This window comes from Micromonospora sp. LOL_013 (genome assembly GCF_048060315.1).
In the GTDB taxonomy this organism is placed as follows: Bacteria; Actinomycetota; Actinomycetes; order Mycobacteriales; family Micromonosporaceae; genus Micromonospora_E.
Genome location: NZ_JBHMIQ010000047.1, coordinates 1 through 50377, shown reverse-complemented (window position 1 = coordinate 50377; position 50377 = coordinate 1). Strand labels below are relative to the sequence as shown.

General features: G+C 70.2%; 54 protein-coding genes and 2 pseudogenes. 34 read left to right on the top strand and 22 right to left on the bottom strand.

Features of this window, described 5'->3' with window-relative positions; genetic code table 11:
• A pseudogene (locus tag ACFHWS_RS25280) lies at positions 1–658 on the top strand (hypothetical protein); the annotation flags it as partial.
• 261 nt (positions 659–919) lie between these two features.
• Here ACFHWS_RS25280 and ACFHWS_RS25275 read toward each other — a convergent pair.
• Entirely contained in the window at positions 920–1132 is a 213-nt protein-coding gene (locus ACFHWS_RS25275) for a DUF397 domain-containing protein (RefSeq protein WP_416569247.1), read from the bottom strand.
• On the bottom strand, positions 1122–2018 hold the full coding sequence (locus tag ACFHWS_RS25270) for a helix-turn-helix domain-containing protein (RefSeq protein WP_416569246.1): 897 nt from the start codon (positions 2016–2018) through the stop codon (positions 1122–1124). The genes ACFHWS_RS25275 and ACFHWS_RS25270 overlap by 11 nt, the downstream gene beginning before the upstream one ends.
• Before the next feature lie 572 nt (positions 2019–2590).
• Between ACFHWS_RS25270 and ACFHWS_RS25265 the strand changes: the two genes are divergently transcribed.
• The 15 genes from ACFHWS_RS25265 to ACFHWS_RS25195 all read left to right on the top strand — a co-directional run bounded on the left by ACFHWS_RS25265 (position 2591) and on the right by ACFHWS_RS25195 (position 12971).
• Positions 2591–2917: a hypothetical protein gene (locus tag ACFHWS_RS25265; RefSeq protein ID WP_416569245.1), complete on the top strand. Its 327-nt coding sequence runs from the start codon at positions 2591–2593 to the stop codon at positions 2915–2917.
• A gap of 30 nt (positions 2918–2947) precedes the next feature.
• Positions 2948–3310, top strand: a complete 363-nt coding sequence (locus ACFHWS_RS25260; RefSeq protein WP_416569244.1) for a hypothetical protein — start codon at positions 2948–2950, stop codon at positions 3308–3310.
• 4 nt (positions 3311–3314) lie between these two features.
• The gene (folE, locus tag ACFHWS_RS25255) at positions 3315–3899 is read left to right on the top strand and encodes a GTP cyclohydrolase I (RefSeq protein WP_416569243.1); all 585 of its coding nucleotides are present in this window, start codon (positions 3315–3317) and stop codon (positions 3897–3899) included.
• 78 nt (positions 3900–3977) lie between these two features.
• A complete protein-coding gene (queC, locus tag ACFHWS_RS25250) occupies positions 3978–4688 on the top strand; it encodes a 7-cyano-7-deazaguanine synthase QueC (protein WP_416569242.1) in 711 nt (236 codons plus the stop codon).
• Positions 4689–5072 carry a 6-pyruvoyl trahydropterin synthase family protein gene (locus ACFHWS_RS25245; protein ID WP_416569241.1) on the top strand — a complete coding sequence of 128 codons (384 nt, stop codon included), beginning with the start codon at positions 4689–4691 and terminating at the stop codon, positions 5070–5072.
• Complete coding sequence (locus ACFHWS_RS25240) at positions 5069–5770, top strand: 7-carboxy-7-deazaguanine synthase QueE (RefSeq protein WP_416569240.1); 702 nt, start codon at positions 5069–5071, stop codon at positions 5768–5770. The genes ACFHWS_RS25245 and ACFHWS_RS25240 overlap by 4 nt, the downstream gene beginning before the upstream one ends.
• A 166-nt stretch (positions 5771–5936) precedes the next feature.
• Positions 5937–6725 (top strand): RNA-directed DNA polymerase (Reverse transcriptase), encoded by a 789-nt coding sequence (locus ACFHWS_RS25235; protein ID WP_416569239.1) that lies wholly within the window; start codon positions 5937–5939, stop codon positions 6723–6725.
• Between the two features lie 10 nt (positions 6726–6735).
• Positions 6736–7356, top strand: coding sequence for a formylglycine-generating enzyme family protein (locus ACFHWS_RS25230; RefSeq protein WP_416569238.1), 621 nt, complete (start codon positions 6736–6738; stop codon positions 7354–7356).
• Positions 7353–7817, top strand: a complete 465-nt coding sequence (locus tag ACFHWS_RS25225; protein WP_416569237.1) for a DUF6884 domain-containing protein — start codon at positions 7353–7355, stop codon at positions 7815–7817. The genes ACFHWS_RS25230 and ACFHWS_RS25225 overlap by 4 nt, the downstream gene beginning before the upstream one ends.
• 2 nt (positions 7818–7819) lie before the next feature.
• The gene (locus ACFHWS_RS25220; RefSeq protein WP_416557555.1) at positions 7820–8851 is read left to right on the top strand and encodes a glycosyltransferase family 2 protein; all 1032 of its coding nucleotides are present in this window, start codon (positions 7820–7822) and stop codon (positions 8849–8851) included.
• Positions 8848–9783 (top strand): radical SAM protein, encoded by a 936-nt coding sequence (locus tag ACFHWS_RS25215; RefSeq protein WP_416569236.1) that lies wholly within the window; start codon positions 8848–8850, stop codon positions 9781–9783. The genes ACFHWS_RS25220 and ACFHWS_RS25215 overlap by 4 nt, the downstream gene beginning before the upstream one ends.
• A complete protein-coding gene (locus ACFHWS_RS25210) occupies positions 9780–10349 on the top strand; it encodes a phosphoribosyltransferase (protein ID WP_416569235.1) in 570 nt (189 codons plus the stop codon). The genes ACFHWS_RS25215 and ACFHWS_RS25210 overlap by 4 nt, the downstream gene beginning before the upstream one ends.
• On the top strand, positions 10346–11446 hold the full coding sequence (locus tag ACFHWS_RS25205; RefSeq protein ID WP_416569234.1) for a glycosyltransferase family 4 protein: 1101 nt from the start codon (positions 10346–10348) through the stop codon (positions 11444–11446). Before ACFHWS_RS25210 ends, ACFHWS_RS25205 begins: the two co-directional genes overlap by 4 nt.
• The gene (locus ACFHWS_RS25200) at positions 11446–12342 is read left to right on the top strand and encodes a 5'-3' exonuclease (RefSeq protein WP_416569233.1); all 897 of its coding nucleotides are present in this window, start codon (positions 11446–11448) and stop codon (positions 12340–12342) included. The genes ACFHWS_RS25205 and ACFHWS_RS25200 overlap by 1 nt, the downstream gene beginning before the upstream one ends.
• Positions 12336–12971, top strand: a complete 636-nt coding sequence (locus ACFHWS_RS25195) for a PIG-L deacetylase family protein (protein WP_416569232.1) — start codon at positions 12336–12338, stop codon at positions 12969–12971. The genes ACFHWS_RS25200 and ACFHWS_RS25195 overlap by 7 nt, the downstream gene beginning before the upstream one ends.
• Before the next feature lie 225 nt (positions 12972–13196).
• Here the strand turns inward: ACFHWS_RS25195 and ACFHWS_RS25190 are convergent, their stop codons facing one another.
• The 5 genes from ACFHWS_RS25190 to ACFHWS_RS25170 form a co-directional block, all read right to left on the bottom strand.
• Positions 13197–15206 (bottom strand): hypothetical protein, encoded by a 2010-nt coding sequence (locus tag ACFHWS_RS25190; protein ID WP_416557503.1) that lies wholly within the window; start codon positions 15204–15206, stop codon positions 13197–13199.
• A complete protein-coding gene (locus tag ACFHWS_RS25185) occupies positions 15203–16354 on the bottom strand; it encodes a purine phosphorylase (protein WP_416557504.1) in 1152 nt (383 codons plus the stop codon). Before ACFHWS_RS25185 ends, ACFHWS_RS25190 begins: the two co-directional genes overlap by 4 nt.
• Positions 16351–17109 carry an NUDIX hydrolase gene (locus ACFHWS_RS25180; protein WP_416569231.1) on the bottom strand — a complete coding sequence of 253 codons (759 nt, stop codon included), beginning with the start codon at positions 17107–17109 and terminating at the stop codon, positions 16351–16353. Before ACFHWS_RS25180 ends, ACFHWS_RS25185 begins: the two co-directional genes overlap by 4 nt.
• Positions 17110–17276: 167 nt before the next feature.
• On the bottom strand, positions 17277–17954 hold the full coding sequence (locus ACFHWS_RS25175; RefSeq protein ID WP_416569230.1) for a response regulator: 678 nt from the start codon (positions 17952–17954) through the stop codon (positions 17277–17279).
• Positions 17951–19033, bottom strand: a complete 1083-nt coding sequence (locus tag ACFHWS_RS25170; protein ID WP_416569229.1) for a sensor histidine kinase — start codon at positions 19031–19033, stop codon at positions 17951–17953. Before ACFHWS_RS25170 ends, ACFHWS_RS25175 begins: the two co-directional genes overlap by 4 nt.
• Before the next feature lie 551 nt (positions 19034–19584).
• Here ACFHWS_RS25170 and ACFHWS_RS25165 point away from each other — a divergent pair.
• The 6 genes from ACFHWS_RS25165 to ACFHWS_RS25140 all read left to right on the top strand — a co-directional run bounded on the left by ACFHWS_RS25165 (position 19585) and on the right by ACFHWS_RS25140 (position 26503).
• Entirely contained in the window at positions 19585–20619 is a 1035-nt protein-coding gene (locus ACFHWS_RS25165) for a lysylphosphatidylglycerol synthase domain-containing protein (protein WP_416569228.1), read from the top strand.
• Between the two features lie 166 nt (positions 20620–20785).
• Positions 20786–22114 (top strand): aspartate aminotransferase family protein, encoded by a 1329-nt coding sequence (locus ACFHWS_RS25160; RefSeq protein WP_416569249.1) that lies wholly within the window; start codon positions 20786–20788, stop codon positions 22112–22114.
• Complete coding sequence (locus ACFHWS_RS25155) at positions 22111–23169, top strand: NAD-dependent epimerase/dehydratase family protein (protein WP_416569227.1); 1059 nt, start codon at positions 22111–22113, stop codon at positions 23167–23169. The genes ACFHWS_RS25160 and ACFHWS_RS25155 overlap by 4 nt, the downstream gene beginning before the upstream one ends.
• Before the next feature lie 48 nt (positions 23170–23217).
• Positions 23218–24189 (top strand): decaprenyl-phosphate phosphoribosyltransferase, encoded by a 972-nt coding sequence (locus tag ACFHWS_RS25150; protein ID WP_416557510.1) that lies wholly within the window; start codon positions 23218–23220, stop codon positions 24187–24189.
• 56 nt (positions 24190–24245) lie between these two features.
• Positions 24246–25292 carry a glycosyltransferase family 2 protein gene (locus tag ACFHWS_RS25145; RefSeq protein WP_416557511.1) on the top strand — a complete coding sequence of 349 codons (1047 nt, stop codon included), beginning with the start codon at positions 24246–24248 and terminating at the stop codon, positions 25290–25292.
• Entirely contained in the window at positions 25289–26503 is a 1215-nt protein-coding gene (locus ACFHWS_RS25140; RefSeq protein WP_416569226.1) for an endonuclease/exonuclease/phosphatase family protein, read from the top strand. Before ACFHWS_RS25145 ends, ACFHWS_RS25140 begins: the two co-directional genes overlap by 4 nt.
• Before the next feature lie 210 nt (positions 26504–26713).
• Here the strand turns inward: ACFHWS_RS25140 and ACFHWS_RS25135 are convergent.
• A pseudogene (locus tag ACFHWS_RS25135) lies at positions 26714–27148 on the bottom strand (tetratricopeptide repeat protein); the annotation flags it as partial.
• 98 nt (positions 27149–27246) lie between these two features.
• Here ACFHWS_RS25135 and ACFHWS_RS25130 point away from each other — a divergent pair.
• Positions 27247–27390, top strand: coding sequence for a hypothetical protein (locus ACFHWS_RS25130; RefSeq protein WP_416557371.1), 144 nt, complete (start codon positions 27247–27249; stop codon positions 27388–27390).
• A gap of 32 nt (positions 27391–27422) precedes the next feature.
• On the opposite strand, the gene ACFHWS_RS25125 is transcribed toward ACFHWS_RS25130, so the two are convergent.
• Complete coding sequence (locus ACFHWS_RS25125) at positions 27423–28130, bottom strand: GTP cyclohydrolase II (protein WP_416557370.1); 708 nt, start codon at positions 28128–28130, stop codon at positions 27423–27425.
• A 146-nt stretch (positions 28131–28276) separates the two neighbouring features.
• Between ACFHWS_RS25125 and ACFHWS_RS25120 the strand changes: the two genes are divergently transcribed.
• Positions 28277–28969, top strand: a complete 693-nt coding sequence (locus ACFHWS_RS25120) for a RibD family protein (RefSeq protein ID WP_416557369.1) — start codon at positions 28277–28279, stop codon at positions 28967–28969.
• 35 nt (positions 28970–29004) lie between these two features.
• On the opposite strand, the gene ACFHWS_RS25115 is transcribed toward ACFHWS_RS25120, so the two are convergent.
• The 5 genes from ACFHWS_RS25115 to ACFHWS_RS25095 form a co-directional block, all read right to left on the bottom strand.
• Positions 29005–30024, bottom strand: coding sequence for a lysylphosphatidylglycerol synthase transmembrane domain-containing protein (locus ACFHWS_RS25115; RefSeq protein WP_416557368.1), 1020 nt, complete (start codon positions 30022–30024; stop codon positions 29005–29007).
• 146 nt (positions 30025–30170) lie between these two features.
• Positions 30171–30998, bottom strand: coding sequence for a class I SAM-dependent methyltransferase (locus ACFHWS_RS25110; RefSeq protein WP_416557367.1), 828 nt, complete (start codon positions 30996–30998; stop codon positions 30171–30173).
• Positions 30999–31070: 72 nt separating this feature from the next.
• On the bottom strand, positions 31071–32147 hold the full coding sequence (locus ACFHWS_RS25105) for a glycosyltransferase family 4 protein (protein ID WP_416569248.1): 1077 nt from the start codon (positions 32145–32147) through the stop codon (positions 31071–31073).
• Positions 32144–32542 carry a 6-pyruvoyl trahydropterin synthase family protein gene (locus ACFHWS_RS25100; RefSeq protein ID WP_416557366.1) on the bottom strand — a complete coding sequence of 133 codons (399 nt, stop codon included), beginning with the start codon at positions 32540–32542 and terminating at the stop codon, positions 32144–32146. Before ACFHWS_RS25100 ends, ACFHWS_RS25105 begins: the two co-directional genes overlap by 4 nt.
• Before the next feature lie 3 nt (positions 32543–32545).
• Positions 32546–33529, bottom strand: a complete 984-nt coding sequence (locus ACFHWS_RS25095) for a zinc-dependent alcohol dehydrogenase (protein ID WP_416557365.1) — start codon at positions 33527–33529, stop codon at positions 32546–32548.
• A gap of 247 nt (positions 33530–33776) precedes the next feature.
• On the opposite strand from ACFHWS_RS25095, the gene ACFHWS_RS25090 reads away from it, so the two are divergent.
• Complete coding sequence (locus tag ACFHWS_RS25090) at positions 33777–34010, top strand: TM2 domain-containing protein (RefSeq protein ID WP_416557364.1); 234 nt, start codon at positions 33777–33779, stop codon at positions 34008–34010.
• A 54-nt stretch (positions 34011–34064) separates the two neighbouring features.
• On the opposite strand, the gene ACFHWS_RS25085 is transcribed toward ACFHWS_RS25090, so the two are convergent.
• The gene (locus ACFHWS_RS25085; protein ID WP_416569225.1) at positions 34065–38864 is read right to left on the bottom strand and encodes a family 43 glycosylhydrolase; all 4800 of its coding nucleotides are present in this window, start codon (positions 38862–38864) and stop codon (positions 34065–34067) included.
• Positions 38865–39084: 220 nt separating this feature from the next.
• Here ACFHWS_RS25085 and ACFHWS_RS25080 point away from each other — a divergent pair, with 220 nt between their 5' ends.
• From ACFHWS_RS25080 to ACFHWS_RS25070, 3 genes are read left to right on the top strand one after another with little or no spacing between them, the layout of a single operon-like run.
• Positions 39085–40605 (top strand): hypothetical protein, encoded by a 1521-nt coding sequence (locus tag ACFHWS_RS25080; RefSeq protein ID WP_416569224.1) that lies wholly within the window; start codon positions 39085–39087, stop codon positions 40603–40605.
• A 45-nt stretch (positions 40606–40650) separates the two neighbouring features.
• Positions 40651–41124: a DUF4878 domain-containing protein gene (locus tag ACFHWS_RS25075; protein WP_416557361.1), complete on the top strand. Its 474-nt coding sequence runs from the start codon at positions 40651–40653 to the stop codon at positions 41122–41124.
• 42 nt (positions 41125–41166) lie between these two features.
• Positions 41167–41880 carry a 4'-phosphopantetheinyl transferase family protein gene (locus ACFHWS_RS25070; RefSeq protein WP_416569223.1) on the top strand — a complete coding sequence of 238 codons (714 nt, stop codon included), beginning with the start codon at positions 41167–41169 and terminating at the stop codon, positions 41878–41880.
• Here the strand turns inward: ACFHWS_RS25070 and ACFHWS_RS25065 are convergent.
• On the bottom strand, positions 41852–42451 hold the full coding sequence (locus ACFHWS_RS25065; protein ID WP_416569222.1) for a DUF1707 SHOCT-like domain-containing protein: 600 nt from the start codon (positions 42449–42451) through the stop codon (positions 41852–41854). The genes ACFHWS_RS25070 and ACFHWS_RS25065 overlap by 29 nt on opposite strands.
• Positions 42448–42987 carry an NUDIX domain-containing protein gene (locus ACFHWS_RS25060; protein ID WP_416569221.1) on the bottom strand — a complete coding sequence of 180 codons (540 nt, stop codon included), beginning with the start codon at positions 42985–42987 and terminating at the stop codon, positions 42448–42450. Before ACFHWS_RS25060 ends, ACFHWS_RS25065 begins: the two co-directional genes overlap by 4 nt.
• Before the next feature lie 184 nt (positions 42988–43171).
• Here ACFHWS_RS25060 and ACFHWS_RS25055 point away from each other — a divergent pair, with 184 nt between their 5' ends.
• The gene (locus ACFHWS_RS25055) at positions 43172–44098 is read left to right on the top strand and encodes an acetamidase/formamidase family protein (RefSeq protein WP_416557357.1); all 927 of its coding nucleotides are present in this window, start codon (positions 43172–43174) and stop codon (positions 44096–44098) included.
• 14 nt (positions 44099–44112) lie between these two features.
• Here the strand turns inward: ACFHWS_RS25055 and ACFHWS_RS25050 are convergent, their stop codons facing one another.
• Together ACFHWS_RS25050 and ACFHWS_RS25045 are read right to left on the bottom strand one after the other, a co-directional pair.
• Positions 44113–45180, bottom strand: a complete 1068-nt coding sequence (locus ACFHWS_RS25050; protein ID WP_416557356.1) for an acyltransferase family protein — start codon at positions 45178–45180, stop codon at positions 44113–44115.
• Between the two features lie 99 nt (positions 45181–45279).
• Entirely contained in the window at positions 45280–45696 is a 417-nt protein-coding gene (locus ACFHWS_RS25045) for a MerR family DNA-binding transcriptional regulator (RefSeq protein WP_416557355.1), read from the bottom strand.
• Positions 45697–45748: 52 nt separating this feature from the next.
• Here ACFHWS_RS25045 and ACFHWS_RS25040 point away from each other — a divergent pair, with 52 nt between their 5' ends.
• Positions 45749–46345, top strand: a complete 597-nt coding sequence (locus ACFHWS_RS25040; RefSeq protein ID WP_416557354.1) for an NADPH-dependent FMN reductase — start codon at positions 45749–45751, stop codon at positions 46343–46345.
• Positions 46342–47586, top strand: coding sequence for an erythromycin esterase family protein (locus ACFHWS_RS25035; RefSeq protein WP_416557353.1), 1245 nt, complete (start codon positions 46342–46344; stop codon positions 47584–47586). The genes ACFHWS_RS25040 and ACFHWS_RS25035 overlap by 4 nt, the downstream gene beginning before the upstream one ends.
• Before the next feature lie 5 nt (positions 47587–47591).
• On the opposite strand, the gene ACFHWS_RS25030 is transcribed toward ACFHWS_RS25035, so the two are convergent.
• Positions 47592–47804: a phosphotransferase-like protein gene (locus tag ACFHWS_RS25030; protein ID WP_416557352.1), complete on the bottom strand. Its 213-nt coding sequence runs from the start codon at positions 47802–47804 to the stop codon at positions 47592–47594.
• Positions 47805–47806: 2 nt separating this feature from the next.
• Positions 47807–48028, bottom strand: coding sequence for a phosphotransferase-like protein (locus ACFHWS_RS25025; RefSeq protein ID WP_416557351.1), 222 nt, complete (start codon positions 48026–48028; stop codon positions 47807–47809).
• A 294-nt stretch (positions 48029–48322) separates the two neighbouring features.
• Between ACFHWS_RS25025 and ACFHWS_RS25020 the strand changes: the two genes are divergently transcribed.
• The 3 genes from ACFHWS_RS25020 (at position 48323) to ACFHWS_RS25010 (ending at position 49686) form a co-directional block, all read left to right on the top strand.
• The gene (locus ACFHWS_RS25020; protein ID WP_416557350.1) at positions 48323–48637 is read left to right on the top strand and encodes an NADPH-dependent FMN reductase; all 315 of its coding nucleotides are present in this window, start codon (positions 48323–48325) and stop codon (positions 48635–48637) included.
• A 68-nt stretch (positions 48638–48705) separates the two neighbouring features.
• The gene (locus tag ACFHWS_RS25015; RefSeq protein WP_281554162.1) at positions 48706–49029 is read left to right on the top strand and encodes a hypothetical protein; all 324 of its coding nucleotides are present in this window, start codon (positions 48706–48708) and stop codon (positions 49027–49029) included.
• Between the two features lie 6 nt (positions 49030–49035).
• A complete protein-coding gene (locus ACFHWS_RS25010; RefSeq protein ID WP_416569220.1) occupies positions 49036–49686 on the top strand; it encodes a nucleotidyl transferase AbiEii/AbiGii toxin family protein in 651 nt (216 codons plus the stop codon).
• A gap of 52 nt (positions 49687–49738) precedes the next feature.
• Here ACFHWS_RS25010 and ACFHWS_RS25005 read toward each other — a convergent pair whose 3' ends face one another.
• Complete coding sequence (locus ACFHWS_RS25005) at positions 49739–50158, bottom strand: UTRA domain-containing protein (RefSeq protein ID WP_416557348.1); 420 nt, start codon at positions 50156–50158, stop codon at positions 49739–49741.
• Positions 50159–50377 lie beyond the last annotated feature (219 nt).

Sequence of the window (50377 nt, the reverse complement as noted above, 5' to 3'; positions counted from 1 at the left end):
GACGGTGCGGGTCTGGGATCCTGATACTGGCGACCTGCTGGCCGAGCTGACCGCCCACGTCGGCTCGGTGGGATCGTTGGCGGTGTTGCCGGGCCTGGATGGCCGGCACTTCATCGTCTCTGGCGGTCGGGACGATGGGACGGTGCGGGTCTGGGATCCTGATACTGGCGACCTGCTGGCCGAGCTGACCGCCCACGTCAATGGAGTGATGTCGATAGCGGTGTTGCCAGGCCCAGGCGGCCGGCACCGCATCGTCACCGGCAGTCAGGACGATGGGACGGTGCGGGTCTGGGATCCTGATACCGGCGATCAGCTAGCCGAATTGACCAATGTCGGTAGGATCAACGCGCTGGCGGCGCTACCGGGTCCGGACGGCCGACACTGCATCATCGCCGCCGCCGGCGGCGGCTTGAACGATGGGGTGGTGCAGGTCTGGGACTCTGACACCGGTTGCCAACTGGCCGAATTCACGGGCCAGACCAGTGAGGTGGTGTCGTTGGCGGTGTTACCTGGCCTGGATAGCCGACACCGCATTGTCGCCGGTGGCGACGATGGTTCCGTGGTGGTTTATTGCCAGGGACCGAAGAGCCGTGCGCCAGCCCGCAGCCCCAACAGCGACACTCCGGATTGTCGCGAGATTGGAGCAGCTTCACGGTGATCTCGATGGTGACCCGTGGCCGGACTCTCGCCCAGGGCGTCATTCGAGGCGATCAACGGCCGACTTGCCGGAGACGGTCGGTGGCTCTCCGCCGGCGGCCTGTGGAAGCTCAACAAACACTGAAACGGCAGATCACTGCCACGTAGTAGCAGTAGCCGGCACGGTGGCGTGCCGGCTACTGGGATCGGTGTGGTGACGCTGTTAGCCGCCCTCTGCGGGCAGGGCCAACCGGGACGGCTCGTGGCTACGGCGTACTGGCTGTTAGGCGGTGAAGCGTTCGCGGCTCGCTTCGCGTACGAAGGACTGCCAGTCCTCGGGATCGATGTTCAGGACGGGGCCAGCAGGGTCTTTGCTGTCGCGGACGAGGACCCGCCCGGTGGTCGGGAGGAGGTTGGTGGCCACCTCCACGCAGTTGTTGCCGTTGCCGCTGCGGCTGGACTTACGCCACTGGGCACCGGTCTGGTCAGGCTTCACGGAGTGCCTCCAATGCAGAAGTGATCATGCTTCTCGACTCGTCCTCGTTGAGTGAGCGGCGGTCGATGTCTTCCCAGACGAGCTGGTAGGTGCCGGACTCGCCGGGCTTGTTCAGGTAGAGCGCTCCGGTCAGGGTGTCGACGTAGGCGAGTGGCGGTTCGAGCGGCTCACCACTCTGCGGGTCTGCCGGGAAGGTCAGCAGCGCGAACGGGGTGGACGCTGCCATGCCGCCGTGGACTCCGGCGGTGAACGGCAGCACCCGGATGCTGATGTTGCCGCGCCGGGTCAGTTCGAGCAGGTGCTCGAACTGCTCGATCATCACCTCGCGCCCGCCGATGTGCCGGTGTAGTACGGCCTCGTTGAGGATGACGCTGAGGTGTGGTGCGCGAGGGCGGGTGAGCAGCGACTGCCGCTCCATCCGGACCTCGACGCGTCGCTGTTTCTCGCCGTCATCGATGTAGCCGGTCGGCACTCCGTGAACTTCTTCGGCGTACCGCCGGGTTTGAAGCAAGCCTGGGATCAGCTCGACCTCGTACTGCCGGATCGTCTCGGCGGAGTCCTCCAGCGAGACGTAGAGCGCGAAGAACGCCGGTAGCTCGGTCTCGGTGCGGTCGTGCCACCAGGACTTCCGCCGCCCGTTGCGGGTCTCGGCAGTGAGCGCGAGGAGGATCCTCCCGTCCTCAGGCTCCGCGCCGTAGAGCTCCAGCATGGCCTTGACGTCGATGTCCCGGAAGCGTACGGCCTCGTGCCCGTCCTCCATGCGGGCGATCGTCGCGCGTCCCTTCTGGAGTGCGTCTGCCGCCTGCTCCTGGGTCAGGCCGGCGCGTCGTCGCAGTGCTTCGAGTCGCCGGCCGACGTACCGACGCAACAGTGCAGAACCCACCATATCCGACACCTGTCGACCACCTCCCGCTCGTTTTGGGCGTGTGTCTCGCCCAAATGATACAACCGATCTGCCATTACATACATTGGCCCCGCCTAAATGGGCTGGACAATTACCGATGATCTCACGTGGCGTCGATTAATGGAAAGCCGATCTCCCTGAGGTGTTGATTTTTGGTCACACTCAAAGTGTAATGAGGTGGTCGCAAGTTCTCCGCCGCCCGTTCTGGCGCTGGCCAGGCTATCGATTGGAGCAAGAGCGTGATTCTCGTGCTGGTAGCCGCGATATGCCTGTTTGCCGGCGTCCTCGTGGGGTTCTGCTTCGGCAAGGAAGTCAGCGGATGGTGCGTGGAGTGCGGGGACCGAGTGCACCCACCCGATCTCCACCTTGCTGGCGGCCAGACCCGTACTCGAAGACCCTGGTCCTGACCAACCTGGTCCTGATCAGACGGACGCGCAACTGACCGACGTGCGCGGCCGACGACGGCTTGCGGAGCTTCGGCACCCCTGCACCTCGCGGCCAGGCCGGGACCCGGCTCAACACCTATTACATAGCAACTTAAGGAAGGAGGCGTGATGCCACCACCCACCCCTGCCACCGACCCGCACCAGCGCCGCCCCGATGACATCGCCGACGCGGCCACCTATCGCCCGTCCGACCGCGTGTGGGTATGGCCCCCACACACCGGCCAGTGGCGACCCGGCGTCGTGGAAGCTAGGTCGAACCTTGCGGTGCTGGTGACCTACCAGCGTCCCGGCGGTGGTACCAGCGTCGACTCGCTGCTCCCGCACAACGTCATGGCCCGTACCGAGCCCGACGCCGACCTCGACGGCACCTCGTCCCGTCCGATCCGGCTGCGCGACGTCCGATCCCTCACCGCCAGGTCAGCCGCCCCGGCGTGACCAGCAAAGTTGTATCTCGAAGGGTTACATATGGACAGTCAGCTACAAACCGCAACCGACCTGGACCACCCGGACTGGTGTGATCTCAGCGAGTGCACCGCCAGCGGCCCCAGCGAGTTCCACCCCGAGTCGTCGCCGCCCGCGCACTGGGGCCACCGGCATTCCTGCAACCCCCAGCCGGGGCGGTACCCGACCGAGGTAGCTGTCCAGCTTGTCCGGTTCGTTGACGACCCGCCGAAGACCGACTTCATCCGGGTGGAGCTGGGCAGCTACGAGGAGATGCGCTCGCACTACGTGCGCCTCGCCCGGGGCGCGGCGATGCGTGACGTACTGAATGTGCTCCTCGCGCAGGCGCAGACGGGTCGCGACGTGACCCGCGAGTCGGGGGCGTGATCCGATGCCCTCCGGCTCTGTCGACGTGGAGGCCGCGGAACGTGCCGCCGGGCAGTTCCTGACGGAGCTGGGTGTCACCTTGGACACGGACTCCAGGTCGCGCAGCGCGGCGCGGATGGTGGCCGCCTACCGGGAGCTGCTGGCCGGCCCGCAGTTCGCACCGACGACCTTCGCGAACGACGCCGGCCATCGGGATCTGGTCCTGGCCCGCGCGGTGCCGTTCGTGTCGCTGTGCGAGCACCACTTCTTGCCGTTCACCGGGGTCGCGCACGTTGGCTACCTCCCTGACGGCCGCATCCTCGGCCTGTCGAAGATCGCTCGGCTGGTGGAGATGTTCGCCCGGCGTCCGCAGGTCCAGGAGAGCCTCACCCAACAGATCGTGGGCTGGCTGTTCGAGGAGTTGAGCGCACGCGGCACCGGGGCTGTCGTCGTCGCTGAGCACACCTGCATGACCCGCCGAGGTATCAGAGCGCACGGTGCGACAACCGTCAGCGTGGGATGGCGCGGCACCCTCGCCGACGATCCGTCCGCGAGGGCAGAGTTCCTGACCCTTGCCGGAGTCGCGCTACTCGCGGGAGGCGCGCTGTGACCGAAAATCCCACCCCGATAAGAGATCGCGAACGTACGGCAGACCTCACGCACGTTTCAGGTGACGCCAGGAGGGGCGATGAGACACGGACCTAGCGGGGCGAACGCGGGATCGCCAAGGAAAGTGGTACTGGTGCTTTCCGGCGGGTTGGACAGCACCGTGCTCGCCCATCGCCTGCGGGCCGAGGGCTGCGACCTGACGATGCTGTCGTTCAACTATGGGCAGTCGCATCGCCGGGAGCTGGAGTTCGCTTACCGGACAGCCGCAAGCCTCGGAGGTGCCCACCGGGTCGTCCAGCTCGGCGCGATCGCTGAGCTGCTCGCTGGGTCGTCGCTGACCGACCCAGCGGTGGCGATGCCCGACGGGCACTACTCCGACTCCTCGATGAGGGCTACGGTCGTGTCGAACCGCAACGCGATCATGCTTGACGTGGCGGTGGCGCACGCGGTTGCCATCGGAGCCAGCGCGGTGGCGCTCGGCGCTCACGCTGGCGATCATCCGATCTACCCGGACTGCCGGCCGAGCTTCGTCGCCGCCTACGAGCAGATGGTACGGGTGGCGAACGAGGGTTTCATCGATTCGGACTTCGTGGTCCTCGCGCCGTTCATCAACGCCAGCAAATCGCAGATCGTGGCCGAAGGTGCCCGACTGGGGGTGCCGTTCGAGGACACCTGGTCGTGCTACCGGGGCGGCGCACGGCATTGCGGCAGGTGCGGGACCTGCGTCGAGCGCCGCGAGGCCTTCTTCGTCGCCAACGTGGCGGACCCGACCGAGTACGAGGTGCCGTAGGTGTTCACCATCAGAAAGTCGTTCCGGTTCGAGGCGGCGCATCGAATCTCCGGCCTTCCCGCCGATCACAAGTGCGGGCGGCTGCACGGGCACAGCTACACCGTCGAGGTCCTTGTCACCAGCCCCGACCTCGTGCCGCCGGGGTTCGTGGTGGACTTCGCCGACCTGGCGCCGCTCGGTGAGTACCTGGCCGCCACGTTCGACCACCGGGACCTGGCGGAGGTGCTCGACGTCGCGCCGACGAGCGAGAACCTGGCGTGGTTTCTCTACGAGTGGTGCCAGGAGAACCTGCCCCTGCCCGTGACGGTCCAGCTGAGGGCCGTCCGCGTCGGTGAGACCGCGTCGACTTACGCGGAGTACGCCCCGGCGGACGGCCGGTCATGAGCGCGGCGGCCGGCGGCCTTCTGGTGGCGGAGATGTTCGCGACGGTGCAGGGCGAAGGGCCGAGCTGCGGCCAGCAGGCGTTGTTCGTCCGGCTGTCGCGGTGCAACCTGTCCTGCCCGTCGTGCGACACCCCGTACACCTGGGATTGGAGCCGGTTCGACCCGGCGCGTGAGGCGACCCGGCGTTCGACGGACGCCGTACTGCGGTGGGTGCTGGACCAGCCGACTCGGCTGGTGGTGGTCACCGGCGGTGAGCCGCTACTCCAGCAGGCCGAACTGGTGCCGCTGCTCGCCGAGCTGGCTGCTGCCGGTCGCCGAGTGGAGGTGGAGACCAACGGCACGGTGGTGCCCGATCCGGCGGTGGCGGAACTGGTGGACTGGAACGTCTCGCCGAAGCTGGCGAGCTTCAGCGCCCCGCGTGACCAGCTGCGCCGGACAGTCGGTAAGGCGTTGGAAGCGTTCGCGCGCACCGGCCGGGCGCGGTTCAAGTTCGTCGCATCCGGCCCGGCGGACCTCGACGAGATCGCCGGCCTGCAGCAGCGGTTCGGACTGGACCCGGTCTGGGTGATGCCGGAAGGCACCGCAGCGGATCAAGTGCTGACCGGGCTGCAGGGCCTGGCCGACGAGGTGGTGCGGCGGGGATGGAACCTGACCTCGCGGCTGCACGTCTTGGCCTGGGGTGACGTCCGTGGCCGGTAACTCGACCCATCACAAGGGCGAAGGGCCTGGACGGGGCCGTCGTTCCCGGCCCCATCGGCCGCGCGTGTCGGGTAGCGGCTCGGGTGACGCTGTGGGGGGCGGGATCGTTCCTGCCGTCCAGGCTCGATCGAGCGTACCGGATGCGGCCCTCGCGGCACACTCCCTGATGTCGTACCTCGTCGATCCGGTTCATCTGGTCGCGGCGGCCCGCGCCTGTATGCGGCGGGCGTCGGCACCCGGTGTCGACGGGATGACCTGGGCGGCGTACCGGGTGGGCCTACGGGACCGGCTCGCGAAGCTGGCTGAACGCCTCCGCGCCGGCTCCTGGCAGCCGGCTCCGCTGCGGCAGGTATGGCTTCCGAGCTACACCGGCAAGACCTTCCCAGCCGCGATCCCGACAGTGGAGGACCGGATCGTGCACCGCGCGATGCGCGACGCGCTCACGCCGATCATGGAGGCGAGGGTGCTCGCCGACTGGGTGTCGGGGTACCGCGCCGGTCGTAACCGGATCACCTCGATACGGCAGGCCGACCAGCACCGGCGTGCGGGTAGGTGTTGGGTCGCGGACGTTGACGTTGCCGGCGCGTCACAGGGCGGCACCGTCGACGAGCTGGTCGGCTGGCTCGCCGTACACGTGAAAGACGGTGCGTTCCTGGCACGGTTCCGCCGCGCCCTGGATGCCCTGCCCACCCCGATGATGCCTGGCAGCGGCCTGTGGCCGGTGGTGTTTCACCTGCGGCTGGCGCAGGCAGATGCGCAGCTCGACGGGCTGTCAGTAGTGCGCTTCGCCGACAACTACGCCGCGCTCGCACCCGACCGCCGAGGCGCGGCCATCGCGTACGAGCGGATCGGCTGCGCGCTCGCGTCGGTAGGGCTCGCCCCGAACGTACGCAAGAGCCGAATCCGGCCACCGCACCTGGCGCACCCCGAAGACCTGTTCCTGATCGACGGATGAGAGGAGAGACATGCACAGCACCGATACGACGCGGACCACCAACGCGGACGATAGGGCTGGTCGGGCGTCACCACTGCGGTGGCTACCCGTTCCCGGCGGCAACGGCCGGTTCGGGGACACGGCCCGGGAACGTACGGTGACCGACCTCCTCGTGGCGGCCACACCGTTGACGTACTGGCATCTGAACCGGGCCGACGAGCCGCCGGACCCGGACCTGCCGGTCGTCGAGGTCGACCATGCCCAGGCCGTCCGGCTCGCAGCCGACGTGGGCGGACGGCTGCCCACCTCAACGGAGTGGGAATGGATCGCCGGCGGCCGGCAGCGACGGACCTGGCCGTGGGGAGACGACTCCTGGCGGCCGGACCTCGCCCGACTCCGCGGCACGGAGGTCGAACACACCCGCTGCGGGCCGGTCGGCGTCCACCCGGCCGGGGCGACCCCGGAGGGCCTGCTCGACGTGGCCGGCAACTGCTGGGAGTGGACGTCCACACCAACCATGGGGCACGGGTACGTGATCAGAGGCGGCTCCTATGCCTCACCGCCGTTGTACGCCCGCTGCACGTTCCTCAACGCCGTGCACGCCGAGTGCCGCAGCGCGGGAATCGGCGTACGCCCGGTGAGGCCGGCATGAACCACAAACTTGCGCTGCCGGTCAGCGACGGGCTTGTCCTCGTCGGCTGCTCGAAGGAGAAGTCAGCAACGCGCCGTGCGCTGGCCGCGTTCGACCTCTACGACGGCGGCTGCGTCCCACCGATGCGCGATCGGCTCGGCTACCGGCCGCACCGCGACCGAGTCCGCTTCCTCAGCGCCGAACACGGACTCGTGCATGCCGACACCCCGTTGCACACCTACGACCGGCCGCTCGATCCGCACCGCGCCGTCGAGCTGCGGCCCCGGGTGGCGGCGGCACTGACCGCCGAGTTCGACACCACCGGCGTGCCGGACGAGATCCTCGTCGTCGCCAAACCGCTGTACCTGGTCCTGCTCGCCGACCTGCTCGCCCACCCGGCACGCCCTCGCATCCACTGGATTCCCGACCACGCGTCCGGGTGGCCCGACGCCGCCCGTGTTCTCAACACCTGGGGATGGTGACCATGCCGACCCTGGCCCAGATGCTGGCCGCCAGCGACAACGACCACACCGACCTGACCGCAGCGTTCACCGCCCGCACCGGGCTGGGCTGGCACGACCCGACACCAGCGGCGATGGCAGCGGGGACCGCGCTGTCGGTGGTGATCCCCGCACACAACAACGCCTACAGCCTGCCCGTCGTGCTCGACGCACTCGCGAAGCAGGACACCTCCGGAACGGTCCAGGTCATCGTGATCGACGACGCCTCCACCGACGACACCCCGGCCATCATTCGACTGCACCCCGCAGTCGACACCGCCTACCGGCTGCCCGTACAGGTGGGTGGCGCCGCCGCCCGCAACGTCGGCACCCACCTCGCCGACGCCGACACCATCGTCCACCTCGACGCCGACATGGTGTTGACCGCCCACGCCCTCGCCGACATCGCCGTACGGGCCCACCCCAGCCTCGTTCAGGTCGGATTCCGGCACAACATCGCCTACCAGCCCGGCCGGTACCTGCGGGCCGAGGTCCCCGAAGGGGAGCCGGACCTGCACGCTGACCACCGCGTCCGGTGGACCCCGCCAGTCGGCAAACCCATGTTCTACACCGGCGATGTCTACCACCAGCCGATGGACCTGCGCCCGCTCGACGACACCCACGACTTCGTCGATCTCGGCCACGGCGCCCGCTACTTCGACTGGGACCTGCCGAGGATGGTCGTCACCGCACTGGTCGCGATGCCCCGCGCAGCCGTCACCCACGTCGGCGGATTCGACCCCGGATGGACCGTCGCCGGCTGGGGAGCCGAGGACACCCACCTCGGCGCGACACTGATCGCCGCCGGCTGCAAGATCACACCCCTGCGTCAGCTCCGCGCCTGGCACATCGACGCCCCCGACGCCGCAATCCAATGGCGGGCGAAGCTGGCCAGCGTCCCAGCCCGCATCGCCTACTACCGGCACCTCCTCGGCGAGCCCGCCCCCGCCCAGCGGGAAGCCGACCTCGCCTCGCGGGCCCAGGCCCTGCTCGCGCATGCGGAGGTGCTGCGGTGACCTCTCGTGTGTATGGCGTCGATGGCCACCTCGCCCACGACCCGGCGACCGGACTGACCCACCACGCCCCACACCCGCTACCCGCCGGCAGATGGAGCGGAGACCCCGCTGAGGTCAGCCGGTGGCCGGTCATCGCCCCCGACCAGCACACCCGATCCCAACCAGCCAGCATCTGCTGGTCGCCGATCGTCCGCTGCAACCTGCACTGCCCGCACTGCCTCGACGACACCAGCGTCCGTGAACTCGGCCCCGCCGACCGCAACCGCATCGCCCAGATCCTCGCCAGCAGCGACATCCTCGGCGTGGACATCAGCGGCGGCGAACCACTGCTCCTCAAAGACCTACCCGACCTGGCCCACACCGTCACCGCCGGTGGACGCGCCGCAGTGTCGATCACCACCAACGGCACCCACCTGCAACGCCGCGTCCCACACCTCGCAGACGTCGTCGATGCCATCCGGGTCTCCCTCGACGGAGCGACCGAGCCCACCCACGACCGGCTACGCGGCACCGGCAGCTTCACCCACGCCATCGCCGGAATCCGTGCCGCCGTCCAGGCCGGCGTCTCCGTCCAGATCCAGACCGTGCTGATGGCCACCAACCAGCCGGAGACCCAACGAATGATCGACCTCGCCCACGACCTCGGCGTCAACGGCCTGACCCTGCTCCAAATGCTGCCCATCGGCGCTGGCCTGCACCAACAGAACCAGATGCTCACCGACGTCGCCGCACTCGACCACGTGCACCGCCTGCACATCCCAGACACCCTGCGCGTCCGGCTGCGCACCCGCGAACTCGCGGGCGGATTCACCGTCGTCCGCGCCGACGGACACATCTGGCGCAACGACCAGCGCGGACTGACCATCGCCGGACTGAAGCCGCTGACCACCCCCGCCGACCTCACCCTCACCGCGAAGGACGGATCCGCATGACCAGCCGCACCGCCCAGCGGACCTTCACCCACCGCCGCGTCCTACGGCTCACCGCCGACGCCTACGAGCAGGCAGTCAACCTCCTCGCCCGCGAAGTGACCAACCGGATCGGACCCATCGGGGCGATCATCGGCATCGCCAACGGCGGCGTACCCCTGTCCCACAGCCTCGCCGCCCGCCTCGACGCCCGGGTCCTACGGGTCGATGCCAGACACAACCCCACCGACACGATCTACACCCAGGCCACCGGCCACGTCACCCTCGACCTGCGGCCACTCACCACCGTGCTGCGCGACACCCGCCTGCTCGGCAACGTCCTGCTCGTCGACGACATCTGCGGCACCGGCGCGACCATCGACGCGCTCTACCCGAAACTGTTCCCGTACCTCTGGGCGGGATCGGTCGTCCACACCGTCGTCCTGTGCCGCAACACCGGTGCCGACTACAACCCCCACCTGTGGATCTGGGACACCGACGACTGGGTGCACTTCCCCTGGGAAGCGCCCCTCCCCACCGCCACGCCCGTCGAAGACCTCGCCGTCCCCGACACCGCGCAACACCGATGACGACCGTCGCCTTCGTCCTCGCCTCCTGGCGACCGGACGCCCCCGCCGGCATGGAACGCGCCGTCGCTGGCACCGTCACCGGTCTGACCGCCAGCGGCCACCGTGCCGTCATCATCACCGCCGACCGCACCACGCCACCCAGCTACGCCGCCGCACCCGTCGTCACCCTCGACAGCCTGCGCATCCCGCACCCCTGCGACGACGACAGCCTGCGCGACGCCATCACCGCCGCCGAAACGCCGATCCGCGCCGAGCTGACCAGCACGTTCGCCGCACACCAGGTCGAGATCACCGTGTACGTCGACAGCCTCTGGGGACTTGGCCGGGTCATGCCCACCACCGACACAACCCGCCGGATCCTCGGCATGCACGTCGTCGGCCATCACACCGACCTGGCCGCCGCCCTGCCCCGAGCCCACACCGTCATCGCCCCCTCCGACACCGTCCTGCGCCGCGCCGCCGCCAACGGCTACGACACCTCCCGCTGGCGGGTCGTCCCGAACCCTCTGCTCACCGACCAGCCGCCAGCACCGGAATCCCGCCGCCGTCTACTACGCCGGGAAGGTCCGATCCGCGTCGTCGCGCGCCTGGGCCCGGAGAAGGGCGTCACGCAGCTGCTCGCTGCCGCCAGCGCCCGTCCGTCCGGATACGCCGTCGAGATCGCCCTGGCCGCTGCCGGGTTCGAGGTCTCCACCGGGGGCCAATCGCAGCTACTTGGTGAAGCGCGGCGTCTCGCCGCCGGAGCCGGAGTGCAGCTCCGGGCAGGTCTGCGATGGGCGCAGGTGCCCGCCTGGCTCGCCGCCGCCAGCGTCTGCATCGTGCCTTCCCTGGCCGAGACGTTCGGCCTGGTCGCCCTCGAAGCAATGGCCGTCGGCACCCCCGTCATCGCCCTCGACGTCGACCACCTCCCGACGCTCATCGGCGATGGCGGCGTCATCGTCGAGCGGGCCAGCGGCCACGTCGGGCTGTGGCGCGCCGCCGACCAGCTCCTGCACGACCCGGTACGCTACGAACGCATCTCCAGGGTCGGCTACTACCGCGCGCGGGACTATCGACCCGCCCACATCGCTGGCCAACTCCTGAAGGTGGTGAGCTGATGGGCGGTCGCCCCATGCAGCCAACGCTCCCAATCCCCGCCGACATCACAGCTGCCCCGCCGCTGCTGCTCGTCGACGGACACAACCTCCTGTGGGGAGCCACCTTCGGCTTCCCCGCACCGATCTACTCCCGCGACAAGACCCGCCTGCTCACCGGACTGTTCGCCTTCTTCGCCCTCCTACGGGTCGCGATCCGCAACGAGATCCCCGGCGGCGGCCCTGAAGTCATCGTCGTCTGGGACGGCGAACACGGCTCGCGGGCACGCCAGCAGGAACACGACGGGTACAAGGCCAGCCGGCCCACCGACGACGACGCCCTCCTGCCGCTGCGCTTCCTGCCCGACGTCAAGCGAGGGCTCGACAGCTGTGGCATAGCTTGGATCGAACTGGACCAGGCCGAAGCCGACGACGTCATCGCCACCCTCGTCCATGCCACGCCAGCGCCGCGATCCGTGATCGTCATGTCCCGCGACCGGGACTACTACCAACTCGTCACCGACCGCGTACACGTCCTCAACACCCGCTTCCGCGCCGGCCACCGGCTCGTCACCCCCGACGAGGTGTACGCCCGCCACCAGGTCACCCCCGACCAGTGGGCCGACTTTCGCGCCCTGGCCGGCGACCCCGCCGACGAGATACCCGGCGTCCACGGCGTCGGTGCCAAGACCGCCGCGCGACTCCTCGACGGCGGACTTCACCTGGAAGACCTCCCCGCCTCCGGGCGGCTCACCAACGGCCGCGGCCGAACCGTCGCCGAGCAGTACGACCTCGCCCTCAAATGGCGCGACCTCATCCGACTCACCACCACCCTCGACCTGCCCCACCACCCGACCGGCACCCCCAGCCCGGCACTACCCCGACCCGCCGACATCGTTGAGGAACTCGGACTGTGGTAGCCACCCCCACCGGCGGAATCCTCACCGTCATGGCCCACCCCGACGACGCCGAACTCTGGGCCGGCGGAACCCTCGCCGTACACGCCGCCGCCGGCGTACCCGTCGCCATCGCCGTGCCCGGCCTCAACCCGACGAGACGTCGGGAAGCCGTCGCCGGCGCCCGACTCCTCGGCGCGACACCGCACCTACTCGATGCCATCACCGTAGACACAGTGCGGGATCTACTCGTCGGCATTCAGCCCGACGTCGTCATCACCCACAACCTCGACGACATCCACCCAGACCACCAACAAGCAGCGCAGATGCTGCTCACCGCGCTACCAGACGTTGTCATCAGCACCGGCAAACCCCACGCCGTCTACACCTGCGACAGCTACCACAACCTCGACCGCCACGGACACCCACTACATCTACCCACCATCATCGACATCACCCCCACCTGGCGCACCAAGATCACAGCGCTCGCCGTACACCAGTCCCAGCCCATCACCGAGCACTTCGGCCCCATGGCCGAAACCCTGGCTCGCCTCCACGGCGGACGCGCCGGTGTCCAGTACGCCGAAGCCTTCGCCCCCGTACCCGTCCTTGGCCGACTCCCCACCACCCCACTCTCCCTATCGGGGCATTAGGTGGAGTACGCACGAATTGCCGCAATACTCACTGGACGTAGATTCGCTAAGTGGACAAAATTGATATTCCGAGTGAATGCGGGCCGCTCTGACTAGTCGCGTAGCAGTTTGCGCGACGGAACTTGCAAGACCCAAATAAACTGCATGGGAATTCCATGTACTACGGGTGCGGTGATCGATGCTGAGTGCTGGCCGTGACCCCTGAAGTGGCCAGCGCCGCGTGGGTCAGTCCTCCATAGCCGCGACGAGCCGTCGTAGGCCGGCGCGTTCCCGGCGGTTCTCGTGGGTGATCCACTCCTTGCCTTCGGCGGCGATGCCTTCCAGCACATGCAGGGTGCGATCGAGACCCGAGGCGTCGAGGGAGACCTGGGAGGCGATGCGGTCGTCGTCGCCGAGCTCCGGCATGCCTGGCCACTCACCATTGATCGTCAGCTCGTCCCGGGGGTTGTTCGTCAGGGTCAGGGAGAGCTTTTTCTCGCCGTTGCGGGCATCGACGACGTGCGCCGCCACGACCGAGTTGTACTGGTATGTGAGGCGCTGCTGATCGCCGAATCCCGTGGTCTCGAAGTCGAGGGTGACCGTCACCTGGCGGACGCCGTCCTTGGTGAGCAGGAAGAGGAGAAGTTTGTATCGCGAGTAGCGCCATGGTCCTTTGCTGACTCGGGCCCGCTTGCACCCGGGCAGGGGCGCCTCGATGAAGGCGTGCGCTATCACGTCCTGCGCGGCCAAGCGGTAGTGCCGCAGCGTGTCCTGGACCAGGATCTTGCGATCGCAGTCGAGCCAGTGCGCCATCTCCGCGTCGGTTGGCTTCGATTCCAACTTGCGTACCCACCTGTCGTACGCCGCGCACCGGTCCTCGTAGTCGTGCCGGACCCGGACCAAGTCGTCCCGGTAGCGGTGGCGCTCGAGAAGGAGCGCATGCCAGCCCTGGATGGCGAGGCGAGCCCCGGCCACGACGCCGACCGTCGCGATCGCCGTCGTGAACGGTGCTTCGACGAGGGCCTGCCACAGGAGCAGCGGCCCGGCAACCACCAGGGCGAACACGGCGGCGCCGAAGGCGGCCCACGTCGAGGATGGCACTCGCGAGTTCTCGGGATCCGCTGTGAGTTCACCGCTGAGCCACAGCCGCTTGACGTCGCTGGCGAGGAATCTCACTAGCCAGGCGACCCGCTTGGCGTCGACCGATTGCTCCCGGTACAGCTCGACCAGCTCGTTGCGCAGGGACTGCCGGATGCCCGCCGTCTCCGCCAGCCACGTCTCCCGGGCCAGGCCCTGCGGCAGGTAACGTCCGAAGTAGCGGTCGAACAGGGAGTCCATCGCTGAGGCGAACCGGTCGGACTGTGCGGGTACACGCTGAGGTGTGAAGGTGAGACGTTGGCGGGCCATCCGCCGTCGATGCTGAGCCAGTCGGATCGTGAATCCCGCCCGGACCGTCACGACGGCGGCTCCAAGAGCCATCATCAGGTAGCCGGCCGAGCGGGGCCACGAGTGCGCCAAGGCGTAGTTGATCACCAATAGGCCCGTGACGAGGAGCAGCGCCGAGCCGCCGATGGCGCGCAGGACGTCCGCCGCGTCGGTGCGGAGCGGGGGTGGCGGAACCGGCCGAGGACGTACCGGCTTGGGCTGGAAGAACTTCCAGACGCGCTGCGCCCGGTCCTTGGCCGTCCTGTCGCGCCGCGCGGCCGCGAACGTCTTCTCCCAGGTCCAGTCCTGATGCGGGCCGGCCAGGAAGACCTCGAGATGGTTGAGGATGCTTTCCTGTAGGGACGGGTCGAGCGACTCGAACTCCTTGACCACCGAGCCGATCGCGGCCGGGTCGGGAGTCTCGGCCGTGGTCTGCGGCAGCGAGTCCAGCAGCGAGCCGACGACATCGATGCCTCGAACCCAGGGATCTTCGGAGCGTTGTGTCGCCCAACGGCGCACCTTTGCCAGCTGCTTGAGTTCCTGGTCCGTCAGGCTCTGCACGGTACGGCCGCTCAGCAGTGCGAGCGCCAGGTAAAAATGGGCGCGGGAGTTCGTGTAGCCTCGGGCGACCGCTTTTATGATCAGCGCCCTCGCCTCGGACTGCGCGCTGATCCCCAGGTAGCGGAGGCCGACCTCGAACTGCCGCTCAGGCGGGTCGTCCTCGCTGACGTGGTACCCGCCTTCGATGTGGACCCATTGGGCCTGGAAACCCACCCGGGCATCGCCGCTCGCGACATTGGTGAACGATGCTTCCTGCGGCCCGGCGCTCATGACAGGGCCCGTAGAGCCGCTATGAGCCCCGCGACCCGCGTGGCGAGGTCCGTCCAGTCCAGTAGCAGGCCGCGCAGCTTCCGCAGGGCGGTGGTCGCACGGCTGCCTGCCTCGTCGTCGGTCGGTGGCACTTCTGCGGCGGCGGCATCCATCTCGTGCTCCGCAGCGCGGTACGTGACCGTGTCCACGTCACCCGCCTCATGGCACTTACGGAGCGCGGCGCGCAAGTCTGCGAGCTGGTCGTGGAATGTCTCCCTGCCGGGACCGCTCGGCGCGCCGTAGACGGTCGCGTGGTGAACGGTATGTGCCTGAAATCCGACGTGGGCGTTGCCCTTGGCGACGTTTCTGACAGAGCCGGACATCGACGAATCACCTGCTTCTTTCCGAGGACGGCGAGGGGAGGAGCCATACTGCGCCCCGAGCTCCTGAGCGAGCGCGAGGGCGAAGGCCGCAGCGTTGGCGGCGGCACGCGGCTGCCAGTTCTCGCCGTCGGTGTGGACCTTGGTCCCGTCAGCGCGGTCGCTGATACCGCGGACGACGACGGCCGGCAGAGAGCGGTTCAAGTGGGCGGCCTGGGCGACCCCGGCGGACTCCATCTCCACTGCCAACGCGTCGTTGTAGTGATCACGAATGCGCGTGGCCTCGGGCGAGGACGCCGAATCGAGGACGACCTCTCCAGCGGCGATCGGGCCGAACCGCACCCGGGGCACGCCTCCGTAGAGACCCTGCGCCCAGCCCCGCTCCCGCTCAAGATGCCGGGCGAGCTGATCACAGACATGGGGGATCTCCCACACGCGAGGTCGGGTGCGGAACGCATCGCTCTCACTGGTGCCGCCGTGATAGGCGTACACGTGGGTGGCCACGACGACGTCGCCGAGGCCGACGGAGGGCCAGAGCGCCCCGGCCACGCCGGCGAAGATGACCGCTTCCGGATCGAACTCGGTCATGGCGCGCTCGGCGATGACAGCGGAGGGATGGTTCCCCTTGCCGACAAGGCCGAGAATGATCTCACAGGAGCCTCCGGCCACAGTTCCACGTTCGAATCGCGTGCCCATCGGATGAACGTGCGGTTCGACTTTCGTGAGACGTTCGCGGACTGCGTTGTACTCGAGGTCCAGTGCGGTGAGCACGACCACAGGTCTGGTCATCTCTCATCTCCTCCGGATGTGACGGCCGAATCCGTGCGGATCATGGGTGGGTAGAGGTTCTGGCACGGACCAGCGCGGTAGACGCGGGCCGGGCGACCGGTGCCCGTGGCGCGCGGCGGACCGGCGGGGACCACGAAGCCCTTCGTGCCCTGGACCTTGCGGTAAAAGTTGCGGGGGTCGAGCGGCGTACCCCAGACGGCCTCGTAGACCTGCTGCAGCTCCGTGAGGGTGAAGACCTCGGGGCAGAAAGCGGTCGCGAGCCCGGTGTGCTCCAACTTGGAACGAGCACGCTCCACCCCGTCGACGACGATGCGGAGATGGTCGAAGGCAAGCGGTACCCGCGCCGCGAGTACATCGTCGGCCGGAGTCCACTCGGCGGCTGCGGCGTCGGTTCCGGCGATGGGCTCGGGAAGGCGCGGCACGACGGCGAGGTGGGCGACGGAGACTACGCGTCCACGAGGGTCACGGTCGGGGTCGCCGTATGTACCGAGCTGCTCCAGGTGCGGGATGTCGGTGAGCCCTGCCTCCTCCCGCAGCTCCCGGCGGGCGGCGCCGAGGATGTCCTCTCGCTCATCGGCGAGGAATCCACCAGGCAGCGCCGCCTGCCCAGCGAACGGCTCGACGCCGCGCCGCACGAGGAGCAGGTATAGGCGACCATCGCGCAGGGTGAGGATCACGAGATCGACAGTGAGCAGGATCCGGGGCGGTTCCCATATGTCATCGAGCACCACTCGACCATAGCTTTTTGTCGACATGACAAGAAGTCATCTGACCTGTCGTATCGTCGACACTCAAAGTAACGACTTGATCATCAAGAAGTGAGCCAACGGTGGCGAGTCAGTCCGGAAACGGTCCGATCGCCGGGCGTCCGATCGGCCCGGCACCGGGGAGCGCCGAAGTGCGGCGATGCGGGCGAGCCCAGTCAGTTGACCGGTGCCTGCGGCGCCGGCTTGATCAGCCGCGCCGCAGTAGCCTTGCGGATCGCGTCGACTCGCGACACCGCGTGCAGCTTCGCGTAGATGTTCGTCAGGTGCCGTTTGACGGTGGCCTCCGTGATGCACAGCCGACCGGCGATCTGGGCGTTGCTCAGCGCTTCGGCGGTCAACCGCAGCACCTCCAGCTCCCGTTCTGTCAACGGTGGCGTGGTGCGCGGTCGCTGCCGGTCGAGCCGTTCCACGGTCGCGCGGGACACCGCCAGCAGGACGTTCTGCACGGGCCGGCGCACCACGGACCGGACGGCGGCGACGAGTTCGTCCCGCAGGATCGTCTTGAGTAGGTACGCGACCGCGCCGGCCGTCAGCAGTTCGGACACGAGGTCGGGGTCGTCGTGCATGGTTACCACGACGACCCGGGTCTGTGGGGCGGCCCGGCCGACCTGACGGACGACGGCGGCGGCGCCGAGGCCGGGCATCTCCACGTCAAGCAGCAGGACGTCGGGTCGTAACCGGACGCACACGGCCACCGCCTCCGGCCCGGTCGACGCCTCGCCGACGACCGTGAATTTGGCATCGGTGCAGAGCATCTCGCGGATGCCGTCACGCATCAGCGCGTGGTCGTCGGCGAGACAGACCCGGATCTGCGGCCGGTCTGGGGCGGTCAAAGCCCGCTCTTCATCAGCGGGACCCGTACCTCCACGCGGGTGCCCCTACCCGGCTCGCTGACGACGGAGAGTCGGCCCCGAAGCAGCAACGCCCGCTCCCGCATCGACGGTAGTCCGCCGCCGGCCCGGTACGGGCCACTCGAATCAAAGCCCCGGCCGTCGTCGGAGACCACGGCGCGCACCTCGGTGGCAGCTGCATTGACGGTGACGTCCAGTCGGCGTGGTGCGGCGTGGCGTAGCGCGTTGCGGACCGCCTCGCGCAGGATCAGGTAGAGCTCCTCGGTGGTATCCGGAGGCAGGGCCTTGGCGTCGCCGGTGATGCGCAGCGAGACCCGTACCGATGGTGGCGTCGTCACCTTCAGGTATTCGCGCAGCGCGCTCGCCAGGCCCTCCTCGCCGACACAACGGCGCAGTTCGGCGGACAGTTGCTGCACGGTACGCACCGCCTCGCCGAGGTACTCGACCGCGCTGTCGAGATTGGCCCGCGCACGCGCCTGGTCGTGTTCGGCGTAGTGCCGGTTCAGGTCCAGTCGGTGCAGCGTCAGGCTCATGCCGTGCAGCACCCGGTCGTGCAACTCCCGAGCTATCCGTCGCCGCTCCTCCTGCCGGGACTCCTGCAGCTTTGTCATCAGGAACGTCACGTAGGACAGGGATCCGACGGCGACTCGCGCCATGATCGCCTCATGGAACAGTTTGCTGATCCGGGTCGCGCTGATGCTGTCGGTGGGCGCGAATTCGCGACTGATGATTGGCAGGCCGACCTCGAACAACGTGATGGCGGCGCGTAGCGACTCCACCGGGTGGATGCCGTGCTCGGCCCGCTGCGCACCGATTTCGACACTGGGCAGCCGAGCCTCACCCGTCAGTGTTATCCGGAAGGTGTCCGGCAGTCTGAGCTGAGCCGCCACGTCGTCGAGGACCGATGCGACCTGGCCGGCGAGCTGCTCGGCGACCTCCGGCCGGCTGATCAACTGGTTGCCCTGCTGCCGCAGGGCCCTGGTGAACGCGCTGAGGACCTCGTCGAGGATCCCCGTGGTGTCCGTGCTTCGGGCCGCGTCCGCGTCACGCCCAGTTCTCAAGAGGCCTCCCCGCCGACTCCTGCCACGGAGACTTATGATAGCGCTCCCGACTGGAACATCCACCCCTTACGGGGTTTGAGTGTCGGGATTAGATCGTCTCTGCTCAGGCCGCTTGGTTGTGGTCTCCGTCTTTGATTTTGCTGGCCATAAGCTTTTCTTTAGCAATTTACCCATATAAATCAACTTGAATCCTTACCGGTTGGACCTGGTTGGCCTGTTCGTCGTGCTGCGGTGCGGACGGCGTAATCCCGTCCGACAGCCTCCGCTCCGCCCGCCCGCGTGTCGTCCGACCCGGCGGTGCGCCTGCGCCCCGGCTGCATCCGTACGCGCCGTTGGTCGAGGCGTCGCGCGTCCTTGGTCGTAGCCGGTGCCGCCACCTTCATGGAGCCTGTCGGCGGATGGGGCTCTGCCACCTTGGCCGGCCCGGAAGCCGGCCCCTACCATCGACCCATTGATGATTGTCGTTGTGGGGAGCCTGCTCGGGCCACGATCCGCCCTGTGCGGGCGGCCCGCCGACGAACCATCCGACACGAGGAAAGGAGCAGGCCGTCATGGTCACAGACGCGCCGACACCCGCCGGCCGAGAGCCGGCACCCGGCACTGTCCGGCGTGGTCGCCGGCTCGTCGGGCGGCTGGTCGTCGGGGCGTTCGTGGTCGCCGTCTGCATCGTCGTCGCGTTCGCACTCCGTGACCAGGACTGGTCGACGCTCGGCCAGCTGACCCGTCCCCGGACGGTGCCGGCGCTGGCCGCCGCCCTGGTGGTCACCTCCGGCGGCCTGCTCTGCGCCGCCCGTGCCTGGCTGCTGACCATCTCGACGACCGGCGTGCCGGTGCCGGTCACCGCCGGTGTCCGGATGTTCTTCGTCGGCCTCCTCGGAAAGTTCCTGCCCGGCCGGGTCTGGGGCCTGCTCGCCCTGCTCAAGCTCGGCGAGCGGGCCGGGGTGAGCCATCCCAGAATGGCGGGAATCTACCTGGTGAACGTGGTGGTGGTGCTGCTCAGCGGTGGGGCCGTCGGTCTGCTGGTCGCGCCGGCACTGCTCGGGGCCCACTCCCTCTGGCTGTTCCCGGCCCCCGGCGCGCTGCTCGGGTTACTGCTCCTGCGGCCGGCGTTGATCGACCGGGTGGTCGCCGTGGCGGCCCGGCTGGCCCGTCGCCCACAGCTGGCCCGGCTGGCCCGGCCCGAGCACCTGCGGCGGTCGATCGGCTGGCAGACGGCCTCGTGGGTGCTGTTCGGGGTGCACGTCTGGCTGGTCGCCACCCTGCTGGGTGCCGCGCCGGTCAAAGCGCTGCCAGTGGCGCTGGGCGCCTTCGCAATCGCCAGTGTGGCTGGCACCCTAGCCCTGTTCGTTCCGGACGGCGTCGGGGTGCGGGACGTCCTGCTGATCGCCGCCCTCACAGTCGTGCTGCCCCTGCCGGCGGCGGTCACCACCGCCATCGCCAGCCGGGTGCTGTGCACCCTCGCCGAGATCCTCACCGCCGGGGCCGCCCTGCTCGTCACCGCGCTGCGCGACCGGCGTGCTGCGCGGGCGGCCGCCGCGTCGACGGACACCTCGGCGGAACGGTCCCCGGCCCCGGCTTCGTTCTGACCCGCCACCGCCCCGCCATCGGCGCGTACCCACTCGCCGCGATCAGAGAGCGAAAGGACCCAGCGAGATGCCACCACTGTTGTCCATCGACGACGCCGAACAGCTCAGCGTCGAGCAGGTGCACGACCTGTACCGCCAGCACGTGAACAAGGGCCAGGTCAGCCTGATGACCTCGTTCGGGTTCGGCCGGGAACTCGCCGACCGGGCCGAAGGCGCCTACATCCACACCCGCGACGGCCGGCGGATCCTCGACTTCACTGGCGGCGTCGGGGTGCTCAACCACGGCCACAACCATCCGCGCATCCTGGCCGCCCGCCGCCGGTTCGCCGAGCGGCAGCGGATGGAGGTGCACAAGACCTACTTCTCGCCGTACCTCGCCGCGCTGTCACACAACCTGGCCGCCGTCCTGCCCGGCGACCTCGACATGTCGTTCCTGCCGAACTCCGGCGCGGAGGCCGTCGAGGGCGCGGTGAAGCTGGCGTACAAGTACCACGGCGGGCGGCGCAACACGATCCTGCGCAGCGACATCAGCTTCCACGGCAAGCTACTCGGCTCCGGCAGCCTCACCGGCAGCACCCAGAACCACTTCACCTTCCCCGGTATCCCCGGGGTGGTGTCGTTCGACTACGACGATCTGGCCGCCGTGCGGGCGGCGGTGGAGGCCAGCCGCGACCGCAAGGGCCGCAGCGACGTGTACGCCATCCTCATCGAACCGTTCAGCGCCTCGACGATCCGGTGGTGCTCGGAGGAGTTCCTGCGTGGCCTTCGCGAACTGTGCACCCGCGAGGACATCGTGTTGATCTTCGACGAGATCTACACCGGCTGGGGCAAGACCGGGACCATGTTCCACTTCATGCGCTACCCCGGGCTGATCCCCGACGTGGTGACCACCTCGAAGTCCTTCGGCGGGGGCAAGTCGTCGATCTCGGCGTACGTGGCCCGGCGGCGGATCTTCACCAAGGCGTACGGCAGCCTCAACGACGCGCTGTTGCAGAGCACCAGCACCACCTACTACGGCTTCGGCGAGGAGACCGCGACCGCGATCGAGGCGATCAACGTGGCGGTCGACGAGGACTTCCCGGCCCGGGCACGGGCCATCGATCGGGTGCTCGCGCCGGGACTCGCCAGGATCGCCAAGGAACATCCCGACGTGGTGACCGAGGTACGGGGTGCCGGTGCGCTCTGGGGCGTCTTCCTGAACAGCGCCCGCTCGCTGGACCTGGCGGCCAAGGTCGCACCGGGCGGGCTCGCCAAGGATCCGCAGTTCGGCACCAAGCTCGTCACCTGCGCGGTGATCAACGCCCTCTACCGCGACCACGACATCTACAGCTACTACACGCTCAACGGCAGAAACCCGCTGGTGGTGGGGCCCCCGCTGGTCGTCGAACCCGCCGAGGTCGAGCATTTCCTCGACTGCCTTGACCGGACTCTCGCACTCGGCATGACCCGGCTGCTGGCCCGCTTCGTGGCCGAGAAGGTGTCGTCGCTGTGGTGAGCGGGGCCGCGGCCGGGACGGTGACCGTGACCGGCGGCAGTGGCATGCTCGGTGGCAACCTGGTGCGGTCCCTGGCCGGCGACGGCTGGCAGGTACGCAGCGTCGACCTGCGGCCACCGGCTGACCCGGTGCCCGGCGTCGACTACCTGACCGTCGACGTGCGGGACGCAGCCCGGGTCCGCGTGGCGCTGCGCGGTACGGACGTGGTGGTGCACACCGCCGCGGCGCTGCCCAGCTACCCGGAACCGGAGATCCGGTCGATCATCGTGGACGGCACCCGCAACGTGCTCGACGCCGCCCGGGCGGTCGGTGCCGACCGGGTCGTGCACATCTCCACCACCGCCGTGTACGGGCTACCCGGGCAGGTGCCCACCACCGAGGCCCACCCGCGTGAACCGGTGGACCCGTACAGCCGGGCGAAGGCCGCCGCCGAGGAGGTCGGTGAGCGGTCGCGGGCCAGCGGGATGTGCGTACCGATGCTGCGACCGAAGACCTTTCTCGGCCCTGGCCGGATGGGTCTGTTCGCGATGCTGTTCGAATGGGCCGAGGAGGGCCGGAACTTTCCGGTGCTCGGCCGGGGCGACGTGCGGATCCAGATGTTTGCCGTGGAGGACCTGGTTGACGCGGTCCGGGTCGTCCTGCACACCCCCGCCGACCACGCCAACGACACGTTCAACCTGGGCGCGGCCGAGTTCGGCACGCTGCGGGAGGACTTCCAGGCGGTGCTCGACGCGGCCGGGCACGGCGGGCGGGTGGTGCCGGTTCCGGCCCGCCCCGCCGTCGCGGTCCTGCGGCTGCTCGAGCGGCTGCGGCTGTCGCCGGTGTACGGGCGACTCGTCCACAAGCTGTGCAACGACTCGTACGTCAGCATCGACAAGGCCGGCGAGGTCCTCGGCTGGCGGCCGCAGTACTCCAACCGCGACGCGATCCTGCGCACCTACCACTGGTGGCGGGCGGCCCGCTCCGCCGGACCCGTTGCCAGCCCGTCCACCGGGCGGACCAGCCGGGATCCATGGAAACAGGGCGTCCTGAGCCTGGCCAAGGCCGTCTTCTGAACCGTCCGGTAGCTCACCCCGCGCCTCCCACACCCACCGGAGCTCGTCGTGACCATCGCCATCGACCAGCCCGTCGGCCCCGGCCCGACCCCACCGTCGCCCGGGGCCAGCCGGCCCGGCCTGCTGACCGACCTGATCACCCTGATCCGTCCGCACCAGTGGGCGAAGAACCTGCTGGTGGTTCCGCTCGCCCTGATCGACGCACCGGCGTTGGGGCCGGGACCGCTGGCCCGGGTCGGCTGGGCGGTCGTGCTGTTCACCCTCGCCTCGTCCATGGTGTACGTGGGCAACGACGTCCACGACCGGCACCGGGACCGGGCCCACCCCACCAAACGCCGCCGGCCGATCGCCGCCGGTCGGATCAGCGTCCCGGTGGCGTACGCCGTCGGCGTGGCCCTGGCGCTGCTGCTGGCCGCCGCGGTGCTGCTCGGGCCGGCCGTCGCCTGGTGGCCGATCGCCGGCTACCTGGTCCTCAACCTGGCCTACAGCCGTGGCCTGAAGCACCTGCCACTGGTCGACGTGTGCGTGGTCGCGGTCGGCTTCGTGCTGCGGGTCGTCCAAGGCCACCTGGCTGTCGGCGCACCGGTCGGCCGGTGGCTGCTGGTCGCGGTCTTCGCCCTGTGCCTGCTATTCATCCTCGGCAAGCGGCGGCACGAGGTGACCGTCTCCGGCAGCGACCACCGGCCGTCGCTACGCGGGTACTCGGTCCGGTACCTGGACCATCTGATCGTCTTCTGCGCGGTGCTGGCCGTGGTCGCCTTCCTCTTCTCCCTGCAGGAGACGGTGGCCGACCCGTACACCGATCTGGCCCTGCTCGGTTCGGTGCCGTTCGCGTTCTTCGCTGTCGCCCGCTACCTGCAGGTCCTGGTGGTGGACGGGCGTGGCGGGGAACCGACCCGGATCCTGCTGCGTGACCGGGTCATGGTCGTCAACGCCCTGCTGTGGGGCGTGCTGCTGGCCGGCACGCTGCTCGCCGCGCACTACGCCGTGCCGCTCGATCTCACCGCCCGGCTGCGCTGACCGACGGCCGGCCCCACCCTCAGCCGACTACCGCCCCAACCCGACAAGGAGCAGCAATGGCCGACCCGCTCGTGTCCGTCATCATCCCGAACTACAACTACGGCAACTCCATCGGCCAGTGCGTCGACGCGGCACTGGACCAGACGTACCGCCCGATCGAGATCATCGTGGTCGACGACCACAGCACCGACGACTCGCTGGCGATCGCCCGGCAGCGGGCCGTCACGGTGTTGCGGACCGCCCGCAACAGCGGCGTCGCGGTGGCCCGCAACATGGGGGCCGCCGCGGCCCGGGGCGAGATCCTGTTCTTCGTCGACTCGGACGTGGCGCTGCGGCCGGACGCGATCGAGACGGCGGTCGCCGAACTGCGCGCGCATCCCGAGTACGGTGCGGTCTGCGGCATCTACGAAGACGAGCCGCTGATCCGCGACAGCGTGGTGGAGCAGTGCCGGGTGCTGCAGGCGTACTGCTGGCGGATGGCCTCGCTCGGCGAGGTCAGTTTCCTGTTCTCGTCGCTTACCGCGATCCCCCGGCGGGTGTTCGACGAGATCGGTCCGTTCAATCCCCGGCTGCGCCAGACCGAGGAGGTCGACTACGGGCAGCGGATGTCCACCCGCTACCAGATCCGGGTCACCGACGCAGTCCGGGGCTGGCACGACGACGACGACAAGCTGCTGCCGCTGATGCGCAAGCTGTTCCGCCGGGCGCGGCTGCGGGTGCCGTTGTTCGCCCGGCGCCGGCGCTTCGCCAAGGGCTTCGAGAGCGCCTCGCGTTCGCTCGCCGCGCTCGCCGCGCTCGGTGTGCTGGCCAGTCTGCCACTGGTCGTGCTGAGCCCATGGGCGTCGCTGGCCACCGGGGCGCTGCTCGCGGTGATGCTCGCCGGTGACGCCGCGATGTACCGCTACGTGCTGCGTCGGCGCGGCCCGGGCTTCCTGGCGGTTTTCACCGCCGTCGCGTTCGCGACCAACGTGGCCATCTCTACCGGCATCGCGGTCGGTGCCTTGCAGTGGCTGGTGTCCGGCCGGTTCCGCCGGCTGTACGACGCTCAGTGGCCGTCCACCGCCGTGCCGGCCGCCCCGACGGTGACCCGGGCGCCGGCATGAGCCACCTGATCACCGCCGCTGGCGGCGCGGCCCGGACCGCCGCGCCGCCAGCGGCGCCAGGGGTGCCAGGGGTGCCAGGAGACGGACCGGCCGGCGGTACGGCGGACCGCGGCCCCGGCGGCCCCCGGCATCGAGGTTGGCCACCGCGTACCCGGCTGGTGTTCGCCACCGTCGCCGGCTGGAGCCTGTTCCTCGCGGTGTTCCTGACGCTCACCGGAACGCAGTGGTGGTGGCGTCCGTTCGAGCTGATGCCGCCGCTGCTGTTCGTCGCGGTGCCGTTGCTGCTGGCCCCACTGACGCTGCTGGCCCGCCCGGTCCGTGCCCGGCTCGCCCTGGTGCTCGTCGGTTGCCTGGTGCTCGGTACCGATCTGGCCGGGCTGAACGTGCATGCCCTGCCGGGCGGGCGCACCGCCGCACCCGCCCCCGCCGACGCGGTTCGGGTGTTCGCCTGGAACACCGAGTACTGGCACGACGGCGACGACCCGGAGCGGTTCTACGCCTACCTGGCCGACCAGCGGGCCGACGTCTACCTGCTCAGCGAGCACGTCGGCTGGGATCTCGCCGGGCACCGGCCGGTCCGCGTCGACTACCGTGCCGAACTGCGCGAACGGTTCCCCGGCTACCAGATCGTCGCGGTCGGCGAGCTGCTGACGATGTCCCGGTACCCGGTGGTACGTCACCACGGGCTGGACGCCACGCCGTACCTGACCGACCCAGGGCTCGGCGGTCCGCCCCCCGGCTCCGACTTCCCGGACTACTACCGGTACAAGGTCCTGCGGACCGACCTGCTGGTGGGTGGGACCGTGTTCTCGGCGTACAACGTGCACATCCCGGTGCAGCTGGACGTCTCGATGGATCCGCGACGGGCCGAGTTCACCGCCTTCATGCGGGCGCAGGAGATCCGTCGGCAGGCCCACTACCGGGCGGTGGCGGCCGACCTCGCCGGCAACCCGGCAGCGGTGCTGCTGGCCGGCGACTTCAACGCGACGTCGGCGATGGGGGAGTTGCGTGCCCTCGGCCGCCGGCTACGGGACGCGTTGCCGGCCAGCCGGGAGATCTACCCGGTCTCCTGGCCGGACGGCGGGACCGTGTTGTGGCGGTTGGACTGGGCGTTCACCGCCGGTCCGGCCCGGGTCCACGACTACCGGATGGTGCCGGGCTGGGGGATGAGCGACCACCGGGGACAGCTCGTCACCGTCTCGGTGAGCTGAGCGGATGCCACCTAGCCGGCGATGCCGGCCGCGGCCAGCTGGGCGTCCACCTCGGTCGTACGGGCGACCATGCCGCACCGCTCGGACAACCGGCGCGCTTCGCCGACCAGCCTGCCGGCCGCGTCCCGGTCCCTGCGGGCGAGCTCGGCGCGACCCAGCGCGCACCGAGGATCGAAGCCCGGGCGTCGCCGAGCGTAGGGCGACGGTGACGGCCTGCTGGAAGGGCCGGATCGCCGGCTGCGGGCGGCCGGCGAGCAGGTGCGTGTTGCCCAGCGCGCTCAGCGCGTACGGTGCGATCCGGCGGTCCGGGCAGCGGTCGACCACCGCCACGGCACGAGTGAGGGTGCGTAGGGCTTCGTCGAACCGGCCGGTGTCGCGTCGTAACTCGCCGAGGCCACGCAGACAGCGGGTCTCGCTGGCCCGGTGGCCCGCCGCACAGGCCAGCGCGAGTCCCCGCCGGTAGTGCTCTTCGGCCTGCGAATGCCGGCTGTCCAGCCAGGGCAGGTCACCCAGTGCGCGTAGCGTCCGTGCCTGCAGACCGATGTCGCGAATTCGTTCGGCCAGCTCGCGGGCACGATCCAGATGGTCCCGGGCTTCGGCGCTAAGACCCCGGTCGAGCCCGAGCGGTCCGGTTCGGCGATGCACAGCCTCGCCGGCCGTGGCGGCGGAGCGATCGAGGCACCGACGCTGGTCAACCGGGGCGGTTACTACCGCTACTACTACCTGTACGTCTCCGTCGACCGGTGCTGTCAGGGCGCGGCCAGACGGTACTCGCCGACAGCGACGGCGACTACCTCGCCTACCACTACTACGCGAACAACGGTGCCGCGTTGCTCGGCATCAACCGGATCGGCTACGACGCGGCTGGCTGGCCCTACCTGTGCTGACCGCCCAGCCCACGAGTGTCGGGTCGGCTCAGTCAGTCGGTCACCGACAGATCGATGGTGTGCGCGGCGTGGTTCGCCTTGGCGGCCAGGTAGCGGACGTTCGCGGCGGAGACGTGCACGCCGGTGGGGACCTGCTCGGTCACCGTGACGCCGAGCCGGGTGAGCTGCGCCGCCTTGTCCGGATTGTTGCTGAGCAGGGCCACCCGGTGCACGCCGAGCGCGAGCAGCATCTGCGCCGCGACCGTGTAGTCGCGTTCGTCCTCGCCCCGGCCCAGCGCCACGTTCGCCTCGAACGTGTCCAGCCCGGCGTCCTGCAGCGCGTAGGCGTCGAGCTTGGCGTACAGCCCGATGCCCCGACCTTCCTGCCGCAGATAGAGCAGGAAGCCGCCGTGAGCGGCGATCCGCTCCACCGCCTCCCGCAGTTGCGGGCCGCAGTCACACCGCTGACTGCCGAACACGTCGCCGGTCAGGCACTCGCTGTGCGGGCGTACCAGTGGCGGGTCGCCGCCGTCGGTGGCCTGGTCCAACGCCCGGTCCCAGTCGCCCAGGCCCAGCGCCACGTGCTCGCGCTGGTCGGTCAGACCGTCGAAGGTGAAGACCCGGGCACTGGCGATGTAGCCGTCGGCGAACCGCAGCGGCACCGTCACCTGCCGGCGGACCGTCGCCGTCGGCGCGGGACCCGTCCCGTTGGTGGCGGCGCGCTTACCGTTGACTGGAGCGTGGGGCGGCGGTTCAAGCATCGTGCGTCCTATCGGTGATGTGCTGCGCAGAGCGTCGGCACCGGTCCGGCCGGCACCGACACATGAGCCGTACGGGAGAATGTGTGCCGGCCTCGCATGCAGGCTATCTTCCGGTCGTCAAGCCGGTCGTCAAGGAGGTGCCATCAGTGGTTGAGCGACCCTACGTCCTGCTCAGCTGCGGCATGTCGATCGACGGGTATCTGGACAACGCGAGCGGGCGGCGCCTGCTGCTGTCCAACGACGCCGACTTCGACCGGGTCGACGCGGTACGCGCCGACTGCGACGCGATCCTGGTCGGGGCCGGCACCGTGCGCCGCGACGACCCTCGGTTGCTGGTCCGGTCGGCGGACCGTCGGCGTCGGCGGGTGGCCGCCGGCCACCCACCCACCCCGATGAAGGTCACCGTCACCGGCAGCGCCGACCTCGACCCGCAGGCGCGGTTCTTCACGGTCGGCGACGTCGACAAGGTCGTCTACTGCGCCACGGCGAGCCTGGGCAGCGCCCGCAGCCGGCTCGCCGGGCTCGCCACCGTCGTCGACTGCGGTGACCCGGTCGACCTGCGACGGGTCGTCGGTGACCTGCACGTCCGGGGCGTCGGCCGGTTGATGGTCGAAGGCGGCGGACGGGTGCACACCCAGTTCCTCACCGCCGGCCTGGCCGACGAACTGCACCTGGTGGTCGCCCCGATCTTCGTCGGCGACTCCCGGGCACCCCGGTTCGTCGGCGACGGCAGCTTCCCGTGGCACGCCGACCGGCGGGCGACGCTGGTCGAGGTCCGCCAGATCGGCGACGTGGCCCTGCTGCGCTACGCCCTGTCGTCCCGGTTCGGCGAGCAGTAGCCGACCAGCCCGTCCCGCCGTCACGTTGCTGGCCGTCACGTTGCTGGCCGTGGTCGCAGTCGCAGCCGCAGCAGCAGCGGCGGCCGCTGCCGGACCGCCGGCAGCCGACGCACCCAGCGGACCGCCAGCACACCGGCACCCGGCAGGCTCGCCGTCAACGCCAGCAGGCCGTACACCACCGCGACGGTCAACCCGAGGCCCGCGCCGAGCCCGGCCGCACCGAACGCCCACGCGGTCACCCCTTCCCGCGGTCCCCAGCCGCCGACGTTCAACGGCACCGCCATCGCCAACAACGCCAGCACCATCAACGGTGCCAGCTGGTGTAGCGGCGCCGTCGACCCGGCGGCGCGGGCGGCGACCAGGAAGGTGGCCAGGTGACCGGCCAGCGCGGCTACCGACAGCAACGCCACCCCCGGCCAGGTCCGTCGGGCCAGCAGACCGCTGCGCAGGTCGGCGACGGTCCGCCCGACCGCGCGGGTCCACCAGGATCCGCCCGGCCCGGCGGCTGCCGTTCGACGAACCCGTGGCCGACGGCGGCGTACCGCCACGAACAGCGCCACCACCAGCGCGGCCGCCGCGACCATGGCCGCCGCGACCTGAGCCGCAGTGACCAGCCGCGCGGGTGCCGGCACCGGCAGCGTCAGCAGCACACCCGCAGCGACCGCGAACAGCACCAGCTGACCGGCGGTCCGTTCCAGCACCACCGCGCGTACTCCCCGGCCCACGTCGGCCACCTCCCGGCCGTGCCGGACCGCGCGGTGCACGTCACCCAGCACCCCACCGGGCAGCGCGGCGTTGAGGAAAATCGCCCGGTAGTAGTCGGCGACCGCCCCGGCCAGCGGCAGCGCCAGCCCCATCCCCCGGGCGACCAGGCACCATCGCCAAGCGCTGCAGACCGTGGTCAGCAGCCCGATCCCGACCGCCAGCAGTAGCACCCGCGCGTCGATCACCCGCATTCCGTCCAGGAACGCGTTGGTGCCGAGCCGGCAGGCCAGCAGCCCCAGGATGGTCACCCCACCGGTCAGTCGTAGCCAGGCCCAAGCCTTGCCCTTCACTGTGCGTCACGGCCGGTGCCGGCCGTGCGCAACGGGCTCTCCGCCCTGTGCATTACGTGCCCCCCTCGATGAGCCTCCGCCGACAGATACGCGACGGTGCCGCCTCCGGTTCATCTGCCCGGCACCGGAAGTACGCCGTGCAGACCTCAGCTGGGCACGACCAACATGTCCCGGTGTTCCACGGTGACCCCCAGCTCACCGGCGGCGGCAGCGGCGAGCCGGCGGCGCCGGTAGCCCCCTGGCCGGGCGGCCAGCTCCGGCCGCTGTTCGTACGCCGCCGCGATCCAGCCGCCCAGCCATCGTTCGGTCAGCTTGGCCCGCTCGGGGCCGAGCAGCCACGGACTGGGCCGCACCAGCACGGTGGCCCCGTGCCGGGTGAACGCCTCGGTCGCCGCCTCCACCGCCGACGGGCCGAGTAGCGGACGACCTGCGGTGCGCCGCCGCTGATGGTCGTTGAACGCGGCCGTCAGCTCACCGTCGAGCGGGTCGGCGGGATCGAACCATACCTCACCGACCACGGTCAGGGTCAGCAACGCCGGACAGGCGACCGCCCGGACGGTTGCCGCTAGCCGGTCCACCTCGTCGGCGGTGAGCAGGTCCAACAGGGCCGACGCGGTGACCAGGTCGGCGCCGGCGAGGTCGTCGACGGTGAGCGCGGTGAGGTCGTCGCGGCGTACCGTCGCGGTGACCGGTGCGCCGTCGGACGCCGCCGGGGCCATCCGGGCCTCGGCATGGCGCAGCAGTTCGCGGTCGCGGTCGTGCAGCACCCAGTGCTGGGCACCGGGCAGCTGCGGGGCCAGCCACCGGCCCATCGACCCGGTGCCGCAGCCGAGGTCGTGTATCTCGGTGCGGGCGGCGCCGGTCAGTAGCCGGCGTACCTCGGCGACCAGTTCCGCCGAGCGCGCCTGCGCGTCTGCGGGCTCCCGCAGCCCCAACCACGCCGGGCTGTACCCGGCCGACTCGATCGTCTCCATGAAGTCTCCCTCTGCTGGTTGGCGACGCCGTTACCGGGGCGGGGCTGGGTGGGGCTGGGTGGGGCGCCGCCGTCAGCGCCGACTCAGTTCGTGTAGTACCGCACCAACTGCGGCGGCAGTGTCCGCCCAGCCGGGCAGCCCGGCCCGGCGCGCGACGGCGGCCGCCCGCAACCGCTCCCGCTCGCCGCCGTCGGTCAGCCAGCGGCGTACCGCCGCACCGAGCGCCGCCGGGTCGGCGGGCGGCACCAGCCGGCCCGGTCGCTCACCAGCGTAGGTGCGACCCAGTGCCTGCGGCACCCCGCCGACGTCACTGGCCAGCACCGGGATGCCGCAGGCCAGCGCCTCGGTGACCACCATGCCGTACGTCTCGGCGTGCGACGGCAGGATCAGCAGATCGGCGTCGGCGTAGGTGCCGGCCAACGTCGTCGCCGCGCGGGGCCCGGCCAGCGTGACACGGTCCCCTATCCGGTGGTACGCGATCCGCTGCCGGACCCGGTCGACGTACGCGGCGGCGGTCAGCGCTCCCACGCAGAGACATTCCCAGTCCAGGTCGGCGACGGTGGCGAGCGCCTCGACGAGCACGTCGTGGCCTTTACGGGGGGTGACCGACGCGACGCAGAGCAGCCGTCGGCCGGTCGGGTCCCGGTTCGCCAGGGGCGCCGGTGGGACGCCCGGCACCGCCACCCGGATCCGGTCGGCGGCCAGGCCGTGGCGGGCGGCGAGTTGGCGGGCCGTCGCGTCGCTGGTGGCGATCACCGCGGCCGCCGCGCTGAGCGCCGCGCGTTCGGCCAGGTCCAGCTCGGCAGCCTCAGCCGGGTCCAGCCCGGTCTCGTCGGCGAGCGGCAGGTGAACCAGCACGGCCAGCCGCAGCCGGTCGGCGTGCGGTCCGATCACCTCCGGCACCCCACAGGCGACCAGGCCGTCGATCAGCATCACCGTGCCGTCGGCCAGGGTGGCGAGGAGGTCAGCGAGCGCGGCCCGGCTGGTCCGGTCCGGGCACGGCCAGTCACCGGGGACAGCGATCTCGCGCACCGGCCATCCGGCCGCGGCCAGACCGGTGCAGACCTGCCGGTCGTAGACATTGCCGCCGCTGGGGGCGGTCGGATCGTCCACGTTGCCGGGCAGCACCACGACGATCATCGACGTCAGAGCGCCCGCTCGTAGCTCGCCCAGGCGATGTGCGACTCGTGCAGGGTGACGCCGATCCCGGTCAGACCACGGGCACCGGCACCGAGATCGCCCGCGTGCACCCGGTCGGCCAGCCGGTCGGCGATCAACTTGGCCAGCCATTCGGTGGAGGTGTTGATCCCGGCGAACGCCGGCTCGTCGTCGAGGTTGCGGTAGTTCAACTCGGCCAGTACGGCCTTGAGCTGCTCGGTGGCCAGACCGATGTCGACGACGATGTTGTCGCTGTCGAGGTCGATGCGCTTGAAGGTGGCGTCAACGACGAAGGTGGCCCCGTGCAGCCGTTGCGCCGGGCCGAACACGTCACCGGTGAAGCTGTGGGCGACCATAATGTGGTCACGTACGGTGACGCTAAACATTTCTCATCCTCCAGTCGGGTAACGGATCACGTGGCACAAGGCCGGCAACTCGCCGGCGGCCAGCCGGGGCAGCACTCCGGGCAGGTCGGTGAAGTCGCTCTCGCCGGTCAGCAGCGTGTCGAACCTCTCGTCGGCGAGCAGGTCCAGGGCGAGAGCCAGCCGGCCGGCGTACCCGCGCCGCTCGCGCCGGGCCGGGGCTACCCGGCCGACCTGGCTGCTGCGCACGGTCAACCGGCGGGCGTGGAAGTGCTCGCCGAGCGGCACGGTGACCGGGCGATCGCCGTACCAGCTGAGGTCGACAACCGTGCCCTCGACGGCGAGCAACTCCAGCGACCGGGCCAGCCCGGCCGACGTGGCACTGGCGTGGAACACCAGGTCACATCCGTCGGTGGCGGTGTCCGGGTGGGCGAAGCCGACGCCGAGCGCGGCGGCGGTGGCGGCTCGTGCGGGGTCGATGTCGACCAGTTCGACCCGTACGCCGGGGAACCGGGCGGCGAGCGCGGCGACGGTGGCACCGACCATCCCGGCGCCGACCACGGCGATCCGGTCACCGAGCAGGGGAGCGGCGTCCCACAGAGCGTTGACCGCAGTCTCCACCGTGCCGGCGAGCACCGCCCGGCGGGCCGGCACGCTGTCCGGAACAACGGTGACCGCGTCGACCGGCACGACGTAGCGGGTCTGGTGCGGGTAGAGGCAGAAGACGGTACGGCCGACGAGCTCGTCCGGGCCCTGCTCGACCTGCCCGACGTTGAGGTACCCGTACTTGACCGGGGCGGGGAAGTCGCCGTCCTGGTACGGGGCGCGCATCGCGGCGTACTGGCTGGGTGGTACCTCGCCCCGGAAGACCAGCGTCTCGGTGCCCCGGCTTAGCCCGGTGAACCGGGTCCGCACCAGGACCTCGCCGGATGCGGGCGGTTCGACGTCGGCCGACCGGATCTCCCCGCTGCCGGGGGATCGTAACCAGAACGCTTGATCGCGCAGCGTCATCTACCCGCTCCCCTCGTCTCGTCGGTGCCTCGCCTCGCTGGCCTCGGTAACGATAGCCGGGTGCGGATCATGACAGCTGGTGACCGGCCGCCCTGGTGAGCCCGCGCGCCGGTGGACCAGTCCCCCCGCGCGTCCCGTTCTGCGGTAATCTGCCGTGTCGCTGTCCAGACCGACCGGTCCTGGACGACGAACCACCACATCGGCCACGGGGGACCGCGTGCCGATCGTCTATTTTGGAAGGTATACCATGTCGCAGACCACGGCCGTTCCGGCCACCGGGCAGAAGTCCTGGCTCGTCGCGGTGCTGCTCAGCTTCTTTCTTGGCGGATTCGGGGCGCACCGGTTCTACGTCGGCAAGATCGGTACCGGTGTGCTGATGCTGGTCACCTTCGGCGGACTCGGCCTCTGGGCGTTGATCGACTTCATCGTCATCCTGATCGGCAAGTTCACCGACAAGCAGGGCCAGCCGCTCGCCAAGTGACCGGCGAGGCTTGCGCGCCGGGGCGCCACCCGTACGGGTGGCGCCCCGGCCGCGTCATCGGACGTCGACGACGACCGCCCCGCCGCCGAGCGCGGTTGTGTCGGCGTTGATCCGGCTGTCATAGACCACGGTCCCGGTACCCGCCTCCCGGATCCGGATCCAGAACCGGTCCTTGCCCTGCTTCCGCAGCGCCTCGTCGTTCAACCCGACCATGTACTCGTAGTCGCCTGCGCCGTTGACCGTGCCCCGGCCGTTGAACCGCACCTGCGGGCCGTCCACCACGTACCCCCGGTGGCTGGTCGCGGCGAACTCCCACTCGCCGACGCGCAAGCGCAGCGCAACCGGGCCCGGCCCGGTCGCGTCCGGACCGGCCGTCGCTACGAACCCGAACTCGGCCCGCCCGGCCACCTGCTCGTCGGCGACGTACGCCCCGGCCGGTGAAGTGATCCAGCCGGAGCCGGCGACGTGCCCGCCGTCGGCCCGGTGCACCGCCAGATGGCCGCCGGCCAGGGTGTGCGCGGCATCCCGGTCGTCGATCACCGTGACCGTCGGCCGGTACACACCCGGTTCGGCGTAGCTGTGCGCCGCGACACAGGCCGACCCGTCGATCACGCCGGCGTCGACGGTGCCGTCGCCCCAGACCACCACGCACCGGTGGGTGTCGTCCGAACCGGAGTCGGTGAACGTCGCCGTGACGCTGACCTCGGTGCCGGCGGCGACCGGCCCGGCCGCACCGGTGACGGCGATCACCGTCGGCGCGGAGTTGACCGGCCGGATCGGCGCGACGCTCTCCAGGGTCGGCACCACCGGGACGATGGAGCCGTCGGGGGCGAACTCCAACCGGTCGATGGTGGTCTCCCGGTGTGTGCCGTCGCCGTCCGGGATGGCGAACCGGTGGTACGCGATGTACCAGTCGTCGGTGCCCGGCACCCGCACCACCGAGTGGTGCCCGGTGCCTTTGATCCCCAACGACAGGTCCTTGCGCAGGATGGTGCCCCGCCGCTCGCTCCACGGCCCGAGCGGCGAGTCGCCGACGGCGTACGCCACCTGGTAGTCCTCGCTGCGGGTGTCGTTCTCCGACCACATGAAGTAGTAGCGGCCGTCCCGCTTGATGACGAACGCGCCCTCGTTGTATCCGGACGGCCGGTGCGAGGTCACCTCGGCCGGGTCGAACGACACCATGTCCTCGTTGAGCTCGACCTGGTAGGCGTTGCCGTTGCCCCAGTACAGGTAGGAGCGTCCGTCGTCGTCGGTGAACACCGCCGGGTCGATCATCTGACCGGGGTACGTCCCGGCCGGCACCAGCGGCTCGCCGAGCGCGTCGCGGAACGGCCCGGTCGGGGAGTCGGCGACCGCGACACCCAGGTGCTTGCCGGTGTCGCCGGTGGCCTTTCCGCCGCTGAAGTAGAAGTACCACTTGCCGTCGCGTTCGGCGATGGTCGGTGCCCAGGCGCTGTTGTCCGCCCAGTCGACGTCGGTCTCCAGATCCAGGATCACCCCGTGGTCGGTCCAGTTGACCAGGTCCGCCGAGGAGAACACCGAGAACTTGGTGCCGCTCCAGCCGGCGAATCCGTCGGTGGTGGCGTAGAGGTAGAACCTGTCGCCGAAGACCGCGATGTTCGGGTCGGCGTACAGTCCGGGCAGCACCGGTGAGCGCATCAGGTGGGCCTCAACGGTCCAGGTCGCGGTGGAGCCGTCGGCGCCGGTGACGGTGTACGTCATCGGTGTGCTCAGGTCCCGTACGGTGCCCGACTCTGGTGCGACGGTGGCGCCGGGGGCGAGGGTGAACTCCGGTGCCAGGGCGGTCAGGTCGGTGTCCGGGTGGACCGGCAGGACGATCCGTCGGGTGTCGGCGTCGACGATGGCGTCCACCTTGAGCTGCGCCACGATGGCACCGGTGATCGCGGCCGGGGCGCCGCCCAGGGCGTACACCTCGTCGGCGGTCAACGCCCGGTTGTAGATCCGGAAATCGTCCACCTCGCCGGCGAAGTACGGGTCAGCGCCGTAAAGCGAGCGGCCGACATATCCGGCATAATCCCGGCTCGGGTCGTGCAGGTCCGACGGGCGGATCGCAACGTCGGTGGCCCGGGCGATCTCGACCCCGTCGAGGTACATCACGGCGGTACGGGTGGTCGAGTCGACGGTGACCGCCAAGTGTTTCCACTCGCCTCCGGTGAACGCTGCCGACGCCCGAAGCTGCTTCTCGGCCTGCCAGCTGCCGGTGGTTATCGCCGAGAACAGCACCCCACCGCCGTTGCGCGGCGTGCTGAACAGGTAGCGGTTACTGTTCGGACCCAGCCCGTAGATCCACTGGTTGGCGGTGCTGGAGGCGTCCCACTTGACCCATGTCGCCACGGTGGTGCTGGAGACACCGGCGTACACCCCATTGGGGATGGTGACGTACGGCGCGGTGGTCGAGCCGCTGGCGCCGCCGCTCATCTTGAACGAACCGCCCTCGACGCCGGTGCCGAACTCCGGGGTCCGCTCGTAGCGGCCGTGCCGGCCCTGCCCGGAGGAGTCGGTGGCGACGGTGCCGCCGGTTTCATCGAACTTGTAGTGCAGCAGCAGCCCGTCGGCCGGTGGCTCCGGCCCCGGGTCAGGCCCGTAGGCGGCGAGCAGCGCGTCGTACTCGGCCTGGGTGACCGGCAGTACAGTGCCGTGGCGTGGGTGCGACGGCAGCGTGTAGTCACTCGACGGTGTCCACTCGCCGGAGGCAAGGTCGGTGGTCTCGAACGGGATGTAGCCGCGTCCGCCGAACTCGTCGATGAACAGGTACCACTTCTCCTCGGTGTTCGACTTGAAGATGGTGGGTCCCTCACCCTGGGACATCGAGCCTTGGCCGATGCAGTCGGTGAGGAAGTCCCATTCGGTGTCGCGCAACGACGTCGCCGTCTCGGCGAGGATGAACTTGCTGCACGGCGTCGACGAGGAGTTGTTGCGCTCGTCCTTGGTGAACCGGTAGTAGACGCCGTCGTGGTCGATCACCGTCGAGTCGATCACCGAGTAGCCGGGATCCACCCACACCTGCGGCTCGGAGAAGGTGTGGAAGTCCCGGGTGGTGGCGTACAGCATCTTGTTGTAGGTGCTCCCGGTGTGGTCCGGGTCGTTGGCCGCGTACAGCTTGGAAGCCCAGAAGACGACGTACGCGCCGATCGACGGGTCGTAGTACGTCTCCGGTGCCCAGGTGTTGCCGGCGGTGTCGGGGGAGACCTGGACCAGGCGCTGGTCGGTCCAGTTGACCAGGTCGGTGGATTCCCACACCATGATCGACTTGCTGCCGTGCCGCTGCGCACCGTCCCAGTTGCCGTTGCCGTGGATCCGCAGGTCGGTAGCGATCTGGTAGAACTTGTCACCCTCCGGGGAGCGGATGATGAACGGGTCGCGCAGCCCTTTTTCGCCGAGCGTCGAGGTGAGCACCGGCCGGCCGTCGTTGAGCTGCTGCCACCGCAGCGGGTCGTTGCCCTGGCTGAGGGCGAAGTAGACCTGTTCGCCGTCGGCGGTGCCCTCACCGGTGAAGTAGCTGAACAGGTAGCCCGTGCGGTCGGCTGGTGCCGGCAGTTCGGGGACGCTGGCGGTGAACTCGCGGGTGGCGCTGGCCGCGTTGCGAGTAACGGTGGCGGTCAGCGTGACAGTGGTGTCGCCGGCTCCGGCTGCCGGTCGGTTGACCACGCCGTCCGTGGCGATCACCGCCGGGTTGTCCGACGCCCAGGTCACTGTCGTGCCGTCGGCGCCTGCCGTGGGCAGGGTCAGGTTGCCGCGCACGTCGTCAACGTTGTGCACGGTCAGCGCCGTGGCGGCGTCGGCGACGATCTGCGCGTCGTCGAACTCGGCCAGTACGGTCACCTCGAAGGTCCTGGTATCGGTGGCGGTGCCCCGGCTCAGGGTGGCGGTGAGCGTGGCCTGCGCGTCGGGCTGGCCGACGGCCGGTCGGGTCACCGTACCGTCGGTGGCGACCACCGCCGGGTCGCTGGACGTCCAGTCGATGGCCGAGCCGCCCGGCCCGGTTGCCAGCAGTGGGAGGTCGGCGGTGACCCGGCTGGTGTCGCCGAGGTCCAGCTCGGCCGCGTCGTGGGCGACGACCGCGGCCGCCGCGCGTGCACCGAGCTGGGCAGCTTCGTCGGCGGTGACCGCCCGGTCGTAGATGCGGAAGTCACGCACCCGACCGGCGAGGTAGCGGTCGCCGGTGTAGACCGAACGCCCGATGTAGTTTGCGGTGGTGGTGCCGCCGCCGATCGACCCGGGGGTGATGGTGACCGCGGTGTTGCGGCCGACCTCGACCCCGTCCTCGTAGAGCACTCCGGTGGTGCCGGACTGGGTGTAGGTGAGGTGCTTCCAGACCCCGCGGGCGAGGTTGCGGGTCGGGTTCGGCCGGGTGTTCTGCTCGGTGGACCAGTTGCCGCTGGCGATCGCGGCGCGGAACTGGTCGCCGGTGGCGAACAGGTAGCCGTCGCCGGTGCCGCCGCTGGTGTTGCCTATCCCGAAGATGAAGTAGGGGGTGGCCTGCGCCGGGTCGATGAGCACGTCCATCGTCACGGTGACCGAGTCCAGGTCGCGTAGAACGTCGTCGGGCAGATCCACGTACGTGTCGGTGCCGTTGAGGCCGAGTCCTTCTTCACCGGACCAGTCGGCGGTGCCGTGCACGGTGCCGTGCCGGTCGTTGCCTGAGGCGTCGGTGGCGACGGTCCCGGCGGTGGCATCCAGTTCGTACCAGAGGACAAGTCCGTCGGTCGGTCCGGCGGCGGTGGCGGTGGTCGGGCCGGCGGCCAGCAGGCTGGCGGTGAGGGCGAGGGCGGCGAGTGATGCCAGGGCTGTTCGTCGTGGTCCGGCGGTACGCGGTCGATCCCGCTGCGGCATGACTGTCTCCTCCAGGGAGGTGTCTGATTTCTTGTTTGAGATCCGGTATCAGTTGTTGTTAGCGTTAACAAAAATTGGTGGACAGGAGCCGGGTCGTCGGTTCCGATTCGCTGCCGCGACACGGCTGTTGCGAGAGTGTTAACCGGGTCGTACCTTGTCGTCAAGGGTCGACGACCCGGCTTCCCGCCGCCGGCACCAGCGGACGGTAAGGTCGCGCGGCATGAGAACGGTCTACACGACAGCCGACTCCGACACCTTCCACCCGGCCCGACAGCGGCTGGTCGGCCAGGTCGGGAAGTGGGCGCGTCGGCAGGGGCGTGCCGGGCTCGACCCATTTGTGATCGAGACGCTGCTGGAGCACCGGTGGAGCCACGGCGACGGTCTGTTCGGACGGTGGCACCCCGACGACCTCACCGCCGCCCTGCTCGACTGGTTCCCCCGACAGGTCACCATGCACCCGGACGACTGGGACGCCGTCGTGCCGAGCGTACGGGGATTCGTCGACTTCCTGTTCGACGAAGGGCTCGCCGACCGGCAATGCGCCGACCGGGACCTGCTGCACAGGACGCTCGACGAGCTGACCGGACCGGTCGCCGAGGCGCTGGCCGACGAGCGGCGCTACGGCCCGGCGAAGTACTGGGCCACCCGGATGATGCGCGACGGCGTCGACCCGACAGACAACGCGGCCGCCCAGGCGTTCATCGCCGACGTGCACGCCGGCCGGATCCCCGTCGACCGGGACCTGCTCAACCAGATCATGGCCAACCACCTGGCCGCGTCCGACCGCGCCCAACGCCCACCGACCCTGCCACTGGTGGTCGTCCCGGACGACGCCGAGCTGCGCACGGCGGCCGAATCGTCGACGATCCTGCACCAGGTCCGGCAGTTGGTGACCTGGATGGGCCAGGGCCGTACCCTGACCCCGAACGGCAACCTTCGGCTGGCCGACGCCCGGGAACTGGTCCCGCTGCTCGGCACCGCCGACGTGATCGACCCGGCCATCGGCGACCGGGTGTTCAAGACCCGCAGCAGCGAGGAGCTGTACGGGCTCTCGGTCGTCGTCGCCTGGGCCCGGGCCGCCCGAGTGGTTCGGGTGGTCAAGGGGCGGCTCGTGCCGGTCAAGAGCGCGGCCAAGCTGCTGACCGACCCGCTCGCCCTGGCCCAGCGGCTGTACGCGGCGCTGCCCGAGATCGGGGCGGCCGTGTGCGGCAGCGGCTGGAACGAGTCGTCGATGCGGTGGCGGTTCGACGACGCCGTCGTCATCGCAGCGCTCACCGTCTACTCGTCCGCCGAACCGTTGCCGGTCCCGGCCCTGCGTGAGCTGCTGCACCAGTCGCTGGAGGAGTCGATGCTGGTGCCGAACGGCGGCACCGAGGAGCAGCAGCAGGCGTGGCGACGGCTCGCCCACGACGACGCCGACCGGCTGTTCGCGCGGCTGGCCGATCTCGGCGCGGTCCGGCTCACCGACGACGAGATCAGCCTGACGCCACTCGGCGCCGCGCTGGTCGGGTACCGTCTGCGCGAACAGGGCGTCGTGGTGCCGACCGTGGCTGAGCTGCTGGACGAGACCGCCGAGGTGGTGGTGGCGGTCGCCGCCGACAGCGATCCGGACAGCGCCGAACGACTGCTGACCGCCTGGTGCGCCCACCAGCCGCAGCGCGGTCCCGCTGAGCTGCGGGCGCTCGCCCGGCGTACCGACGACCGGATACACCAGCGTCTCGCCCGGGCCTATGCGGGGTAGCCGTGCCGGGCCGGTAGGTAGCGGGCGGCCTCTAGCATCCGGATCATGAGTTACCAACCACCGGGGCCGTCACCACCGCCACCATCGTCCGCCGGGCCGAGCCGTAGCGGGCGGACGATCGTGATCATCGTCGCGGTCGTGTTCGCCGTCGTCCTACTCTGCTGCGTCGGTGTCGCCGGGGGTGGCTTCTGGCTGTACCGGACCGTGTCGGCGGCCACCGGTCCGGCCCGCGACGCCACCACCGCCCACTTCGACGCGCTGTCCGTCGGTGACTACGCCGGTGCCTACCAACGGCTGTGCCAGGACCGGCGGGACACCCTGTCCGAGACGCAGTACGTCCAGCAGGAGTCCGCCGCCGGACAGATCGCCGGGTACGACATCATCGGTGTCACTGTGTCGACCACCAACGTGCGGACGACCGGCACCGTCACCGTCGAAGTCACCTACGACGGTGGCGCACAGCGGCAGGAGGCCGTCAGACTGGTCGAGGAGAACGGCGAATGGCGGGTCTGCCAGTGACACCCGACCACCTGCCACGACGGTGACGGAGGACGGAGCGGGATGATCGAGGCACTGCTGCCGGCCACGGCGGTCGCCCGCGAGGCGTTCGACGACAACGTCCCGGTCACCCTGTTCCCCGAGGAGTCCGCGGTGCTCGGCAACGCGGTCGACAAGCGCCGTCGTGAGTTCGGCACCGCACGCCGCTGCGCCCATGAAGCCCTCGCCGAGCTGGGCTTCCCCGGCGTACCGGTGCCGTCCGGTGCACGCCGCGAACCCCGCTGGCCGGCCGGGGTGGTCGGCAGTATCACCCACTGCGCCGGCTACCGCGCGGCGGTGGTGGCCCGGTCGGTCGACCTCACCACGGTCGGAATCGATGCCGAACCGCACGAGCCGCTGCCCGCCGGCGTCCTGAACAGCATCACCGTGCCCGACGAACTCACCTGGCTGACCGCCCGCCGGGACAGCCACCCGCAGGTGCACTGGGACCGGCTGCTGTTCTGCGCCAAGGAAGCCGTCTACAAGGCGTGGTACCCGCTGGCGGAACGCTGGCTCGGCTTCGAGCAGGCGTACGTCGAGGCGAACCCCGGCCCCGACGGCACCGTCGCCCCCGGTTCCAGCGGCGCCGCCACCGACGGGGACTTCACCGCCCGGCTGCTGGTGCCCGGCCCAGCGTCGCCCGACGGCACGCCGCTGACCGGGTTCACCGGCCGGTGGCTGGCCCGCAACGGCCTGATCGTCGCCGCGATCAGCGTCCCGGCCGGCCCCGACGCTTGACCGTCACACCGCCCCAGAACGCCAACCCGCTGATGTGGATCCTCGGCCCGCCGGGGCTGCCCATCCCGGCGGCCCGCTGACCAAAGTCGCCCATCACGCCCACCCCGGTGATCGACACCTCGGCGTCATCCGGCACCACGATCTCGATCCCGCCCATGATCGCCCAGGCCTGGATCCGGATCACGTTCGCGTCGAGCTGTGCCTGTCGCAGGTCGAACCGGCCACCGCCCCAGAAGGCGAGCGCCCGCAACCTGCCCGGTGCCACCCACCGGCCCCGGCGGTCGACCCCGCTCATCACCGCGACCGCCCACTGCGACGGCCGCGACGGCTCCAGACCGTGATCGCCCCGCCGGGCGACCGAGTCGGACACCGCACGGGGAATGTCCCGGGTCAGCGGCTCCAACTCCGCGTACGTCCGGGCGGCGTACACCCGACCGAGTCGTTCGTCCAACTCGGGCAGATCGATCCGGCCCTCGGCGGCCGCGGCCCGCAGCACCTCCGCCACCTGCTCGCGGTCGGCGTCCGAGGCCCGCAGCCGGTCAGGGGGCAGGCGGTCAGGAAGGTCGCTCACGCCCACAGCGTACCGAGCGTCGCCGGGTTCGTCGGATCAGTCAGGTAGCGCGCCAGCACCTCGGTGTGCAACGGGAACGCCAACCTGACCGGCTCGGTCACCACCAGCCACTCGGTGGCCTCCTCGGTCGCCACCGACACCGGCAGCGTCTCCGCCGGTCGGGGCGGCAGCACCCCGATGATCAGCAGGCTGGCGCCGTTCGGCACGCTGCGCACGGCGTACAGTCGCACCTGGTCGGACCGCCCGGCCAGCCCGGTCTCCTCGCGCAGCTCGCGGACCACCGCCGTCCGCCAGTCCTCGCCGTACTCGATGAAACCGCCCGGCAGAGCCAGCTCGCCGCGCGCCGGCTCGATGTCGCGGCGCTGCACCACCACCCCGATCCCCTGTGGACTCGTCACCGGCACCAGGGCAACCGCCACCGGCGTCGGGTTGCGCCACACCTGCTGCCCACAGTGGTCACAGGACCGGGGCCAGTCGGCGTCGGCCGGGTAGCGGGCACCGCACGACGAGCAGAACGAGTAGGGCACGCCAGTCACAGCGTCCGACGATACGCCGGTCGCCGGGCCGGGCCCGCTGTCACCTATCCGACCGCCGGCGGGCACCCGCCGGCCGCGCCCGGTCGGGGATCCTGACCCGCTGGGCCCGGCATCTGGACACCACCAGCGCAGCTACCTGCGCCGGTCGCTGCGCTGGTTGGACCGGCGGCGGTAGCCTGCGGCGATGCGGCACACCTTGGAGCCGAACGCCCGGACCCTGCACGGCTACCTCTCACCGGACTATCCACCGGTGCTGACCATCGACCCCGGAGACACGGTCACCTTCCGTACCCTGGACTGCTGGTGGTCGGCCGGGCCGTACGCCGGCGGCCCGCACGACCAGCGGCCCCGGCACGCGGCGCACCGGCCGGGGTTCGGCCACGCGTTGGTCGGGCCGGTCGCGGTGCGCGGCGCCCGGCCCGGGACCACCCTGTCGGTACGCGTCGACGAGGTGCTGCCGGCCGATTGGGGCACCACCCTGGCGGGCAGCGCGTTGACCCCGCACAGCGAGCGGTACGGGATCGCCGGCACCGAGACGGTGCACACCTGGCAGCTGGACCCCGCCGCCGGCACCGGACGCAACCAGCTCGGCCACACCGTGACGTTGCGGCCGTTCCTCGGGGTGCTCGGCATGCCACCGGCGCAGCCCGGCGAGCATTCGACCATTGCGCCCCGGCGTTGCGGCGGCAACCTGGACTGCAAGGACCTGGTCGCCGGCAGCACCCTGCTGCTGCCGGTCACCGTCGACGGCGCGCTGTTCTCCGTCGGCGACGGGCACGCAGCCCAGGGCGACGGCGAGATCTGCGGTACGGCGATCGAATGCCCGATGGACCGGGTCCAGCTCACCTTCGATCTGGTCGACGACCGACCGTTGACCGGCCCGGTGGCCCGGGTCGACGGCGCCTGGCTGACCCTCGGCCTGGGCGACACTCTCGATGCCGCGGCCGCCGACGCCCTCGACGCGATGATCACCCTGATGTCCCGCCGGCACGGGCTGTCCCGGGGTGACGCGGTCGCCCTGGCCAGCATCGTCGTCGACGTACGGGTGACGCAGATCGTCAACGGCGTCGTCGGCGTGCACGCCCGGCTCGCCGACGACGCCCTCCGCTGAGGGTGCCAGCCGGCTCAGCTGGGCGGTAGGAGTGATGGGCGGCGGCGGGCGGCGACGTCCTCGACCCAGCCGACAGCCAGCACCACCGCGACCAGCAGCACGGTGCCGACGCCGAGGATGGCCGCCTTGCCGGCGTAGAGGCCGGTCAGAGTGAGCAGCCCACTGGCGGCGTACAGCACCGGCAGGTGCCAGATGTAGATGGTCACCGCCCGAGCGTTCACCATGCGGATCAGCCGGGCCAGCCACGGCACCTGCGTGAGCCAGTCCAGCCGGGGCCGGGCCCGCATCAGCAGCAGCACCACCGCCCAGCCCCACACCAGCGCGCCGAGCCGGTCGTCCTCGCCCCGCTCGGCCAGCCACATCATCGCGCCGATCGCCAGCGTGCCGACGCCGAGCGCGTACCACCTCAGCGGCACCCGATCCAGCAGCCCGGTGTGCCGGGCGAAGCCGACCAGCCAGCAGGTGCCGTACGCGGCGGTGGACCAGAACACGTCGGTGACCGGGTTCATCTGCAGGTTGACCAGCGGTGAAGCGAACAGCACGGCGAACGCGGACAGGGTCAGCAGCGCGCCGACCGGCCAGCGCCGGAACGCCCACCACAGCAGCGGGGAGAGCAGCACCAGCCAGAGGTAGGCGCGGATGTACCACAGCCCGAGCGAGAACGGCCCGCCCCACTCACTGGACGGCGGGTTGCGCAGCGGGGCCACCCACCAGGCGACGTCGGGCAGGCTGGGCCGCCAACCGACCAGGACCATCAGCGGTACGGCGACCGCAGCGAGCGCCCACAGTGGCGGCAGCAGCCGGCGCAGCCGGGAGCCGACCACCCGCAGCGGCGCACCCCGGTCCAGCGACACGGCCGTGAGGTAGCCGGCCAGCGCGAACATCACCGGCATCGCCGGGAAGACCATTGGCAGCCAGGTCAGCCACAGCGTGTGCAGCAGGTACACCCGCAGGATCGCCAACGCCCGCAACGCGTCGATGTACGGACTGCGCTCGCCGGCGCGGGCCGGCGCGGCCGTCGGGGGAGCGACGTCGGGGTCCCGGTCACCGTCGCGGTCACCCAGGAGCCGGCTGACACGCATGAGCGCGAACGCTAGCCCGGCAACCTCGGTACCCGCGCAACGCCCGGTTGCCGGCCGGCGACAATCCGGTTAACGCCGTGCCGTTGTGCCGGTCCGATCTCAAGCGGCCGGTGATCCGGCGGAGCTGCGTCCTCGACGTCCGTCCGTCGGCAGCTTGCAGAGCGGTTCCCCGGAGGCGATGTCGTCGAGCGCGTCGTGGAGTTCGGCGATGCGGCGCTCCGCTTCGGCGACGAGCGCCCGGGTGAGGTGCTGCCATTCGGCTTCGGTGGGGTTGGCCGGCAGGGCGGCGAACAGGGCGACGATCTCCTGCACACTGAGCCCGACACGTTGGGCAACCCGGCAGATCCGCACCACGCACGGGGCGAACTTGTCGTACCGGCGCTGGTTGCCACTGGTGCGGACCGAGGTCAGCAGCCCCTGACGTTCGTAGAACCGGATGGCCGAGGCGGCGACTCCGCTGGCCGCCGCGACCTCACCGACGCTCAGGGCCGCCGGGGCGACGATGGAGTTGGGCATGGGCGCATCGTCGCTTGACTTCAACTAATGTTCAAGTTCTAGCGTCGGTGGCATGGAAACGGACAACATCATTGTCCCGAATGGACCGCTGCGGGTCGGCGTGATCGCCGGCAGCACCCGCCCTACCCGGCGGTCACCCGCTATCGCACAGTGGGTGGCATCGGACCGCAGCCAGCCGGAGCTCCGCCTGGACGTGGTCGACCTGGCCACCGCCGACCTGCCGATGCTGGGGGAGCCGCTCGCCGCCGTCTTCGGCAGCTACGAACATGAGGCCACGCGCCGCTGGGCCGCCGCGATCGCCAGCTATCAGGCGTACGTCATCGTCGTCCCCGAGTACAACGCCTCCTTCCCTGGCGTGCTGAAGAACGCCCTGGACCACCTGTACGCCGAGTGGGCCGACAAGCCGGTGGCCTTCGTCGGCTACGGAATGTCCGGCGGCGGCCGAGCGGTGCAGCAGCTGCGCCAGGTGGCCGAGGAGCTGCGGATGCGCCCGGTCGCTACGTCGCTGAACCTTTCGCCGCACCAGGTCGTCGACGGCCGGTACGCGGCGAAGGCCGTCGATGCCGAGGCCCGCGCCCGCATGCTGGCCGAGTTGGCCGGGGCGCTCAGCGTCCCGCACACCCCCGCCGCCTACGGCAGCGTCGGATGAGCGCCGACGCTCCGGCGGCGGTCCTCGACTGGCTGTCCACCCACGCCCGACCGATGCGACCGTACGGCGACACCCCGTGGCGGGACGTCGTGACCGACATCGCCGACGAGCTTTCGCTGCGCCGAGCGGACCGCGACGCGGCCGCCGCGCCGACGGTCATCGGACTCGCGCCGACGACCCGTGAGAGCGCCGAGGTCTGCGAACTGCAGGCCGACCTGCTCCAGGCACTGGTGGCGGGAGGCGTGCGTACCGTCGTCCTGCAGGACACCACCGAGATCGGCGAGCGGCTCGACCGCTGGGCCAGGGCCGGAGACCGGTCAGCGAACGGCCCCGAGGCGATCCTCGCCGACGCCTGGGGGCCGTGGCGCACCGAGTCGCTGCGCCGCGCACTGATCTGGTTGCGTGCCCACAACGCCACCCACCCGGCAGACCAGGTGGAGATCTGCGGAATCACCCGCCCGACAGCGGTGCCCACCGACTACGACTGGGTCCTCGCCCTGACGGCGGGCACCCCCGACCACGAGCAGATATCAGCGCTCCTGGCGACGATCCGGGTCGCACACGACGGCGGCGAACACGTGGAACGCGCCCACGGCAGGTGGACCGGCGCGCCCTTCGTCGACCTGGCCCGGCAGGCCCGTGCCGCGACGGCAGCCGTGCTCGCACCCGACTCCGACGCCGCGACCCGTGCGATCGCGGCGCTCGACCGCATCGTGCAATTCCACGCCACCTCCCTCAGCCAGGGCCACGACGGCGAGGACGAGGAGGCGGTCGCAGCGGACCGACTGGTCGAACACCTGCGGGCCACCGGCCGGCAAGCCGTGGTCTGGGACGGGATCGGGCATCTCGCCGCCCGGGGGACCAGCTTCGGCTCCCGACTACGTGGGCACCTCGGGTCGCGCTACCGCTGCCTGCTGACCACCTTCGGGTCCGGCCGCATCCGCGACTTCCACCTCCCGGCACCCCGCCCCGGCAGCCTGGACAAGACGCTCGACCAGGTCGGGGCCAGGCTGGGCGCGGGGTACGCGGTCGACCTGACCGGCTTCCCGAAACCCGAAGGTGTCCGGCGGTGGCTGGCCGGCCGGCACGCCGTACGGGTCATCTCTGGCATGTACCACCCCGACGAGGACGAGCGGCACTACTCCGCGCTCGACGACCTCGGTCGATCCGTGGACGTCCTGCTGCACCTGCCGACCATCAGCCCGGTCAGGTACATCGAGCATCCAGAGCCGAAGGACTGACCCGCTCAACCCTCCGGCGGCGCGGCGGTCACCCGTGCGGCGACCATCCGGGCGCAGTCCAGCGACTCCAGGTGGCTGGTGTCCACCTCGATGCCGTAGCCGACTCCCTGATGGACGATCTCGGCCTGCGACGCTGCCATTCCGACCACCCGGTCACCACGGGCGATCTCCCGCGACGCCGCGATGTCCGCAGCGCACCGCACCCCGACCCACAGCACGGTCAGACCTTCCAGATACCGGCGGGCCTGCTCCTGGAGGCGCCGCCGCCGAGGATGGCTTCGCCATGCGCACCGAACGTCACCATGGCCGGCGGTAGCCGCTCGATCAGGTCGTCGATCCCGAGACTGATCCACGGGTCGGGCAACAGATGCTTGAGGCACCGGACGATCCCGGACTTGCCGGAGCTGGAACCACCGTTGAGCACGATGAACTGCGTCGCCATGTGATCGGGTCACCTTTACCGGTCGGGCTGCGGGGTACCGTTTCGACTCTATCGAGGGTCCGGCCGCCGGCCCGACACGATCGCTCACACCCAGTGGATCAAGATGATCGTGCCGTACGCGGGCGGACCCGGCCATGGTCGCCGGTTCGGTGGCTCTGTGGACCCATGACCTCGACGACGGGCCGGTGTCCGAGATCGGGTGGATGGTGCTGCCCGAGTTCCAGGGCCGCGGGCTGGCCAGCTGCCAGGCGTATGTCATGGTCGTCCCCGAGTACAACGCCTCCTTCCCCGGGCGTGCTGAAGAACGCCCTGGACCACCTGTACGCCGAGTGGGCCGACAAGCCGGTGGCCTTCGTCGGCTACGGAATCTCCGGCGGTGGTCGCGCCGTGGCGCAGCTGCGCCAGGTGGCCGAGGAGCTGCGGATGCGTCCGGTCGCGACGTCGCTGCACCTCTCGCCGCAGCAGGTCGTCGACGGCCGGTACGCGGCGGAGGCCGGCGATGTCGAGTCCCGCGCCCGCCTACTGGCCGAACTGGCCGGGCGCTCGACGTCACCGCGCGCCCGCCGCCGAGGAAGCACCCGATCAGCGCTGAACATACATGCCGGGTGACACGCCGGCAGCCATCGCCGGTCTCCTCCATGCGGTGAATCAGCACCGACGTGAGCGATAATGGCGGCATGGCACAAGCGCGGGTGCTGTACGAGGATGGCCGGCCGTACACCGTGCCAGACTCGCTGGAGGAGCTGGCCGGACCAACCGGAGGTGTGGTCGAGCTGCCGTTGCGCCTGGACTGGTCTGAGCAGGGTCGTTACGACCTGTCCGACGATCGCCAGCGCAACCTCATGTACGAGCGGGTGATCCGGGAGTCGATGCGGGTCGAGGATCTCCGCGCCTTCGTCCATGGTCCGACCCTGGCCAGGGTGTGGCGTCAGCTGTGGCTGCCGACCAAGGTCCGGACGCTGTGGGAGTCTCGCTTCCCGAATCTCCCCAGGGCAGCCTGAGCCGTGATGGACCCGTTTCACCAGCGACTGGCTCGGGTCGCGTTGAAGGCGGCAGCCGAGTACGGATTCTGCCTGGCCGGTGGGTACGCGGTGCAGGCGCACGGCTTCGTGGACCGGGTCTCCAAGGACGTGGACCTGTTCACCACCATGGCGGCAGTGTCTGACTTCCCGGCAGCTCAGGCCGCCGTGGTGGCGGCTCTCAGTGCCGATGGTCTGGACGTCGCCGTGGAGCGGGAGGGAGCCTCGTTCGCTCGACTGGCAGTGGCGGACCCGGCCACGGGCAGCGCCAGCACGGTAGAACTTGGTGTCGACTGGCGGGCGTACCCACCGGTCCAGCTCGCGATCGGCCCGGTCCTGCATCCCGTCGACGCGGTGGCGAACAAGCTGTGTGCTCTGTTCGGTCGGGCGGAGGTCCGTGACTACATCGACGTACACGGGATCCTTCAAGATGGCCGCTTCGACACCGGCGAGCTAATGCAGATGGCGGCCGATCACGATCCAGGCTTCGACCCGTCGATCTTCGCGGAGGCGCTACGCGCGGTACGGCGATTTCCTGACTCCGCTTACGAACCGTACAAGCTCACCGCCGAACAGGTCGCCGCGCTGCACGCGCGGCTGCTTGCCTGGGCCGATGAGGTGGAAGCCGCCGCTCCTTAGCGGCGGACAGAACTCGGCGGCGGTCTGGTAAGTGTCGCGGGGGGCGGCGAGGTCAGCCTCCCTGTGGTCCGGGCAGGAGGTATCTGGCCTTGTGCCGGTGGGCGGCTTTGATCATTTCGGTCACTTCGATCGGTTCGCCGTCGGTGGTATAGACGGTGCGGAACTGGCGCAGCACGGGCATGTCGTCGGGCATCTGCAGGGCGATGAACTCGTCGATGGTGGGCATGGTGGCTTCGACGTCGTCGATGGCTGGTCCGGCGTGTTTGCCGAGTTCGGCGAGTACACGGAGCGATCCGCCCTTGGTCAGGCGGTGTTCGGTGAGCGGGGCGCCGCGTGCGAGATCCGTCCGGTAGTAGTTGGTGACCAGCTCGGCCGGGACGCCATCGAGCAGCAGCCTCCGGCGGACGACACGGGTGTCGGGTTCGATCCGGAGACTGCGATCATCATCCGGTCCGGAGGTCTGGGCCAGCATTGAAGAGCGACCTTGACGCCTTTGCGATCATCATCTGGCTCGTGCAGGGCGCAAGTGGTTACGTCACCACCGCAACATCAAGTCGCCACAGACCTCCGGCAGACGTTCGACCCAGTCACAAGGTGTCCGTTAGCCTAGATGCTAGACACGAAACTAAATGGAGGTCTATTCACAGGCGATCCTGTAGAAGTGCAGCCCGATGACACAGGAGATCGTTTC

Excerpts from the sequence above, each read along its gene's own strand:
- ACFHWS_RS25095 (WP_416557365.1), bottom strand. The coding sequence starts at position 33,529 with ATGACGCTGCGCGATCAAGCGTTCTGGTTACGATCCCCCGGCAGCGGG.
- ACFHWS_RS25210 (WP_416569235.1), top strand. The coding sequence starts at position 9,780 with ATGACCAGCCGCACCGCCCAGCGGACCTTCACCCACCGCCGCGTCCTA.
- ACFHWS_RS25270 (WP_416569246.1), bottom strand. The coding sequence starts at position 2,018 with ATGGTGGGTTCTGCACTGTTGCGTCGGTACGTCGGCCGGCGACTCGAA.
- ACFHWS_RS25005 (WP_416557348.1), bottom strand. The coding sequence starts at position 50,158 with ATGCTGGCCCAGACCTCCGGACCGGATGATGATCGCAGTCTCCGGATC.
- ACFHWS_RS25040 (WP_416557354.1), top strand. The coding sequence starts at position 45,749 with ATGGAAACGGACAACATCATTGTCCCGAATGGACCGCTGCGGGTCGGC.
- queC (WP_416569242.1), top strand. The coding sequence starts at position 3,978 with ATGAGACACGGACCTAGCGGGGCGAACGCGGGATCGCCAAGGAAAGTG.
- ACFHWS_RS25225 (WP_416569237.1), top strand. The coding sequence starts at position 7,353 with ATGAACCACAAACTTGCGCTGCCGGTCAGCGACGGGCTTGTCCTCGTC.
- ACFHWS_RS25265 (WP_416569245.1), top strand. The coding sequence starts at position 2,591 with ATGCCACCACCCACCCCTGCCACCGACCCGCACCAGCGCCGCCCCGAT.
- ACFHWS_RS25185 (WP_416557504.1), bottom strand. The coding sequence starts at position 16,354 with ATGACCAGACCTGTGGTCGTGCTCACCGCACTGGACCTCGAGTACAAC.
- ACFHWS_RS25035 (WP_416557353.1), top strand. The coding sequence starts at position 46,342 with ATGAGCGCCGACGCTCCGGCGGCGGTCCTCGACTGGCTGTCCACCCAC.
- ACFHWS_RS25025 (WP_416557351.1), bottom strand. The coding sequence starts at position 48,028 with ATGGCGACGCAGTTCATCGTGCTCAACGGTGGTTCCAGCTCCGGCAAG.
- ACFHWS_RS25200 (WP_416569233.1), top strand. The coding sequence starts at position 11,446 with ATGGGCGGTCGCCCCATGCAGCCAACGCTCCCAATCCCCGCCGACATC.
- ACFHWS_RS25180 (WP_416569231.1), bottom strand. The coding sequence starts at position 17,109 with ATGTCGACAAAAAGCTATGGTCGAGTGGTGCTCGATGACATATGGGAA.
- ACFHWS_RS25085 (WP_416569225.1), bottom strand. The coding sequence starts at position 38,864 with ATGCCGCAGCGGGATCGACCGCGTACCGCCGGACCACGACGAACAGCC.
- ACFHWS_RS25260 (WP_416569244.1), top strand. The coding sequence starts at position 2,948 with ATGGACAGTCAGCTACAAACCGCAACCGACCTGGACCACCCGGACTGG.
- ACFHWS_RS25080 (WP_416569224.1), top strand. The coding sequence starts at position 39,085 with ATGAGAACGGTCTACACGACAGCCGACTCCGACACCTTCCACCCGGCC.
- ACFHWS_RS25140 (WP_416569226.1), top strand. The coding sequence starts at position 25,289 with ATGAGCCACCTGATCACCGCCGCTGGCGGCGCGGCCCGGACCGCCGCG.
- ACFHWS_RS25050 (WP_416557356.1), bottom strand. The coding sequence starts at position 45,180 with ATGCGTGTCAGCCGGCTCCTGGGTGACCGCGACGGTGACCGGGACCCC.
- ACFHWS_RS25110 (WP_416557367.1), bottom strand. The coding sequence starts at position 30,998 with ATGGAGACGATCGAGTCGGCCGGGTACAGCCCGGCGTGGTTGGGGCTG.
- ACFHWS_RS25190 (WP_416557503.1), bottom strand. The coding sequence starts at position 15,206 with ATGAGCGCCGGGCCGCAGGAAGCATCGTTCACCAATGTCGCGAGCGGC.
- ACFHWS_RS25235 (WP_416569239.1), top strand. The coding sequence starts at position 5,937 with ATGTCGTACCTCGTCGATCCGGTTCATCTGGTCGCGGCGGCCCGCGCC.
- ACFHWS_RS25220 (WP_416557555.1), top strand. The coding sequence starts at position 7,820 with ATGCCGACCCTGGCCCAGATGCTGGCCGCCAGCGACAACGACCACACC.
- ACFHWS_RS25205 (WP_416569234.1), top strand. The coding sequence starts at position 10,346 with ATGACGACCGTCGCCTTCGTCCTCGCCTCCTGGCGACCGGACGCCCCC.
- ACFHWS_RS25070 (WP_416569223.1), top strand. The coding sequence starts at position 41,167 with ATGATCGAGGCACTGCTGCCGGCCACGGCGGTCGCCCGCGAGGCGTTC.
- ACFHWS_RS25240 (WP_416569240.1), top strand. The coding sequence starts at position 5,069 with ATGAGCGCGGCGGCCGGCGGCCTTCTGGTGGCGGAGATGTTCGCGACG.
- ACFHWS_RS25055 (WP_416557357.1), top strand. The coding sequence starts at position 43,172 with ATGCGGCACACCTTGGAGCCGAACGCCCGGACCCTGCACGGCTACCTC.
- ACFHWS_RS25165 (WP_416569228.1), top strand. The coding sequence starts at position 19,585 with ATGGTCACAGACGCGCCGACACCCGCCGGCCGAGAGCCGGCACCCGGC.
- ACFHWS_RS25145 (WP_416557511.1), top strand. The coding sequence starts at position 24,246 with ATGGCCGACCCGCTCGTGTCCGTCATCATCCCGAACTACAACTACGGC.
- ACFHWS_RS25015 (WP_281554162.1), top strand. The coding sequence starts at position 48,706 with ATGGCACAAGCGCGGGTGCTGTACGAGGATGGCCGGCCGTACACCGTG.
- ACFHWS_RS25160 (WP_416569249.1), top strand. The coding sequence starts at position 20,786 with ATGACCTCGTTCGGGTTCGGCCGGGAACTCGCCGACCGGGCCGAAGGC.
- ACFHWS_RS25075 (WP_416557361.1), top strand. The coding sequence starts at position 40,651 with ATGAGTTACCAACCACCGGGGCCGTCACCACCGCCACCATCGTCCGCC.
- ACFHWS_RS25010 (WP_416569220.1), top strand. The coding sequence starts at position 49,036 with ATGGACCCGTTTCACCAGCGACTGGCTCGGGTCGCGTTGAAGGCGGCA.
- ACFHWS_RS25125 (WP_416557370.1), bottom strand. The coding sequence starts at position 28,130 with ATGCTTGAACCGCCGCCCCACGCTCCAGTCAACGGTAAGCGCGCCGCC.
- ACFHWS_RS25045 (WP_416557355.1), bottom strand. The coding sequence starts at position 45,696 with ATGCCCAACTCCATCGTCGCCCCGGCGGCCCTGAGCGTCGGTGAGGTC.
- ACFHWS_RS25090 (WP_416557364.1), top strand. The coding sequence starts at position 33,777 with ATGTCGCAGACCACGGCCGTTCCGGCCACCGGGCAGAAGTCCTGGCTC.
- ACFHWS_RS25100 (WP_416557366.1), bottom strand. The coding sequence starts at position 32,542 with ATGTTTAGCGTCACCGTACGTGACCACATTATGGTCGCCCACAGCTTC.
- folE (WP_416569243.1), top strand. The coding sequence starts at position 3,315 with ATGCCCTCCGGCTCTGTCGACGTGGAGGCCGCGGAACGTGCCGCCGGG.
- ACFHWS_RS25230 (WP_416569238.1), top strand. The coding sequence starts at position 6,736 with ATGCACAGCACCGATACGACGCGGACCACCAACGCGGACGATAGGGCT.